Raw genomic sequence first — 57,671 nt, 5'->3', positions numbered from 1 at the left:
TGCCGCCGGTGGAAAACGAGACGGTCACCTGGAGCGAATGGTTTGCCGGCATCTTCAACCGCCTGCTGCAGCCCGGAAACCTGCCGGCCTACAAGGAAGCACCGGGCGGCGATGGCTCGATCTATCCCGAAGTGATGAATGCGCTGACCGGCGTGCGGGGTGCGGTGGTGCGTGTCACCGACAAGGGTGAACTGATCGTTTCGGTCGCAGTCCCGGTGCAGCGCTTCCGCGCCGTGCTCGGCGTGCTCCTGCTCTCCACCCAGGCCGGCGACATCGACAACATCGTTCATGCGGAACGTCTGGCGATCATGCGCGTCTTCGGCGTCGCGACCCTCGTCAACATCCTGCTGTCGCTGCTTTTGTCCTCCACCATCGCCAACCCGCTGCGCCGCCTCTCGGCCGCGGCGATCCGCGTGCGGCGCGGGGTGAAGCAACGCGAGGAGATTCCGGATTTCTCCGCCCGCCAGGACGAGATCGGCAATCTTTCGATCGCCCTGCGCGACATGACGAACGCGCTTTACGACCGGATCGATGCGATCGAGAGCTTTGCCGCCGATGTGAGCCATGAGCTGAAGAACCCGCTGACCTCGCTGCGCAGCGCCGTCGAAACCCTGCCGCTCGCCAAGACCGAGGATTCCAAGCAACGGCTGACCAACATCATCCTCCACGATGTACGCCGCCTCGACCGCCTGATCACCGATATTTCCGATGCCTCGCGCCTTGATGCGGAACTCGCCCGTTCGGACGCGGCACCGGTCGATCTCGAAGTGCTGCTCGGCAATCTGGTCGATATTTCCCGGCAGATCCGCACCGGTCGAAAGCCCGTCAACATCGAACTGGCCGTGGAACACAAGCCCGGCACCAAGGCAAGCTATCTGGTGCATGGTCATGACCTGCGCCTTGGCCAGATCATCACCAACCTGATCGAGAATGCCCGCTCCTTCGTGCCGGACAAGGATGGCCGCATCACCGTCAAGCTCAGCCGCCAGCGCGGGAACTGCGTGATCCAGGTGGATGACAACGGGCCGGGCATCCGCGCCGAAGACATCGACCGCATCTTCGAACGCTTCTACACCGACCGTCCCGAAGGGGAGAGCTTTGGCCAGAATTCCGGGCTTGGTCTTTCCATCAGCCGGCAGATCGCGGAGGCTCATGGCGGCGCGTTGAAGGCGGAGAACCTGAAAAGCGGTGGCACCGTCACCGGCGCCCGCTTCACGCTCACCCTGCCGGCAGGAGGCAGCGCGTGACGGTGCAGGCCACCAATGTGCACGGTACGGCGATCGTCGTCGGCACGCGGGGCCTGTTGTTCGTCGGCCCCTCAGGCAGCGGGAAATCGACGCTTGCCTTTACCTGCCTTCAGGAGGCGCGGCGCGCCGGCGCATTTGCCGCACTCATCGCGGATGATCAGGTCTTCATCCGCAGGACGGGAGACAGGCTGATCGCGGAACGCCCGGCCTCGATTGCGGGCCTCATCGAGATTTTCGGCAGCGGCATTGGGCGGGTGGACAGCATCGCAAAGGCAAGTCTGGATCTCGTCATCCGCGTTGTGCCAAATGACACAGCAGAACGCCTGCCGCCCGACAATGAAATGCTCGCTCTGGATGAAGCCGCCAGCCTTCCACTCCTGCGCCTCTTGCGCAGCACAACGCAGCCGCTTGCCTTGATTGCAGCGTTGCGACCCGATTTTCGGGGTGAACGACCCTTCACATGACCGATCCACGACGATTTTTAGCTTGCACTTCGCCTTTACATGGACAAGATGGCTTCCCACCGCCGTCTGACCTGTTGCAGTGCGAAACGAGGTCGAGCGTATCCTTGTACTGGGGGGTGAATTCAATATGATCGGACTGGTGCTTGTCACCCATGGCAAGCTGGCTGAGGAATTTCGTCATGCGCTGGAGCATGTCGTGGGACCCCAGAAATGTATCGAGACCGTCTGCATCGGTCCCGACGATGACATGGACCAGCGGCGGCAGGATATCGTCACCGCAGTCGAGCGCGCCGACAGCGGCCATGGTGTGGTCATCCTGACCGATATGTTCGGCGGAACGCCCTCGAACCTCTCGATCTCCGTGATGAACAGCGGCCGCATCGAGGTCATCGCCGGGGTCAACCTGCCGATGCTGATCAAGCTGGCCGGCGTGCGCGGCGAGAACGACATGCAGAAAGCTCTTGCGGAGGCTGCCGATGCCGGCCGCAAATATATCAACGTGGCAAGCCGCGTGCTCAGCGGCAAGTGAACAGGCTCGATGTCCGAACCGTTTTCCCGTGAACTGCTGATCATCAACAAGCGCGGCCTGCATGCGCGGGCATCTGCCAAATTCGTCCAGACCGTGGCCGGCTTCAACGCCGATATCCGCGTCTCCAAGGATGGAATGACGGTGGGCGGCACATCGATCATGGGACTGATGATGCTGGCAGCCAGCCCTGGCTGCACCATCGAGGTCAGCGCCAGCGGGGACGAGGCCGAGGCCGCTCTGGAGGCTCTGACCCGCCTCATCGCCGACCGGTTTGGCGAAGAGATGTAACGATCATATAAAGACTTCTTTATATCCTTATTGCTAGTTTCCGGTAAGCCTGCTAAACGCAGGCAGCGCCGTTGCCTTGTGGCAATGGCTGGATTCCACGCGGCTTGCCGATGAACGGTAGCCCCCTGCGAAGCTGGAGAGCCACCATGACAGTTGAGAACGATTACATCGTCGCGGACATCGCGCTTGCCGATTTCGGCCGCAAGGAACTCGACATTGCCGAAACCGAAATGCCGGGCCTGATGGCTTGCCGCGCCGAATTCGGCGAGACGAAGCCGCTCAAGGGCGCGCGCATTTCCGGCTCGCTGCACATGACGATCCAGACGGCCGTGCTGATCGAGACCCTGAAGGTGCTGGGCGCCGATGTGCGCTGGGCCTCCTGCAACATCTTCTCGACGCAGGACCATGCGGCTGCCGCGATCGCAGCCGCCGGCATTCCGGTCTTTGCCGTGAAGGGTGAATCGCTCACCGAATACTGGGACTATACCGACCGCATCTTCCAGTGGACCGATGGCGGCCTTTCCAACATGATCCTCGATGATGGCGGCGATGCCACCATGTACATCCTGCTCGGCGCCCGTGCCGAAGCCGGCGAGGACGTTCTGTCGAAGCCGGGCTCCGAAGAGGAAGAGATCCTGTTCGCCCAGATCAAGAAGCGCCTCAAGGCCTCTCCCGGCTGGTTCACCAGGCAGCGCGATGCGATCAAGGGTGTCACGGAAGAAACCACCACGGGCGTTCACCGTCTCTATGACCTCGCCAAGCGCGGCCTGCTGCCCTTCCCGGCGATCAACGTCAACGACAGTGTCACCAAGTCGAAGTTCGACAACAAGTATGGCTGCAAGGAATCGCTGGTCGACGGCATCCGCCGCGCGACCGACGTGATGATGGCCGGCAAGGTCGCCGTGGTCTGCGGCTATGGCGACGTGGGCAAGGGTTCTGCCGCCTCGCTGACCGGTGCCGGCGCCCGCGTGAAGGTAACGGAAGTCGATCCGATCTGTGCCCTGCAGGCCGCCATGGACGGCTATGAGGTGGTGCAGCTCGAGGATGTCGTCTCCTCCGCTGACATCTTCATCACCACCACCGGCAACAAGGACGTCATCCGCATCGAGCACATGCGCGAGATGAAGGACATGGCGATTGTCGGCAATATCGGCCACTTCGACAACGAGATCCAGGTCGCCTCGCTGCGGAACCTGAAGTGGACCAACATCAAGCCCCAGGTGGACATGATCACCTTCCCGAAGGGCAACCGGATGATCCTGCTCTCGGAAGGCCGCCTGCTGAACCTCGGCAATGCGACCGGCCACCCCTCCTTCGTGATGTCGGCGTCGTTCACCAACCAGGTTCTCGGCCAGATCGAGCTGTTCACCAAGACCGGCGAATACAAGCCGGGCGTGTATGTGCTGCCGAAGCATCTCGACGAGAAGGTCGCCCGCCTGCACCTCGCCAAGCTCGGCGTGAAGCTTACCCAGCTCACGGATGAGCAAGCCGCCTATATTGGCGTGTCGCAGCAGGGCCCGTTCAAGGCAGAGCACTACAGGTACTGATTTTCTAAGATCGGTCCACAAGATGTAGAGGTCGCGGGCTTGACTTTCCCGCAACCTCTTTTTTTGTCCGCCCCCTTTGCCGCAATTTGGCGAAGCAGATATTGTTTTAGCACTTGATTCGCGCATCGGTGCGGCGTTGCGCGGACTGGGATGTCTTGTCGACAAAGCGGCAAATCGGACGGAGACAGACCGGAATGGCGGAAAAGAAACGGGCTTCCCGCGGGAAGCCGTTCATGGATGGCGGTTGCGACGAGGCACCGGCATCGACACAATCATTGGTGGTGACATCCTGTCGGAAAACCGGCCGTCCTCCCCTGGCGCGGTTCTGGCGCCGGATGGCGTCCGGCCTCGCCGGTACGGCGCTCTCCGGCATTGCCGGTACGGCGATGGCCCAGCAGCAGGCGATCGGCGCCAGCAGGCTCTTCACCTCATCGGAGGTGATCTTCTCCTCGTTTGCGGTGGGCGCCATCGCGGCAGCCCTGCTGTCGACGATCTGGCTGGTGCGCCAGCGCGGCCATCTGGAGACCGAGAGCGAGGAAATGCGCTCGGCGCTGTCGGAAGCGCAGCAGCGCATCTCGAACTACGAGGCGCTGATTGCCGACAAGAACCGGCGTATCGTGATCTGGGAGGCCGGCCCGTCGCGGCCGGAATTCCTTGGCCAGTTGCCAGCGGAATCCGGTGCGCCGCAGGAAGATCGCGATTTCCTCGCCTTCGGTCGCTGGCTGCGCCCCCATTCGGCGGCGGAACTGGAGCGGGCGGTCGAAGCGCTGCGCAGCAAGGCGCGCAGCTTTGAGATGGCGGTCGAAACGAACCGCGACGAAATTCTCGACGTGCAGGGCCGCGTCTCCGGTGGCAAGGCTTTCGTGCGCTTTGTGGCGCTGAACAATCTGCGCGCCGAACTTGCGGAATTGAAGATCGAGCGCGAGCGGCTCGTGACCTCCATCAATCTGTTCCAGACACTGCTCGATTCGCTCGAACAGCCGGTCTGGCATCGCGATCCCGACGGCAATCTCGCCTGGGTGAACCAGGCCTATGGCGACGCCGTGGAAGCAACGACTCCTGCGCAGGCGGTGCAGGAAAGCCGGGAATTCCTGGGCAGCATCGCGCGCGAGAAGATCCGCGCCACCGCCACCGTGCATTCGCCCTTCCATGACCGCGTCTCGACCGTGGTGCGCGGCAACCGAACCGTGTTCGACGTCGTTGATGTGGTCGGCAAGGCCGGCTCCGCCGGCATGGCGATCGACGTCTCCGAAGCAGAGGCCGTGCGGGCCGAACTCACCCGTACGCTGAAGAGCCATGCGGAGACGCTGGATCATCTGGCAACCCCGGTTGCCATCTTCGACCGCGAGCAGCGCCTGCAATTCTACAACCAGGCCTTCGCGCGGCTCTGGGACCTCGATCTCGGCTTCCTGGAAAGCCGACCCGATCACAACGAACTGCTGGACCGTCTGCGCAGCCAGAACAAGCTGCCGGAGCAGCTGAACTGGCGCAACTGGAAGGAAAGCGTGCTCTCCGTCTACCGGTCGCTCGACACGCAAACCAACCGCTGGCATCTGCCGAACGGCCAGACCCTGCAGGTGATTGCCACCGCGCATCCGCAGGGCGGCGTCACCTGGGTGTTCGAGAACCTCACGGAGCAGGTGGATCTCGAAACCCGCTACAACACGCTGGTCAAGGTGCAGGGCGAGACCATCGACCATCTGGCGGAAGGCGTTGCCGTCTTCGGGCCGGACGGACGCATCCGCCTGTCGAACCCTGCCTTCCGGGCGCTCTGGGGCCTCACCGAGGAACAGACCGCGCCGGGCACGCATATCCGCGCCATCGAGACGGCCTGCGCTGCCGAATACGACCGGCCGGACGGCTGGCGCCTGTTCGGCCAGATGCTGACCAACTTCGACGATGAGCGTCCCTCGCTGCAAGGCACATTCGAACTCTTCTCCGGCATCGTGCTCGATTATGCGGTTATCCCGCTGCCGAACGCGCAGACCATGCTGACCTTCGTCAACATGACAGACAGCGCGCGTGCGGAGCGGGCGCTGAAGGAGAAGAACGAGGCACTGCGCAAGGCGGATGAGCTGAAGAACGATTTCGTCCAGCACGTCTCCTACGAACTGCGGTCGCCGCTCACCAACATCATTGGTTTCACCGATCTTCTGAAGACGCCGGGCATCGGCCAGCTCAACGAGCGGCAGGCGGAATATGTGGACCACATCTCCGCCTCCTCCTCGCTGCTCCTGACCATCGTCAACGACATTCTCGATCTGGCGACCGTCGATGCCGGCATCATGGAGCTGAACTATTCCGAGGTGGATGTCGACGACCTGCTGGACGATGTCGCCATGCAGATCGCCGACCGGCTCTACGAAAACGCCGTGACGCTGGAAATCCTGGCGCCGAAGAACCTCGGCACCATCGTGGCCGACCAGCAGCGGCTGAAGCAGATCCTGATCAAGCTGATCACCAATGCAGCGAATTTTTCGCCGGAGGGCGGCACGGTGACGCTGCGCGGCTGGCGCGAGGGAACGGACTTCTTCTTCTCGGTCGCCGATCGCGGCCCCGGCATGAGCGAGGATATGCTGAAGACGGTGTTCGACCGCTTCTCCAGCGGCAAGGGCGGCAAGAAGAGCGGCGCCGGTCTCGGCCTCTCCATCGTCGAAAGCTTCGTCAACCTGCATCACGGCGATGTCAGGATCGATAGCCGGATGGGCGAAGGCACCATCGTGACCTGCCGCATTCCGAGCGCCATGAACATCCGGTCTGTTGCTGCCGAATGATGGCTGAAGCTTCTCTGACGCTGACCCTGTCCAGCGAGGCGGAGACGATCCGCTTCGGCGAGGATCTTGTGCTGGCGCTGAAAGCCGGCGACTGCCTGGCGCTGTCGGGCGATCTCGGCGCCGGCAAGTCGACGCTGGCGCGCGCCTTCCTGCGGGCGCTGGCGGACGATCCGGACCTGGAAGTGCCGAGCCCGACATTTACGCTGGTGCAGAGCTACGACCTGCGCATTCCCGTTGCGCATTTCGATCTCTACCGGCTGGCCGATGGATCCGAACTCGACGAACTCGGCTTTGACGAAGCGCTCGGCGATGGCATCTGTCTGGTGGAGTGGCCGGAAATGGCCGAGACCGAACTGCCGGCCGACCGCATTCGCCTGACCCTCACCCATGACGGCGACGGACGACGGGCGCAGATTGCCGGACCGCAGCCGGTTGTTGCCCGGATTCGCCGCGTGCTGGAGATCCGTGCCTTCCTCAATGCGCATGGCTTTGCCGGCGCAAGCCGCCGCTTTCTCACCGGCGATGCCTCGCTGCGCGCGTATGAAACGATCACCCGCGAGACGGGCGAAGCCTTTGTGCTGATGGACTGGCCGCTGCGGCCGGACGGACCGCCGGTGCTGGACGGCAAGCCCTATCCCAAGGTCGCGCATCTGGCCGAAACCGCCCACCCCTTCGTGGCCATCGCCGATCACTTGCTCGGCCTCGGTCTTGCCGCGCCGAAAGTCCTGGCGGTCGACTACGCGCAGGGCATCCTGCTGATCGAGCATCTGGGATCGGAGGGCGTGGTGGACGAGGCGGGCGCGCCCATTCCCGAACGCTATCGCGCAAGCCTCGATTGCCTGGCGCATCTGCATGGCAGCCCGCTGGTCCGCGATCTTCCCGCTGGACCGGATCATATCCACCATGTGCCGGATTTCGATCCGGTGGCGATGAAGATCGAAACCCGCCTGCTGGTCGATTGGTATCTGCCCTGGAAGCGCGGCGGCGCGCCGGTGACGGAGGCGGAGAAGGAAGCCTATGCCACGATCTGGGACGGGCTGATCGCCGAACTGGCCGATGCCGAGCGGCATCTGCTGCTGCGCGACTACCATTCCCCCAATCTGATCTGGCGGGCGGACCGGGAGGGTCTGCAGCGCGTCGGCCTCATCGATTTCCAGGATGCGATGATCGGCCCGACCGCTTATGACCTCGCCTCTCTGTTGCAGGATGCGCGGGTGACCATTCCGCCGGATCTCGGACAAGACCTCTACGCCCGCTACGCGGCGCTACGCCGCGCGCAAGGGCCATTCGATCCGGAACGCTTCGGCACGGCCTTTGCCATCATGGCCGCCCAGCGCAACTGCAAGCTGGCCGGCCTCTGGGTGCGGCTGAAACAGCGCGACGGCAAGCCCGGCTATCTGCAGCACATGCCGCGCACGCTCGGCTATCTCGATCAGACGCTTCGCCATCCGGTGCTTGCGCAGCTCAGCCAATGGATGGCAGAAGCGGGTATCGATTTCAGCGTCTAGACACGAGCGACTTCAGGACCCGACCCGATGACCCTCGAAAATGCCATGGTGCTGGCCGCAGGGCTCGGCACGCGCCTTCGTCCCATCACCGATCACATGCCGAAACCACTGGTGCCGGTCGGCGGACGACCGATGCTGGACTATATCCTCGACCTGCTGGCCGAAGCCGGCATCCGTACCCTTGCCATCAACCTGCACCATCATGCCGACCAGATGGAAGCCTATCTGGCTGCGCGGCAGGATTTCCGGATCCACATTTCCGACGAGCGCGAACAGCTGATGAACAATGGCGGGGGGCTCGCCAGGGGGCTGAAGCTTCTGCCGCCCGGCCCGGTTCTCGTGATGAATGCCGATCTGTTCTGGGTCAACGAGCCGGCCGGCGAAGCCTCGAACCTCCGCCGCCTGATCTCCTTTTACGATCCCGCGCGCATGGACATGGCCATGCTGTGCACCGACCTCGACCGCGCCATCGGTCATGACGGCAAGCGCGACTTCGACATGGCCGCCGACGGTCGGCTAGCGCGCTACCGGGAGGGAGACGCACATCCGGTGGTCTATGCCGGCGCCTTCGTGATGGATACTGCCTTCATGGACGATGCGCCGGACACCGCCTTCAATCTCAACATCTATTTCGACAAGGCGATTGCCCGCAGCCGCCTGTTCGGCACCGATCTTCGTGGTCGCTGGATCACCGTCGGCTCGCCCGAAGGGCTTGCGGAAGCGGAAGCCTTCCTTGCGGCGCAAGCGGCCCGGGCCTGACCATGGATCATCGGCAGCAGAAGCGGATCCTCACCATTGCCCCTGCGGTGCCCTTCCTGCGCACCGTGGCGGCAGCGCTCTGCGACGGCCGCCTGCTCTCCAGCTTCCGCTACACCCCCGAAGATCCGCTCTCGCTGTCCCGGGTGACGATCTATGTCCCAACCCGGCGCGCGGCCCGCGTGCTGCGGTCCGAATTCGTCGATCTGCTGGGCGGGCGCTCGGCCATCCTGCCGCTCATCCGGCCGCTCGGCGAGACGGATGACGATGCCGGCTTCTTCGATCTCGTCGCCCCGGAAGAGATGGATCTCGCCTTGCCGATCAGCAGCACGGCGCGGCTGCTGGAACTCGGGCGTCTCATTCTCGCCTGGCGCAATGCGCTGCCGCAGGCGATCATCGACGTGCACCGGGATTCGCCGCTCGTCGCGCCCGCCAGCCCCGCCGATGCCATCTGGCTGGCGCGGTCGCTCTGCGAACTGATCGACGCAATCGAAACAGAAGAGCGCGACTGGGCGGACCTCGAACGGCTGCAGACCGGCGACCACTCGCTCTGGTGGCAGCTGACGGCGGAATTTCTCAAGATCGCCAGCGCCTTCTGGCCGGTGCGGCTGGAAGAGCTGCGCCGTTCCTCGCCCGCCCGCCACAAGGCAGCGATCCTGAATGGCGAGACGCGACGGATGGCTGCCCACAGCAGTAACGACCCGGTGATCGTGGCGGGCTCCACCGGTTCGGTGCCGGCCGCCGCCAATCTGATTGCCGCCATCGCGACATTGCCGAACGGTGCCATCGTGCTGCCGGGTCTCGATCAGGATATGCCGGAGGATCAATGGGCCCTGCTCGGCCGCGGGGCGGAAGGCCTGCGCCCCGATCCCGCCAGCCGCAGCCATCCGCAATACGGCCTGTACCGGCTTCTGGAAAAACTCGCCGTGACCCGCGCCGAGGTCGAACAACTGGGTCTGCCCGACCCGGATCTCGCCGGTCGCTCCCTTCTTCTGTCACAGGCACTGGCGCCGGCCGACGCCACCGATCGCTGGAACGACTGGCGTCAGGAGACGACGCAGGAGACGATCCGCGCCGCCTTTGCCGATGTGAGCCTCATCGAGGCTGCCAACGAGCGGGAGGAAGCGACCGCGATTGCCATTGCGCTGCGCATGGCGCTCGAAGCGCCGGGACGCGACGGTTCTTCGCAGGCCGCATTGATTACGCCGGATCGCGCGCTCGCCCGTCGCGTGGCCGCCGAACTCGCCCGCTTCGGCATCACCGCCGACGACACGGCCGGCACGCCTCTGTCAGCCACGCCACAGGGAACGCTGCTGACGCTGGTGCTGGAGGCCGTTCTGAGGCCCGGTGATCCGGTCGCCATCACCGCACTGATGAAACATCCGCTGGCCCGCTTCGGGCTCTCACCGACGGAGGGTCGTGCGGCCTCGGAAGCGCTGGAGCTTCTGGCCTTGCGCGGCGGCACCGGCGAGCCGGATCTGGCCGGCCTGGAGCCGCTGCTCGAAAAGCGGCTGACGGAGCAGAAGACCGACCGCCATCCGCCGCAATGGCGCCAGTCGCTGCCGGAAGATGCCACCGATCGGGCCCGCGCGCTGGCGAGACGCATCGCCGAAGCCGTCGAGCCGCTGGCCGAGGTTCTCGTCTCCCGCCGCGCCGACGGGCGCCCGATGACCGCACGGCTGCCCCTCTCCGACTGGGCAAACCGCACCGGCCGCGTGCTGGAAGCCGTCGGCCTCGATGCAGAGCAGGGCCTGCGGCCCCTCTGGACGGGAGAAGCCGGCGAGAGGCTGGCCGGGCTGCTCGGCGAAATCATCGAGACCAACGGCCAGATCGAGGCCGACGGGCCGCAATGGATCGACATCATGGCTGCCCTGATGGCGAGCGAAGCCGTGAAGCCCCGCCAGCTCAGCCATCCGCGCGTCTTCATCTTCGGCACGCTGGAGGCCCGCTTACAGACTGTCGACACGCTTGTGCTCGGCGGCATGAACGAAGGGTCCTGGCCGGGGCAATCGGTGCAGAACCCCTTTCTGTCGCGCAGCATGAAGACGGACATGGGGCTCGAGCCGCCCGAGCGACGGATCGGCCAGCTGGCACATGATTTCCAGATGGCGAACGGCACCCGGCACATCATCTATTCCCGCGCCCTGCGCCAGGGCGGCGCACCGACCGTCGCCTCCCGCTGGCTGCAACGCCTGCTGGCGCTTGGTGGCGAGCAGCTGGCACGCGATCTGCGCGCGCGCGGCGAAGATTATCGCCGCTGGGCACGGATGATCGACACGCCACGCCGCGAGGAACGGCAGCCGCTGGCCCGCCGTCCCGCACCGACGCCGCCGGCCGATCGCCAGCCGCGAAGCTATTCCTTCAGCGAGGTCGGGCGGCTTCGCCGCGACCCTTATGCCATCTATGCGCGGCGCATCCTGCGGCTCGATCCGCTCGAACCCTTCAACGAGGATCCAGGCGCTGCCGAACGCGGCACGCTCTATCACCGCATCATCGAACGCTATACGCGGGTCGCGCCGGTGCCCGGCTCGCCGCATGCGCTGGAGGTGATGCAGCGGCTGATTGCCGAGGAGTTCGACCGCGAAGCACTGCCGCCGCATATCGATCAGGTCTGGCGGCCGCGCTTTCGCGAGGTGGCCCGTGCCTTCCAGCGCTGGGAAGAGGCTCGCGCGCCAGACATCCGCCGCACCTACACCGAACTGCCGGCCGGCTACGAACTGGCGGAAGCGGGCATCCGGGTGACCGGCATTGCCGACCGGATCGACATCAAGCGCTCTGGCGATGCCGACATCATCGACTACAAGACCGGCCTCAACCCGTCGCCCGCCCAGGCGCGCGCCCTGCTCGACCCGCAGCTGGCCCTTGAGGCAGCAGCGCTGCAGGCCGGTGCCTTCAAGGCGATCGGCGAACAGCGGCCGGACAATCTTCTCTACGTGCGGCTGCGTCCCGGCGAACGTTTCACGTGGGACAAGGTGAACAATGAGGGTGCGCGCGCCACCGCTTCCACCCAGCCGAAATCGGCGCTCGAACTGGCGCAGGACGCGATCAGCCAGCTGACCGGCTTCGTGACGCGACTTCGCGAAAACCGCGTCGGCTTCGCCTCCCGCCTCATCCCGATGATGCAGAGCGATGTCGGCGGCGATTACGACCATCTCGCCCGCGTGGCGGAATGGTCGACGGCGGATGCAGAGGACAGTGACGGCGATGAGTGAGACAGGGCTGGAGACGCTGGGCGAGGATCCCCGCCGCTGGCTGGACTGGACCGCCGGCCAGCAGGCGCGCGCCTCCGATCCGCAAAGTTCCGCCTGGGTGTCGGCCAATGCCGGCTCCGGCAAGACGCATGTGCTGACGCAGCGCGTGATCCGGCTGCTGCTCTCCGGCTGCCGACCCTCCGCCATTCTCTGCCTGACCTATACGAAGGCCGCCGCCTCCGAAATGTCGAACCGCGTCTTCCAGCGGCTGGCGGAATGGGCCGTGCTGCCGGATGCGGAGCTGCGGGACAGGATCGCGGGCATCGAAGGCCATGAGCCGGATTTGTTCAAGCTTGCCGAGGCGCGTCGCCTGTTTGCGAAGGCGCTGGAAACGCCGGGCGGCCTGAAGATCCAGACCATCCACGCCTTCTGCGAGGCGCTGCTGCACCAGTTTCCGCTGGAGGCGAATGTCGCCGGCCATTTCTCCGTGCTGGACGATGTGTCTGCCTCCGCGCTGCTCGCCGAGGCGCGCCGTTCGCTGCTGACGGCGACCGCGATGGAAGAGGATGTGGAACTCGCCGAGGCCTTTGCCCATGTGCTGGATCTCGGGGACGAATCCGGTCTGGAAGCCCTGCTCTCGGATATCGTCGCCAATCGCGCCGCCATCGGTCATTTTCTGGAACAGGCGGCGGAGCATGGCGGACGGGATGCCGTGCTGCGCCGCGCCTATGGCCTGGCGCCGGACGAAACGCTTGAGACGGCGCTCGCTGCCTACTGGCCACTGCCCGGCCTCATAGACGGCCGGCTGACCACCTATCTGGAGCTTGCCGAGGCCAAGGGCGGCGCAAAGGCGGGCGAGGCCGCCATCACCCTGAAGCGCGCTATCGCCGAGATGGACCCGGCCGAGCGCGCCCGCCTGCTCGATCAGGTCTTCCTCACCCAGGCCGGCAAGCCGAAGGCGGATTCCTCGCTGGCGGCCAAGGCCATGCTGACAGCTGCCCCGGAACTGGCCGAAGCCATCGCCGAGGCCCGCGACCATGTGGCGACCTGCCGCGACCGGTTGAAGGTGGTGCGGATGTTTGCCGCCACCCGCGCCGCGCTGACCCTCGCCGAACGGCTCGGCGAGGATTACGAGGAGCTGAAGCGCCGCCGCAGCCTGCTCGACTTCGAGGACCTCATCAACCGTACCGCCGATCTCCTGACCCGCGATGGCGTGGGCGCCTGGGTACATTACAAGCTGGACCAGGGCATCGACCATATCCTGGTCGACGAGGCGCAGGATACGAGCCCGATCCAGTGGACGGTGATCCAGTCGCTGGCAGAGGATTTCTTCAGCGGTCAAAGCGCGCGCGAAACCCGGCGCACCCTGTTTGCCGTCGGCGATGAAAAGCAGTCGATCTATTCTTTTCAGGGGGCCCGTCCGGAGCGTTTTGCGCAAGAGCGCAGCGCCACCGAGCGGCGGGTGGCCGAGAGCGGCCAGCGCTTCCACGCGGTGCGCCTGCCCCTCTCCTTCCGCTCGACGGCCGATGTGCTGAGCGCCGTCGATCAGGTCTTTTCGCTGGAGGACAATGCCAGAGGCCTGAGCGCCATCGGCGATCCCGTCATCCACCGGTCCAACCGCATCGGCCATGCCGGCGCCGTCGACCTCTGGGAGACTGTCGTCCCTGACGTCAGCGAGATGGAGGAGGACTGGACCGCGCCGTTCGATGCGACGCCGGACCGCGCCCCCTCCGCCATTCTGGCCGCCCGCATCGCCCACCGGATCGGCGAACTGGTCGACCGCGAGACGGTGATCGAGAAAGGCAAGGAGCGGCTGATCCGCCCCGGCGACATTCTGGTGCTGGTGCGCAAGCGTGATGCTTTCGTCAATGCACTGACGCGGGCGCTGAAGCGGCGCGGCGATATTCCGGTCGCCGGTGCCGACCGCCTGCGGCTCGCCAGCCATATCGCGGTGCAGGATCTCATGGCGCTCTCCCGCTTCCTGCTGCAGCCGCAGGATGACCTTTCGCTCGCCGCCGTGCTGAAGAGCCCGCTCTTCGACCTCGACGAGGACGATCTCTTTCGCATTGCCGCCCTTCGCCCGGAGGCAACCAGCGCCTGGCAACAGCTTGGTGCGCTGGCCGATACCGGCGATGCAAGGCTTGCCGCGGTCCGCGACCGGCTGGACCATCTGCGCGGCCTGGCGGGTCGGCTCAGCGTGCATGATTTCTTCGCCCGCCTGCTGGGAGCCGAAGGCGGGCGCAAACGCTTTCTGGCGCGGCTGGGCAGCGAGGCGGGCGATGTGCTGGACGAGTTCCTGAGCCTTGCGCTTGACCATGAGGACAAGACCCTTCCCGGTCTGCAGAGCTTCGTTTCCACGCTGGAGCTGGAATCGCCCGAGATCAAGCGTGAGCAGGACAGCGGGCGCGACGAAGTACGCATCATGACCGTGCATGCCTCCAAGGGCCTTGAGGCGCCGATCGTCTTCCTGGTCGATAGCGGCTCGAAGGCCTTCGTCTCGAGCCATGTCCCGAAATTCCGCTTTCTGACGGCAGGCACCGCCCGCGTGCCGGCCTGGGTGCCGGGCAAGACACTGGCCAATGCGCTGAGCGCGGCCGACGAGGAGCGTCTGAGGCAATCGGCGGAAGAGGAATATCGCCGCCTTCTCTATGTCGGCATGACGCGGGCCGCCGACCGGCTGATCCTGTGCGGCTATCGCGGCAAGAGGGACAACGAGGACAGCTGGCTTGCCATGGTGGAGCGGGCGCTCGGCGCCGACACCGCTCATTGCGAGCCGGCGCGCTTCTCCGGCCCGGATGGTGAATGGGGCGGCTATCGCTGGCGCATGGCGTCCGGTCCGCAGCGTGTGCTGAAGCGGGAGCCAAACGCAGCGGACGCGACAGACCCTGCCGCCGACGCCCTGCCGGACGCCCTGTTCCGGCCTCTGCCGCCGCTGCCACCCCTGCCCCGGCCGCTGAGCCCTTCCGGTGCCGGTATTATGATCGAGGAGGAGGATGGCGAGGCTCCCTTCGTCTCTCCCCTGTTCGGCGAACAGCCCGTCGGCAGCCGCGCCTTGCAGAAAGGCCGCCTGACGCACCGGATGCTGCAAATGCTGCCCGCCTTTCCCCCTGCGGAGCAGGAGGATGCTGCCCGCCGCTATCTCGCCCGCACCGCCGGTTTCTGGCCGGTGGCGGAGCGGGAGGCGCTTCTCGCCTCCATTCTCGGCGTGCTTTCGCATCCCGAGCTGCAATCGGTGTTCACGGCGCATGCACAGGCGGAGGTCTCGATCATGGGCCGGCTGTCGCTCAATGGCCGCGACCATGCCGTTTCCGGCCGCATCGACCGGCTGAGCGTCGATACCGATGGGACTGTGACGCTTCTCGACTACAAGACCAACCGCTTCACCCCGCAGACGGCGGAGACGGCACCGCTCTCGCACCGCGCCCAGATGGCGATCTACCGGGAGATATTGCAGCCGCTCTATCCGGGCCGGCCCATCCGCTGCGTGCTCGTCTATACCGAGACGACGCGGGTTCTGGTGCTGCCGGAGGCGGTGCTGTCACGCTCCCTTGCCGAACTCGATACAAAGTGAGATAGGCAGGATTGAATTTCGCAGCCCCGCGCATCACATCTGTGACAACACCCCCATTGAAGGAGAGCCCCATGGCTACCGTGAAAGTCGACAACGCCAACTTCGAAGCCGAAGTTCTGGAAGCGTCCGAACCCGTCGTTGTGGATTTCTGGGCCGAGTGGTGCGGTCCCTGCAAGATGATCGCGCCGAGCCTCGAGGAAATCGCAACCGAACTGGCCGGGAAGGTGAAGATCGCCAAGCTGAACATTGATGAGAACCCGGAACTGGCCGCCAAGTTCGGCGTTCGCTCCATCCCGACGCTCGCCGTGTTCAAGGGCGGCGAAGTGGCCGACATCAAGGTCGGTGCAGCCCCGAAGTCGGCCCTCTCCAGCTGGATTTCCGGCAACGCCTGATCCGCTGACAATCGGGATCTGAACGGCAAAAAGCCCGGCTTACACCGGGCTTTTTCGTGTCTGAAGGATTTCAGCCGATCAGGTCGGGGGCGTGCCGTTATCGGCCAGCACATTGCCGGCCAGATAAAGGGATCCGCCAATCAGGATGCGGGGCGGTGCCGTGCCCGGCAACTGACGGGCCGTGATTTCCGCCAGGGCCTCGGCCACCGTCGAATGCGGTTCGGCTACGAGACCCGCATCATAGGCCGCATTGGCCAGAACCACCGGATCGAGCCCGGCATCGCTGCCGCGGATCGGCACGGTGAACACGCATTCGGCAATATCGGCAAAGGCGCGGAAATAGCCGACCGGATCCTTGGTGTTCAGCATGCCGGTGACGAGGTAAAGCGGCCGCGGCTGCTTTTCCTCGAAGGCGGCCATGGCTTCGGCAATCACCTCGCCGGCGCCTGGATTGTGTCCGCCATCGACCCAGATTTCCGCACCTTGCGGAGCGAGCGGAATGAGCGCGCCGTCGGTCAGGCGCTGCAGGCGGCCAGGCCATTCAACACCCGTCATCGCCTGTTCCATCATGGCATCGGTCACCTCGAAGCCCGCCGCGCGCACTGCACGAATGGCAGCAGCGGCATTGGCGAGTTGGTGGCGGCCCGGCAGACGCGGCAGGGGCAGATCGGCAAGACCGAATTCGTCCTGATAGATCATCCGGCCGAATTCCTCATGCGCGGAAAAGTCCTGCCCATAGACCGAGAACGGACAGCCGAGCCGTTCTGCTGTCGAGACGAGCACCTCTTCGGCCGCATCGAATTCCTGGTGACCGATGACGACGGGGCAACCCTTCTTCATGATGCCGGCCTTTTCGGCGGCGATCAGCTCGACGCGGTCGCCGAGATAGGCCTGATGGTCGAAGGAGATCGGCATGATGACGGAGACCGCGGGGCGATCCACCACATTGGTGCAGTCGAGACGCCCGCCCATGCCGACCTCGATCACGACGGCATCGGCCGGGATCTCCGAAAACAGCAGGAAACTCGCCGCCGTCAGGATCTCGAAGACGGTAATCGCCTGGCCGGCATTGGCTGTCGCCACGCGGCGCAGCGCATCGGCCAGCAGTGCATCGTCAACGAGCGTGCCCGGCCGGCCGCGCTGGCCGATACGGTACCGCTCATGCCAGTTCACCAGATGCGGCGAGGTGTGGACATGCACGGCATGGCCGCCCGCTTCCAGAAGCGCGCGGCTGAAGGCGGAGACGGAGCCCTTGCCATTGGTGCCCGCCACATGAATCATCGGCGGCAGGCGGTCCTGCGGATTGCCGAGCACCTCCAGCAGGCGACGCATGCGGCCGAGCGTCATGTCGAACCCCTTGGGGTGCAGGGTCATCAGCTCGTTGATGACCTGTTCCGCCTCGGTCTGGGCAACGTCGTTCATGGAAGTCCCCGGGGCTCCTGTCATCGGGTCAGGCCGTCAGCGCCAGCGGCTGATCGGCATTGGCCGGCTGCTTCAGCATGATCTTCAGCAGGGTGGCGAGCGTCTGCGCGATGTCGTGACGCTTGACCACCATGTCGACCATGCCATGTTCCAGAAGGTATTCGGAGGTCTGGAAGCCTTCCGGCAGCTTTTCGCGCAGCGTCTGCTCGATGACGCGCTTGCCGGCAAAGCCGATTTCGGCACCGGGCTCGGCAATATGCACATCGCCCAGCATGGCATAGGAGGCGGTCACGCCGCCGGTCGTCGGATTGGTCAGCACGACGATATACGGCAGACCGGCTTCCTTCAGCATATCGATGGCAACCGTCGTGCGCGGCAGCTGCATCAGCGAGAGAATGCCTTCCTGCATGCGCGCACCGCCGGAAGCAGGGAAAATCACCAGCGGGCAGCGTTCGGCCAGCGCCCGTTCGGCCGCCTTGACGATCGCCTCGCCGGCCGCCATGCCGAGCGAACCGCCTATGAAGTTGAACTCATGCACGACGGCGACCAGCTTGACGCCCTTCACCTGGCCGAGGCCGGCAAGGATCGTGTCTTCCTGCTCGGTCTTGGTGCGGCTGTCCTTCAGGCGATCTGCGTATTTCTTGGAATCGCGGAACTTCAGCGGGTCCTGCGCCACCTTGGGCTGCGGCAGGTTTTCATAGACGCCGCCGTCGAACAGATCGGCAAGGCGCGCCTTGGCCGGCATCTTCATGTGGAAGCCGGAGGCGGGAATGACCCACTTGTTCTCTTCCAGATCCTTGTGAAAGACCATTTCGCCCGTTTCCGGGCACTTGATCCAGAGATTTTCCGGCACTTCCCGACGCCCCAGCATCGAGTTGATCTTGGGGCGTACATAGTTGGTGATCCAGTTCACGGACGAAACTCCTGATTGACGATCGTCAATGTGGTGATTTTACTCGGCCGCAGCAAGGCGGGCCGAACGGACGCCGGTCGCAAGACCGCTGACCAGCGTCGTGACTGCAGAAACGGTGTGATCCGTCGCCTTGCCATCGGCGGTCAGGCTGCCGGCCACCTGCGCGACGATGGCGGAGCCAACGACGACGCCATCGGCGGCAGCCCCGATCGCCCGGGCATGATCGGCGGTCTTGACGCCGAAGCCGACGCAGATCGGCAGATCCGTATGCGCCTTGATGCGCTGCACGGCAGCCCCGACCAGCGAGGGATCCGGCAGGGCCGAACCGGTGATGCCATTCATCGAGACATAATAGACGAAGCCGGAGGTGTTGCGCAGCACGGTCGGCAGGCGCTTCTCGTCGGTCGTCGGCGTTGCCAGACGGATGAAGTTGACGCCCTTGGCCAGCGCCGGGATGCACAGCTCGTCATCCATTTCCGGCGGCAGGTCGACAACGATCAGCCCGTCGATGCCGGCCTCCAGCGCCTGATCGAGGAAGGTCTCCACGCCCATGTTGTAGATCGGGTTGTAATAGCCCATCAGCACGATCGGGGTGTCCTGGTCGTCCTTGCGGAATTCACGGGCAAGATCCAGCGTCTTTGCCAGCGTCTGGCCGCCGGCGAGCGCCCGCTGACCGGCCAGCTGGATGGCCGGGCCATCCGCCATCGGATCGGAGAAAGGCATGCCGAGTTCGATCACGTCGGCGCCCGCACCGGGCAGCGCCTTCATGATGCCGAGCGAGGTCTGAAAATCCGGGTCGCCACCCATCATATAGGTGATCAGCCCCGGACGGCCTTCGGCTTTCAGATCGGCAAAACGTTTGTCCATGCGTGCAGTCATGATCAGAGACCCATTCCGAGAATCTTGCCAACGGTGAAGATGTCCTTGTCGCCGCGGCCACAGAGGTTCATCAGGATGATCTGGTCCTTGTCCATGGTCGGCGCGCGCTTGATGACCTCGGCCAGCGCATGGCTCGGCTCCAGCGCCGGGATGATGCCTTCGGTGCGGGTGAGCAGCTGGAAGGCGGCCAGCGCCTCGTCATCCTTGATCGGCACATATTCGACGCGCCCGCTATCCTTCAGCCAGGAATGTTCCGGGCCGATGCCCGGATAATCGAGGCCGGCCGAAATGGAATGGCCTTCCTTGATCTGGCCGTCGCCATCCTGCAGCAGATAGGTGCGGTTGCCGTGCAGCACGCCAGGGCGGCCGGCCGTCAGCGAGGCGCAATGCTCTTCGCCGTCGAGACCCTTGCCGCCAGCTTCGACGCCGACGATGCGCACGCCTTCGTCATCCAGGAAGGGATGGAACAGGCCGATCGCGTTCGAACCGCCACCGACGGCAGCCACCAGCATGTCCGGCAGGCGGCCTTCGGCGGCCATCATCTGTTCGCGGGCTTCCTTGCCGATCACCGACTGGAATTCGCGGACCATTTCCGGATAGGGATGCGGACCAGCCGCCGTGCCGATGATGTAATAGGTATCCTCGACGTTGGTGACCCAGTCGCGCAGCGCCTCGTTCATGGCATCCTTCAGCGTGCCGTGACCGGAAGTCACCGGCTTCACCTCGGCGCCGAGCAGCTTCATGCGGAACACGTTGGGCGCCTGGCGCTCCACATCCGTCGCGCCCATGTAGACGACGCAAGGGAAGCCGAAGCGGGCGGCCACGGTGGCGGATGCCACGCCGTGCTGGCCGGCACCGGTTTCGGCGATGATGCGCTTCTTGCCCATCCGCTTGGCAAGCAGGATCTGGCCGATGCAGTTGTTGATCTTGTGGCTGCCCGTATGGTTCAGCTCGTCGCGCTTGAAATAGATCTTTGCCCCGCCGAGTTCGGCGGTCAGGCGCTCGGCGAAATAGAGCGGGCTCGGACGGCCGATATAATGCGTGCCGAGATGGGCAAGCTCGGCCTGGAATTCCGGATCCGTCTTTGCCTTGTTCCACTCCGCCTCCAGATCGAGGATCAGCGGCATCAGCGTCTCGGCGACGAAGCGGCCACCATAGATGCCGAAGCGGCCATCTTCATCCGGACCGGCCCGGAAGGAATTGGGTTTGAGCGACTGGTTCACGGCTTCACTCCCTTGGAAACGCTGGAACGCCACTGATCGATCGCATCGAAGAAGGCGTTGATTTTGGCAGGGTCCTTGACCCCGGGGGCACTTTCCACGCCGGACGACAGGTCCAGCCCGCGGGCCTTTGTCATGGACAGGGCGTCCGCCGCATTGTCCTTGGTAAGGCCGCCGGAAAGCATGTAATCGATATTGGCGTCAAGCGCCGAGAGAATGCGCCAGTCAAACGAAACGCCGTTGCCGCCCGGAAGATCCGATCCTTCCGGTGCCTTGGCATCGAGCAGGAAACGATCGGCGAGTCCTTCATAGGCGTCGAGCTTGCGCAGATCGTCCGTCTCGCGGATGGAAAAGGCCTTCATGACAGGCAAGCCGAACACCGCCTTGACATTCAGCACGCGCTCCGGCGTTTCCGCGCCGTGCAGCTGCAGGATATCGGGCTTCAGGAAGGCGATGATTTCTTCCAGTTCCTCATTGTCGGCATTGACGGTGACGGCGACGATCTTGGCGCGGCCGCGCACACGGTCCGCGAGCGCCCCCGCAGACAGGGGATCGATGTGGCGCGGGCTCTTTTCGAAAAAGATGAAGCCGACATGGCTCGCGCCCCGCTCCACCGCCAGGTCGATCGCTTCCGGCGTCTTCAGGCCGCAGATTTTGATGTCTGGTGTCATGACAGGCGAAGTTGCACGAATCGCGCGCCAAGTCGAGGGCATTTGAGCAAACGGCCTCTGCGGACCGGCACGGATCAACCGAAGTCGATGGCGTGCAGTTGCGAGCCATGCGCCTTCAGCCAGCGGCGGGCCGTCTCCATTTCCGGGCAGAGTTCGCCGCACAGTGCCCAGAACTGCGGGCCATGGTTCATTTCCTTCAGATGCGCGACCTCGTGTGCGGCGAGATAATCGATCACCAGCGGCGGCGCCATGACGATGCGCCAGGAGAAACTGAGATTGCCCTGCCAGGAGCAGGAGCCCCAGCGGCTGCGAGTATCCTTCAGCGTCAGCGATCTGATCGCCTTGCCGATGCGCCCCGCATGGATCGCCGAAAGACGCTCCAGATCGTAGCGCGCCTCCTTCTTGAGGAAGGCTTCCAGCCGCCGGCCGAGATGATCCTCCAGACCGCTCACCCGGATCACGGGTTCGCCCCCCTCCTCCACCGCTTCGGTCAGGCCGCGTAGCGAGCCGGTGTGGACGATGCGATGCGGCACGCCGCGCAGCGACAGCATGGCGCCCGGCCGCAGCCCGGTTTCCGGCGAAAAGCGGGACAGCTTGGTGCGCAGCCAGCCATCGTGGCGGGCAAGAAAGGCATCGACCTCGCGGCTTTTCAAACCAACCGGCACGGTGAGGCGCAACGCCCTGCCGCCGGGCTCGATGCGCAAGGTGATGCGGGTAGCGCGGGCATGTTCGCGAATGGTGAGCGGCAGGCTGCGTTCGCCGACCGTAAGCATCCGTTCCTCGGAACGAAGCGGCTTCGTCTTGCGCTTGGGGCGGGTCAGCAGGGCGAACATGCGTGTCTTCTATCCGATTCGGCATCGGCGGGGGCAACAAAAAACCGGCACCCGAAGGTGCCGGCTGCATCTCTCATCATGCCCGATCCTCAGACGGCGGGATAGCCGCCTTCCGGGGGCCGGTTGCCGCGGTCGCGCATGAAGCGGTCGAATTCCTCCTGGTCCTTCGCGCGGCGAAGCTCGCGAAGATAGGTGTCGAATTCCTCCCGCATTTCATCGAGCTTGCGGCGCTGTTCCTCGATCCGGTCAAGTTCCGCCGTGCGCCAATCGTCAAAGGCCACGTTGCCGGTCGAGAAACCCGACCGATAGGCGCGGCGTGACGAACGGCGGCAGTTGCGGAAGAAGCCATCGGCGCGCCGGTTGGCGTCACCCTTGAATTCCCGCAGGCGATCGCCGAACAGGATATAGGCCAGCATGGCAAGGCCGAGCGGCCAGAAGACCACGAAGCCCAGGACCATGAGGGCGATCGTTGCCGGAGTCCAATCCGGACGGATCCATGCAGACTGGTTCATCGGTAGCGTTACCTCTTTAGCCGCGAGCAGGCCGAATGCCTGTCGCTACCCTTCGATGTGGTAAGCGCTCCAACCGGGTTCAAGAAAGCCCCCGCCCAAATCGGCGAAGGCCCTGAAACCATTTGCACAAATCCTGATATAGCCCGGATTTCAGGCGCTCTTGCCGCCCTTGATCACCCGCGGCACCACCGGCTTACGTACGCCTTTGGTGTGCTGGCTGGCAAAGGATAGGATTCGGGGAGCGATCTCGCGACGGAAGCGCGAGCCGTTGAACACGCCGTAATGGCCGACATCCGGCTGCACGTAATGCAGGCGCATCTCCTGCGGAATGGCGGTGCAGATTGTCTGCGCTGCTTCCGTCTGGCCGACGCCGGAAATATCGTCATTCTCGCCTTCGATGGTGAGAAGTGCCACGTTGCGGATCTTCGTGGTATCGACCGGGCGGCCGCGATGCAGCATCTCGCCCTTCGGCAGGGAGTGCTTGATGAAGACCGTGTCCACCGTCTGCAGATAGAACTCGGCCGTCAGGTCCATCACCGCCAGATATTCGTCGTAGAAGTCACGATGCTTCTCGGCCGACTCGCCGTCGTTCTTTACCAGATGCTCGTAGAAATCTTTGTGGGCAATGAGATGCCGGTCCAGATTCATCGACATGAAGCCGGAGAGCTGCAGGAAGCCTGGATAGACGGGGCGCATGAAACCGGCCTGCGGCCAGGGCACCGTCATGATGACATTGTCCTTGAACCACTTCAGCGGGCGTTCCTGCGCCAGCTGGTTGACGGCCGTCGGATTGATACGGGTATCGATCGGCCCACCCATCAACGTCATCGAGGCCGGCGCAAGCGGATCCTCGGCCGTTTCCATCAGGGCAACCGCCGCCAGAACCGGCACGGAGGGCTGACAGACGGCGACCACATGGGTATTGGGGCCAAGGTGATGGATCATCTCCACGACATAGTCGATGTAATCGTCGAGATCGAAGAGGCCTTCGGTGACCGGTACGTTGCGGGCATCCTGCCAGTCGGTGATGTAGACCTCGGCACCCTGCATCAGGGCTTCGACCGTGCCGCGCAGCAGCGTGGCATAATGACCGGACATCGGCGCAACGACCAGGATCTTCGGGCCCCTCTCCGTACCTTTCGGCAAATCCCGCTCGAAATACAGAAGATCACAGAAGGGCTTGGACCACACGACCTTCTCGGTCACCGACACTGTTTCCCCGTTGACGGTGGTGGTCGGCAGGCCGAATTCCGGCTTGCCATAGCGACGGGTGATACGCTCGAACACCTCGAGACCGGCGGCCATGGTGCGGCCGAAGGTGGTCTGCGAGAAGGGGTTCAGCGGATTGCTGTAGAGGAAGCGGAGTGTTTCCGTTGCTGCGCGGTAAGGCGCCATGGCCGCGTGGTTCAACTCATAGAGCTGGTAAAACATGCAAGGCCACCTTTCTTGTTGGTCTTGGGTCGTCGCGTTCCGGACGTGCCGAAATCTCTAGCATGGGAGGGGTAAACTAACAGGTTACAGGTGCAGCGCAACATGACCGAAAGGCGCTGTACTTTCGTAACACTCTGCATCACGGGGCTTGATCAGGACTTGCGCGACCGGGCGGGTCCGCTCGACCCTTGCTCTCTGCCCTGAGCCTTGTCCTTGAAGATATTGGCATAAGCGCCCGCCGAATGCGGCTTTCCACCCAGCAGGTGAAGAAAGTGTTTCACGTGAATCAATCCACAGAAAAGATTCACGTGAAACATATTTTGATTAGATGTCGAGATTGGCGACGCTCAACGCATTGTCCTGGATGAACTCACGGCGCGGCTCCACCTCATCGCCCATCAGGCGGGCGAACATGCCATCAGCGTCGGTCGCATCGTTCACCTTCACCTGCAGCAGCGAACGGACATTCGGATCGAGCGTGGTTTCCCAAAGCTGCTCGGCATTCATCTCGCCGAGACCCTTGTAGCGCTGCATGGAGAGACCCTTGCGGCCGGCCGCGAAGATCGCATCGAGAAGCGCGCGGGGGCCGGAAATTTCCGTCTGCCCTTCCTTGCGGCCGAGCTTCGGCGGCACCGCATAGATTTCCCGCAGGCGCGTCGTCATCTGGTCGATGTGACGCGCGTCGGCCGAACCGATCAGCGCCACGTCCAGAACCGCCACTTCCTTGACGCCGCGCACCATGCGCTCGAAGCGCAAGCCGCCTTCGGTGGTGACATGGCCGCTCCAGCCGCGTTCGGTTTCCTCCGCGATGAGATCGAGCCGGCGTGCCACCTCGTCGGCGGTCTCCTGGGCGCGCTGGCGGTTATCGGTCAGCTCCGGATTGAGCGCGCCGGCAATCGCTGCCTGTTCGACGATCGAACGGCTGTAGCGGGAGTGCAGGCCATCGAGCAGCGCCCTCAGACGCAGTGCGTCATTGATGACTTCGCGCAGATCGGGGCCGGCACGCACCTCGCCGGAGCCGAGCGTCAGGGTTGCTTCGTCTAGCCCCTGGCCGATCAGATAGTCTTCCAGCGCCTTCTCGTCCTTGAGGTACTGGATCGACTTGCCGCGCGTCACCTTATAGAGCGGCGGCTGGGCGATGTAGAGATGGCCGCGCTCGATCAGTTCCGGCATCTGGCGGAAGAAGAAGGTCAGGAGCAGGGTGCGGATATGCGCGCCGTCCACATCGGCATCGGTCATGATGATGATCTTGTGGTAGCGCAGCTTGTCGGCGTTGAACTCGTCCTTGCCGATCGAGGTGCCGAGCGCGGTGATCAGCGTGCCGATTTCCTGGCTGGACAGCATCTTGTCGAAGCGAGCCCGCTCCACGTTGAGGATCTTGCCGCGCAGCGGCAGGATCGCCTGGTTTTCGCGCGAACGGCCCTGCTTGGCGGAGCCGCCGGCCGAGTCACCCTCGACCAGGAAGAGTTCGGACTTCGACGGGTCGCGCTCGGAGCAGTCGGCGAGCTTGCCGGGCAGCGAGGCGATGTCGAGCGCGCCCTTGCGGCGCGTCAGTTCGCGCGCCTTGCGGGCGGCCTCGCGAGCCACAGCGGCTTCCACCACCTTGCCGACGAGGATCTTGGCTTCGGTCGGATGCTCTTCGAACCAGGTGCTGAGCGCCTCGTTGACGAGGTTTTCGACGACCGGTCGCACTTCCGACGAGACGAGCTTGTCCTTGGTCTGCGAGGAAAACTTCGGATCCGGCACCTTGACGGAGAGAACCGCGGTCAGGCCTTCGCGGCAGTCTTCGCCCTGCAGCGTCACCTTTTCCTTCTTGGTGATGCCGGAGGTATCGGCATAGGAGGTGACCTGGCGGGTCAGCGCGGCGCGGAACCCCGCCATATGCGTGCCGCCGTCGCGCTGCGGAATGTTGTTGGTGAAGCAGAGCACGTTTTCGTGGTAGCTGTCGTTCCACCACATCGCGACTTCGACGGTGATGCCGTCCTTTTCGCCCTTGATTGCCACAGGCTTTTCCACGAGCGGCTTCTTGGCGCGGTCGAGATAGCGAACAAAAGCTTCCAGACCGCCATCATAGAGCATCTCTTCCTGGCGGATGTCGGACTTGCGCTTGTCGGTCAGCAGGATGCGGACGCCGGAATTCAGGAAGGCAAGTTCGCGCAGGCGATGCTCCAGCGTGCCGTAATCGAATTCCGTCTTGGTGAAGGTTTCCGAGCTGGGCAGGAACGTGACTTCCGTACCGGAACGGCCCTCGTACTCGCCGGTCACCTTCAGCGGCGCATCGGCCACGCCATGGGTGAAGCTCATTTCGTGGATCCGGCCGGAGCGGCGGATCTTCAGGCTGAGGCGGACAGAAAGCGCGTTGACGACGGACACGCCCACACCATGCAGACCGCCCGACACCTTGTAGGAATTCTGGTCAAACTTGCCGCCGGCATGCAGCTGCGTCATGATGACTTCGGCCGCCGAGACGCCTTCGGATGAGTGGATGTCGGTCGGGATGCCGCGGCCATTGTCGGTTACGGTGACGGAGCCGTCCGGGTTCAGCGTCACGGTGACGATATCCGCATGGCCGGCCAGCGCCTCATCGATGGCATTGTCCACGACTTCATAGACCATGTGATGCAGACCGGAACCATCGTCCGTGTCACCGATATACATGCCGGGACGCTTACGCACCGCATCGAGCCCCTTGAGGACCTTGATGGAATCGGCTCCGTATTCTGCACTCGCGCTATCGCTGACGGGTGTATCGCTCATCAATCAACTTTCTGGTTCTTGGCTGCAGACGGTGAGGCGGCGAATCACCGTCGTCCTTATTGCGGACTATAGGAAGTTCCAACCCTCATTCCAAAGCACGGACGACGAAAAACAGGGGATGACATGCGCCGTCAGCCCCGGTTCGGAGCTTTTGCCAGCAGCTTCAGCATGTCCTCTACCACGTCCGGCTCCAGATGGCGAATATTGCGTGCAAGCGCATTGGCAAGCGCTGTATAGCGGGGCGAAAGGCCAGCGGTATCCACCGTCACGCGCGGGTCGGACCCCTCGGCCAGACGGAACAGTTCGTCCGCTTCATCCCAGATGATGTTGAAGTAACCGCAGACGCGCTGGAGGAAATCGAAGCTCGGCCGGCCGCGCCGCCCATGCTCCAGGGCCGACAGATAGGCAGCCGAAACACCGATCGCCGCGGCCATCTGCTGCTGGCTCACCCCCTTCTGCCGGCGCAGATCGCGTAGCGCCTCACCGAACGGGGTCAAGGCTCGCCACCACGCCGGCTGAGACGGACATAGAGCGCGCCCTCGCCGCCATGCTGGCGCGCCGCCGGCTCGTAGGAGGAAATCAGGAAGCGGAACTCCGCCTTGGAAAACCACAGCGGGACGGCCCGCTTGAGGGCGCCTTCGCTGCCGAGCGAACTGCCCTTGCCGGTGATGACCAGCACATGCCGCAGGCCGCGCTCATGGGCGCGCAACAGAAAGTCGAGGAGGATGCCATGTGCCTCGCTCTGGATCATGCCGTGCAGATCGATGCGCGCCTCCAGCGCGAGGCGGCCCCTTGCGATCTTGCGCTTGACCGGACGCTCCAGCGGATGATGGACGCCCTTCGGCTGCTTTGGCGTTGCTGCGTCGGCGCCAGGCGACAGGCCGGCGGGTGCCGGTTTTCCGGTGGATGCCGCCGGTGCGGACCCGTCCTCGGCCGGCGGAAAATCCGCCTCGAATTCCAGAAGCTCCTCCAGACGACCCGGCATGGGCTTGGCGGTCTTGGCCACCTTGCCCCAGAGGATGCGCTCGTCGGCGCTCAGCTTGCGCCCGCCCTTCATCCGCCGAACCTCGATGCCGCTGCCTTCGGGATCAGGATGTAGAAGTCCGCGCTGTTGCGCACCGTGCCGGCCAGTTCGCCGGCAGCATCGCCGGACCCGGTGAAGATGTCGCCCCGGGCTGCTCCGACAATGGCCGAACCGGTATCGAGCGCCAGCATCAGCCGGGCAAAGGGACGCCCCTCATCGAGATGCGTCAGACTGTCGGAGCGAATGAAGAACGGAAAGCCGAAGGTATGGATCAGGCGATCCACGGCCAGCGCCCGACCGGGCACCAGCGGCACCTTGGCGGCAGCGATCGGACCGAGATCGATATCCTCCACCTCCGCCTCGCGGAAGAAGATATAGGACCGGTTATGCCAGAGGACCTCATCCACCTTAGCCGGATTCTCCGCCAGCCAGCGGCGGATGGACTGCATGGAAATGCCGGCTGGATCGATCTCGCCGCGGTCGATCAGCAGGCGACCGATCGGCGAAAAGGGATGACCGGCCTTGGCCGCATAGGTGATGCGCTGCATCCGCCCGTCCGGATAGCGTAGCCGCGCCGCCCCCTGCACATGGGTGAAGAACACATCTACCTTGGATTTCGCCCAGGCGATTTCCAGACCCTGGCCCGCCAGACAGCCCTCATCGATGGCGCGGCGATCCGGATAGGGCTCGATACCGGAGGCAGTCTGCCGGCCGAAGACATAGGATGCATCCAGCGTCGCCGGTCTGTTCGCCGCATCGAGATCCACCAGATCGGCTGGACGGCGGTAGAAGGGATAAGGATAGCCGGAGTCCGGATGGTCCGCGACCTCTACTTCCGGCTCATAGAAGGCCGTGACGAAGCCGGAGCGGCCATCCGCAGGTATGACGCGAAACGGAACGCACTGGCTCTCGAAGAACTGCCGGGCCGCTGCCGCATCGGCGATGTCGGCAGTGGCAGCCGCCTGGAGCAGCGGGCGCAGATCCGCAGCGCTCAGCCCCAGCGCACCGGTCCGGTAGGGCTTGGCCCGTTCGAGGTGGGCAAGACAGGCAGCCATGGCTGAAAAGAGGGGGCGGGGATCATCGATCTCCCACCCCCTCAGGTCTTCATAGCGGACGGCCGCAAGGCCAGGAAGCGCGCTCTCGGTCATTGCTCGGATTCGGTTGCGACCAGCTTCCAGTTCGGATCGCGCGAGCGGATGTCGCGGGCGAAGGTCCAGATGTCGATCACCTCGGCCACCGCTTCCGCATCCCCATCCACCAGCGCACCGGCCTTGTCGTAGGTCGCCGAAATCAGCTGGCTGACGATACGCAGTGTCACCTGCTCTTCGTGGTTTTTGACCACAACCTGGATGATCTCTGCCTTGTCGATACCGACAAAGGTGGATTTGACCGTCTCACCGCGGCTTTCGCGGTCACGGATAGCGGCATCGAAGCCTTCGAAGACCTCGCGCGACAGCAGATTGCCGAGCGTCTTGCGATCGCCATCGGCAAAGGCCATCACGATCATTTCATAGGCCATCCGCGCGCCGTTGAGGAATTCCTTCGGGCGGAAGGTCGGATCGGCCTTCACCAGATCCCGCAAGCCGTCGTTCAGCGCCGTACCCGGCTTGGCCACCGCGTCGATTTCGGCAAAGCGCTGCTCCTCGTCCACCGGTTCGCGCTTGGGCAGGGTCACCACCTTGCCATCATCGGCTGCCGGCGTGCGCGCGGTGTCCCGCTGGCTGAAGGGATCGACGGGCGGCTTCTCGTGCCCCGTACGCCGGCCCAGCACGCTGCGCAATTGCAGGAAGATCAGCACCGCCGCCACGAGGAAAAACAGAGTTATGAAGTCGTTCGCGCCCATTATCACCCGCGGCATTGTTGGAATAAGAGAGGTTTCACCTCATATAGTCTGTTATGGCGCGCATTCAAATAGCGCGGCGCACGTTCCCTTTGCACCCTGATTGTCACCACCAGAGAAGGACCTCATGCCACGCTTGCTTTTCCCCCTCCTGCTCCTCGGGCTGCCGCTCGCCGAGATCGCCGGCTTCGTGGTCGTCGGGCAATGGCTGGGCCTCTGGCCGACGCTGGCGCTCGTCATCCTCTCCGGTCTCGCCGGCACGGTGCTGTTGCGGATCCAGGGTCTCGACGTACTCCGCCAGATCAATAGGGAGGGGCGCGCGGGACGGGTGCCGGGCGAAGCCATCGTGCATGGCGCGTTGATCGTCTTCGGCTCCATCCTTCTGGTCCTGCCCGGCTTCCTCACCGATATTGCCGGTATCCTGCTGTTCATTCCAGGCTTTCGCCGGCTGATCTGGCGCATGCTCGGCGAACGGCTCGTCGTGCGCAGCAGCTATTCCGCCCGGCCGACCTGGGACCCAGGCACCCGGCGCGGCACCGAGCAGCCGACGCTCGATCTCGATGCCAACGACTATCAGCGCGGGCCCAACCCTGATTCACCCTGGAAGAACGGGCCGAAAGACGGCGCCTGAGCCCACAAAAGAGCCGAGCCACCGACGGCGCCAAGGGTTGTAAGGGTCTGACCGAAATGCTAGACGGCGCCAAAGACCGCAGCCGAGGAACAGCCAATGGCAAACGAAAACGAGACGCAGTCCCCTTCCCTGACCATTCTTGCGCAGTATACGAAGGATCTCTCCTTCGAAAATCCGGGCGCGCCGCGTTCGTTGCAGGCTCGCGACAAGGCGCCCTCCATCAACATCAACGTGAATGTGAACGCCAATCCGCTGTCGCCGACGGATTTCGACGTTGTTCTGACGCTGAACGCCGAAGCCAAGGATGACGACAAGGTGGTCTTTGCTGCCGAGCTGGTCTATGGCGGGGTCTTCCGCATCACCGGCTTCCCGCAGGAACACATGCTGCCGGTTCTCTTCATCGAGTGCCCGCGCCTGCTCTTCCCCTTCGCCCGCCAGATCATTTCGGACGTTACCCGCAATGGCGGCTTCCCGCCGCTGATGATCGACCCGATCGATTTCGGCCAGATGTTTGCGCAGCGCGTTGCCGAAGAACAGGCCCGCTCGCAGGGCCAGGTGCTGAACAGCTAAGACATCCACGGTCTTCGAGATCAGGAAAAAGCCCGGTGCAAACCGGGCTTTTTTCGTATCAGCGGTAACGGGACCAGAGTGCCTTGTCGCCCATGGTCTTCACCATGGACTGGTGCGCCTCGATTTCCGCCTCGCTCAGACGGGGCTTCAGGGGCCGTGGACGGGTCAGGACGATCGTTTCCGTCTCCTCCACCTCGACCACTGTGGTGGTCTGTTGGGAGGAGCCGAGCACCAGAGCGGCCTGCCGGCCGCCAATCATCTCGATATAGACTTCCGCCAGAAGCTCGGAGTCGAGCAGCGCGCCGTGCTTGGTGCGATGCGAATTGTCGATACCATAGCGACGGCAGAGCGCATCGAGCGTGTTCGGTCCCATGGGATGCTTGCGCCGCGCCATGGACAGCGTGTCGATCACATCCTCCTGTGGCACCGGCGGCAGGCCAAGCCGGGCAAACTCGGCATTGATGAAGCCCATGTCGAAGTTGGCATTGTGCGCGACCCACTTGGCGTCCTCGAAGAAGGCCACCAGATCCTTCGCCACCTCGGCAAAGCTCGGCTTGTCCTTCAGGAAGTCGTCGGTGATGCCATGCACCGCAAGGGCATCCGGATGCACCTTGCGATCGCCGGGATTGATGTAGACGTGAAACGTGCGGCCGGTCGGAAAATGATTGAGCAGTTCGATACCGCCGATTTCGATGACGCGGTCTGCCTTGTTGTCGAGCCCGGTCGTTTCCGTATCGAAGATGATCTCACGCATTGTTGTTGCCACTCCGCTTGCCACGGCTGAGGGTCACGAGGATCTCGCGCACCTGCCGTCTCGCCTCCTCGATACCATGACCGGTATCGATGATGAAATCCGCACGGGCCCGCTTTTCCGCATCCGGCATCTGCCGCGACAGGATCAGGGCAAACTTGTCCTCGGTCATGCCGGGTCTTGCCAGCACACGCTGCCGCTGGATCTCAGGATCGCAGCTGACCACCACAACCACATCCACGCGCCCGGTCGCCCCGCTTTCGAAGAGAAGCGGAATGTCGAGCAGCACAAATGCCGCCCCCGCCGCGCGCTGCGCGCCGAGAAACGCGTCCTCCCGCGCACGCACCAGCGGATGCACAATGGCCTCCAGCTCCTTGAACCGTTCCGGCGCCTGGGCCAATTGTCGGGCGAGTTCCGCCCGGTCGATCGCGCCCTCGCGGGCAACACCGGGAAAGGCCGCCTCGACGGGCGTCACGGCCTCGCCACGATAAAGGTCATGCACCACCGCATCGGCATCATTGACGGGCACACCTTCCGCGGCGAACAGGCCAGCCGTCGTTGACTTGCCCATGCCGATCGATCCGGTCAGCCCGATGCGGATCATGCATGGTGCTCCATGTCGCGGACGATCAGATCGCGTAGCGTCTCGTCCACCTCGGGGCGGCGGCCGAACCATTTTTCGAAACCGGGCACCGCCTGGTGCAGCAGCATGCCGAGCCCGTCGACGGTCGCAAAACCTTGTTGCCGTGCCTCCGCAAGGATCGGCGTTTCCAGCGGCACATAAACGATATCGGTCACGACGGCCTGCGGCGCCATCACCGAGAAATCGATATCCAGACGGCCCTCGCCCTCCATGCCGAGCGAGGTGGTGTTCACGAACAACCCGGCTTGCGCCATCACCTCCGGAAGCGCGTCGATCGGATGCGCATGCACGCGGATGCCAAACCGATCCGCCAGTTCCTGCGCGCGGGCGACCGTCCGGTTCACCACATGGATTTCGCCAATGCCCCGATCGCGCACTGACTGGATAATCGCCCGGCTCGCGCCGCCGGCGCCGAGCACTACGGCCCGCGACACCCGATCCCAGCCCGGATGGCGCTGATCGAGATTGGCGGTAAAGCCATAACCATCGGTGTTGGTCGCCTTGACGAGGCCGTCCTCCAGCCAGAGCGTGTTGGCGGCCCCCAGTTCCTCGGCCAGCGCATCCGGCCGATCCGCAAGCTTGAAGGCACGTTCCTTATGGGGGATGGTGACATTGCCGCCGCGATAGCGACCTTCGTTTTTGAGCGCGGCCATGAAGCGTTCGAAATCCGGCTCCAGAATCTCGATTGCCGCATAATCGCCGTCGATGCCGAACGCCTTAAGCCAATGGCTATGGATCATTGGCGAGCGCGAGTGACGGATCGGCGTGCCGATGACGAAGGCGCGAAGTGTTTCACGTGAATCAGCCGGGTAATGGTCAACCATGGATCACTCCAAGGGTTCTGAGTGCCTGAAGCAGCGACAGCATGGGAAGGCCGAGAATGGTGAAGTAGTCACCGTCGATCGCGGAAAACAGCTGGATCCCCTCGCCTTCCAGCTGGTAACCGCCGACGCTGGTAAGGGCCCTGTCGCCGACACGATCGAGATAGCGATCGATGAAGGCCGGGCTCAATTCACGGACAGTCAGCGACGCCTTCGCCACCTCTTCCCAGAGAAGGGTGCCATCGCGGAGGATCGCAACACCGCTGTTCAGGTGATGTGTCTTGCCGGACAAGGATAACAAAACATCCCGCGCCTCATCGCGGCTCGCCGGCTTGTGGTAGACCCGCTCACCGAGCGACATGGTCTGATCGGAGCCGATCACGAAGGCTCCGGGATAATGTCGGGCAACATCAAGCGCTTTGGCGCGCGCCAGCTCCAGCGCCACCTGTTCCGGGCCTGCGCCGCGGCGATGGAGATCCGCTTCGATGGCACGCTCGTCGATGACAGCGGCACGGGCCGTAAAGGACAGCCCGGCATTTTCCATCAACTGGCGGCGGAAGGGACTGGAAGAAGCAAGGACAAGCGGCTGTGACACGCGGATCAACCCGTCATGAGGATCGTGATGGATGCCGGGCTTAGCGCAGCTTCGGACGCAGGGCAACGATGGCGGCAGCGGTTTCTTCTATCGAGCGGCGCGTGACATCGATGACAGGCCACTGGTTATGCGCGCAGACGGATCGCGCATATTTCAGCTCCTCACGGATGTTCGCGCGGTCTGTATAATGACTGCGGTCGAAACCGGTGACGCTGCCGAGTTCGCGATGGCCCCGCACCTGCGAAATCCGGTCGCTGGTGGCAATCAGCCCGACGATCAGCGGTTTCGTTGCCTTCAGCAGGCTGTCTGGCAGCGGAACGCCCGGTACCAGCGGCAGATTGGCAGCCTTGATGCCGCGATTGGCCAGATAGATGCAGGTCGGGGTCTTGGAGGTGCGGCTGATGCCGATCACAACCACATCCGCCTCGTCGTAGTTTTCCGGCAGCTGTCCGTCGTCATGGTCCATCGCAAAATTCAGCGCGTCGATCCGCTTGAAATATTCAGCGTTGAGCGCGTGCTGCGCACCGACCCGCCGCCGTGTCATGGTGCCGAGATAGGCCTGGAAGCTTGCCAGCACCGGCTCCAGCACATTGACGGAGGGAACTCCGATCTCCTTGCAGCGTTCCGCGACGTGGTCCGCGAGTTCCTGGTCGACGATGGTGTAGAGAACGATGCCCGGCTTTTCGTCGATCGCGTGCAGCACCGGCAGCAATTGCTGGCGATTGCGGATCAGAGGATAGACATGCTCGATGGCGAGCGCACCGCGAAACTGCGCCGCCGCGGCACGGCCGGCGGAGATCAGAGTCTCACCGGTGGAGTCAGATATCAGGTGCAGATGGAAGAAGCTTTTGCGGTTCTCCACGTTAATCTTCATCCTCTGTTCATAACCTGGGACAAACGGCACAGACGGTCCGCCCCTCGCCTGCCGGCAGGCATAACTGTCGACTTATCCACATTACCCGACGCTGTGGCCTGCTGAAATTCATGCCTGTGGGAATCGTGGAGAGATACCCGATGCCCTTGCACGGTTCGCGGCTGATCCACAGAGGATCCTGTTTTGCGGGACCCGGCAAGATCCTGATTCCATATTCTGAATCGCCCTCGTCCACATCTTTCCCCAGATGGGCATATCTTCGTCCGGCCTGAGCATCTTTGTCGCGCCATATGGGTGTGGACTGTGCAGGAGAAATGATCCCTGATAGTCACCGACTCTAAGAATCAGCAAAACAAAGATTCTGGATTTCTTTTTTTATAGGGAGGATGCCGCTTGGCTGGCGAAGGTCGCAAGGTTCTCGACGTGCTGAATGGCGCATCCCTCTCGCCTCCGCCCATCTGGCTGATGCGACAGGCCGGCCGATACCTGCCGGAATATCGCGCGACGCGGGCGAAGGCCGGCAGCTTCCTGTCGCTCTGTTATGCGCCGGATCTGGCGACCGAAGTGACGCTGCAGCCGATCCGGCGTTATGGTTTCGATGCCGCGATCCTGTTTTCCGACATCCTCGTTATTCCCGATGCCCTGAAGCGCAACGTGCATTTCGTGGAGGGCTCAGGCCCGCGCATGGATCCGATCGATGAAGCCGGCATTTCTGCGTTGGATCAGGCAGGTGTTCTCGATCACCTCGCGCCTGTGATGCAGGCGGTACGGCAAATTCGCGCCGAACTGCCGCAGGAAACGACGCTGCTTGGCTTCTGTGGCGCGCCCTGGACCGTTGCCACCTATATGATCGCCGGTCACGGCACGAGCGATCAGGCGCCGGCGCGATTGTTCGGCTATCGTCATCCGGAGGCCTTTGCCCATCTGCTCGCGGTCCTCGCCGAGCTTTCCGCCGATTATCTGGTGGGGCAGATCGATGCGGGCGCTGATGCGGTGCAGATTTTCGATTCCTGGGCCGGCGTGCTTGGCGAGGCCGAGTTCGAGGCCTATGCGATAGAGCCGGTCGCGCGCATCATTCGCTCGGTCAAGGCCCGGCGCCCGCAGGCAAAGATCATCGCCTTTGCCAAGGGCGCTGGCCTCAACCTTCGCCACTATCGCCAGAATACCGGTGCGGACATGATCGGCCTCGACTGGTCCGTGCCCTTGAGCTTTGCTGCCGAGTTGCAGAAGGACGGTCCCGTGCAGGGCAATCTCGATCCGATGCGGGTGGTAGCCGGTGGCCGTGCACTCGATGACGGCGTGGATGCCATCCTGCAGGTGCTGGGCCAGGGACCGCTGGTGTTCAATCTCGGCCATGGCATTACGCCGGAGGCCAATCCGGAACATGTGACGCAGCTGGTCAATCGGGTGCGGGGTCTGCATCATGGCGGCTGAGAAGCAGACGGATGCTTCAACCGGCCGGCGTGCGGCCCTGCGCGCCGGTGTGGCGCTGGCAGTCTTCGGTGCGATCATCTTCACTGCCTATCTGGCGCAGCCCGACAATTTCGATCGCTGGATCACGGCCTTCCATGTGATGGCGGTGATTGCCTGGATGGCCGGCCTGTTCTACATGCCGCGCCTCTTCGTCTATCACACAGATGCCCCCGTTGGATCGGTGCAGTCTGAAACCTTCAAGGTGATGGAACAGCGGCTTCTGAAGGTCATCATGAATCCGGCCATGATGATCAGCTGGATGCTCGGGCTCTATCTCGCCTGGGGCGTCTTTGGCTTCCAGGGCGGCTGGCTGCATGCCAAGATTGCACTCGTCGTGTTGCTGACGCTTACCCATATGCATCAGAGCCGCGCGGTGCGTCAGTTTGCGGCCGACGGTCCGCGGCGGAGCGCACGCTACTGGCGTATGATGAACGAAATTCCCACGGTTCTGATGATGCTGATCGTCATCCTGGTTGTCGTCAAACCGTTCTGAACCTCAAGATTTCTGGGAGCCCCCCTTGCGGCGCAGGGGGGAAGCCGCTATTTTCCTAGCACTCCTCTTTCGTGGCTTGTGAACATACCCATGTCCTCCGCGGTTTCCTGCGGCAGCGAAATCCACAGACACGCCAATTTCCCTCAAAATCCACACGGTCCCTTCTTCATGGCTGAAATGAAGCTTCAAGAACTCAAGAGCAAGTCGCCGACCGACTTGTTGACCTTTGCCGAATCGCTGGAGGTCGAAAACGCGAGCACCATGCGCAAGCAGGAATTGATGTTCGCGATTCTCAAGGTCTTGGCCAGCCAGGATGTGGAAATCATCGGCGAAGGCGTGGTGGAAGTGCTGCAGGATGGTTTCGGCTTCCTGCGCTCCGCCAATGCCAACTATCTGCCGGGGCCGGACGATATCTACATTTCGCCCTCGCAGATCCGTCGCTTCTCGCTGAAGACCGGCGACACGGTCGAAGGTCCGATCCGTGGCCCGAAGGAAGGCGAACGCTACTTCGCACTTCTCAAGGTCAACACGATCAATTTCGATGACCCGGAAAAGATCCGCCACAAGGTTCACTTCGATAACCTGACGCCGCTCTATCCGAACGAGCGCTTCAAGATGGAACTGGAGGTTCCGACCTCCAAGGATCTTTCCGCTCGGGTGATCGATCTTGTCGCACCGCTCGGCAAGGGCCAGCGTGGCCTGATCGTCGCACCGCCGCGCACTGGTAAAACGGTTCTGCTGCAGAACATCGCCCACTCCATCACGGCGAACCATCCGGAGTGCTATCTGATTGTCCTGCTGATCGATGAGCGTCCGGAAGAAGTGACGGACATGCAGCGCTCCGTGCGCGGCGAAGTCGTGTCCTCCACCTTCGACGAACCCGCCGTTCGTCACGTTCAGGTGGCCGAGATGGTCATCGAAAAAGCCAAGCGCCTTGTCGAGCATGGTCGCGACGTCGTCATTCTCCTCGATTCGATCACGCGTCTCGGTCGCGCCTACAACACCGTGGTCCCCTCCTCCGGCAAGGTCCTGACCGGCGGTGTGGATGCCAACGCCCTTCAGCGCCCGAAGCGCTTTTTCGGTGCAGCCCGTAACATCGAGGAAGGCGGCTCGCTGACTATCATTGCCACCGCGCTGATCGATACCGGCAGCCGCATGGACGAAGTGATCTTCGAAGAATTCAAGGGCACCGGTAACTCGGAAATCGTCCTGGACCGCAAGGTGGCCGACAAGCGTATCTTCCCTGCGATGGACATCCTCAAGTCCGGTACACGCAAGGAAGACCTGCTGGTGCCCCGGCAGGACCTCCAGAAGATCTTCGTTCTGCGCCGTATCCTGGCGCCGATGGGAACGACCGATGCGATCGAGTTCCTCATCGACAAGCTCAAGCAGACGAAGAACAACGGCGACTTCTTCGATTCGATGAACACCTGATCAGTAGCCGGATTCCGGTCAACCCATCCGCCGGTGGCCGGATATCGGCTGGGGCGCTTTCATGGCTGCAACCGACACCATCTTCGCTCTTTCCAGCGGTGCGACGCCTTCGGGCGTCGCTGTCGTTCGTGTCAGCGGCAAGGACGCATTTGACGCAACAGGCCGCCTTGTTGCGCTTCCAGCTGGCCGCGGCATGGTACTGCGATCGATTCGTCGCCGAAACGGTGAGCTGATTGACCGCGGTCTTGTTCTGACCTTTCCCGCTCCGCATTCCTTTACGGGAGAGAACTGCATCGAATTTCAGGTGCATGGCGGACGTGCTGTCGTTGCTGCTCTTCAGGACGAACTGCTATCCCTCGGACTGCGCGCCGCCGAAGCGGGCGAATTTACCCAGCGTGCGTTCAGCAACGGAAAACTCGACTTGGTTGAGGTCGAGGGCCTCGGGGATTTGATCTCCGCGGAAACCGAAATGCAGCGACGGCTGGCGATCGAGCAGAGTGCCGGGGGGTTGTCTGCTGCCTATCATGACTGGGCGGAACGATTGACCCGTTGCCGCGCGCTGATCGAGGCCGAGCTGGACTTCGCGGATGAGGACGATGTCCCGGGTTCCGTGTCTGACCAGGTCTGGGCGGAGGTCGCTGAAATCCAGAGCGAAATCCTGAGCCAGATTCGAGCAACGGAGAGCGCTACACGCGTCCGTGATGGTTTCAAGGTGGTGATCGCAGGTCCGCCCAATGCCGGCAAGTCGAGCTTTCTGAATGCCGTCGCGGCACGTGATGTGGCGATTGTCACCGACATTGCCGGGACCACCCGCGATGTCCTGCATGTCGATCTTGATATCGAGGGCTTTCTCGTCCGCTTCTACGACACTGCGGGCTTGCGCGAGACGGATGACGTGATCGAGCAGGAAGGGGTACGACGGGCACGGCGGGCGGTTGCTGAGGCTGACCTCGTCCTGCTGCTTTCGGAAATCGATTCTCCTCCGGAACAATCGGACGATGTGGAGTCGACAGCGCCCATTCTCGCTATCGGAACGAAGTCCGATCTCCACCCTTCGGCCAGACGGTCCTACGACGCTATGATTTCAACCTTTACCGGCGAAGGACTGGATACTGTCCGCAAGCTTGTTCTGGATCGTGTCCGGGAAAACTGGAATGCGGTAAGCTCCGTTGGCGCCGGACGTCTGCGGCATGCAGGGCATCTCCGGCGGGCTTCCCTTTTCCTGGAAGAAGGGTTATCTGGGGGACCTCTCGATCTTCGGGCGGAAAGCCTTCGTTTGGCGGCGGAAGAGATCGGTCGCATTACCGGCCGGGTCGATGTGGAAGATCTGCTTGATGTGATCTTCTCGGAATTCTGCATTGGAAAATGACTCACGTGAAACACTGCCACGGCAGTTGGTGACGGACCATGAACAGCTTTGATGTGATTGTGATCGGCGGTGGCCATGCGGGCTGCGAGGCGGCATCTGCCGCGGCGCGCATCGGCGCACGGACGGCCCTTGTTACCCACCGGCGCGACACGATTGGTGTGATGTCCTGCAATCCGGCCATCGGGGGTCTCGGCAAGGGACATCTGGTCAGGGAAATCGATGCGCTGGATGGCCTGATGGGGCGCATCGCAGATGCCGCCGGGATCCAGTTTCGCTTGCTGAACCGAAAGAAGGGACCAGCGGTCCGAGGCCCGCGCACCCAGGCAGATCGCAAGCTCTACCGCGAAGCCATGCAGACCGCGCTTTTCAATCATGCGAACCTGACGATCATCGAGGGCGACGCCTTCGATCTCACCCATGCTTCCGGTGCGGTGACGGGCGTTGTCATGAAGGATGGCAGACGCTTTCAAACTCGCGCCGTGGTGTTGACGACCGGAACTTTCCTGCGCGGGCTCATTCACATCGGTGACCGGACCACACCAGCCGGACGGGTGGGCGAAGCGCCCTCGGAAGGACTATCTGCGACCCTTACTGCGCTCGGCCTTGCGCTGGGACGCCTGAAGACGGGGACCCCCGCCCGCCTGAATGGCAAGACGATTGATTGGGACGCCATCGGGCGACAGGAAGCGGATGACGATCCGGTCCCCTTTTCCTTCATGACCGACCGGATCACGACGCGACAGATCGCCTGCGGTGTAACGCGGACCACCGACAAAACTCATCATATCATCGCGGACAACATTACCAAGTCGGCTATGTATTCGGGGCAGATCAAAGGCGTGGGTCCGCGCTATTGCCCATCGATCGAGGACAAGATCGTCCGGTTCGGCGAGCGTGATGGTCACCAGATCTTTCTGGAACCGGAAGGCCTTGACGATGACACTGTCTATCCCAACGGGATTTCAACTTCGCTTCCCGCCGAAGTTCAGGAATCCTTCATTCGAACGATCCCCGGCCTCGAAACTGTTGAGATCCTGCAGCCGGGATATGCCATCGAATATGATCATGTCGATCCACGCGAACTTGGTCTGGACCTTCAGCTGAAACGCCTCGCGGGTCTTTTCCTGGCGGGTCAGATCAATGGTACGACGGGATACGAGGAGGCCGGTGCGCAGGGCCTTGTGGCTGGTTTGAACGCCGCGCGTCTGGCCGGCGGACAGCAGGCCCATGTCTTCAGCCGTACGGACTCCTACATCGGCGTTCTCGTTGATGATCTCACGAGCCGCGGTGTGACGGAACCCTACCGCATGTTCACGTCGCGCGCCGAATATCGGCTGTCGCTGCGTGCAGACAATGCCGACATACGGTTGACGCCAGCAGGTCAGGCTCTGGGTCTGGTTGGGCCCGCGCGGTCCGATCGCTTTGATCATTATCTCGCCCGGCTGGATGCGGGACGCCTGCTGCTTCAGGAGCGGAATGTGACCCCGAAGGAAGCCGAAGCACATGGGCTTCGGCTGAATCAGGACGGGCAGCGTCGCAGTGCCTATGAGCTTCTCTCCTATCCGGAAATTGACATGAATGCGCTTCGCCGCATATGGCCTGAGCTGACTACGCTGGAGAAGCCGATTGCCGAAGCTTTGGAGATCGAAGCTGGGTACGCCGTTTACATGGCGCGGCAGCAGGCTGATATTCTCTCGGTGCGCCGCGACGAAGAGCGGATCATTCCCGATGATTTCGATTTCGATGGAATTTCCGGCCTCTCGAACGAACTGAAGCTAAAGTTGAAGCGCGCCAATCCGCGCAACCTGGCGCAAGCCGCCAAGGTTGATGGTATGACGCCTGCTGCACTGGCCTTGCTGCTTGCTCTGGTCAAGAAGGCTGGAGCCACTGCCCGCGCACTGCGAGTCTCGTAAATGGAACTGAACGGCAAACGTGTTTCACGTGAAACAATCGAGCGCCTCGAACGATTCGAGGCACTTTTTCACAAATGGGCCAAGGCCATCAATCTGGTTGCTCCTTCCACCAAGGCAGACTTCTGGCAGCGCCATATTGCTGACAGTGCGCAAATCTTTCAGTTGCATCCCCATGCCTCGACCTGGGTGGACCTTGGATCGGGCGGCGGATTCCCCGGCGTGATCACCGCCATTTTCCTGGCCGAGCTAGGTGATGGCTGGGTGCATATGGTGGAGAGCAATCAGAAAAAGGCCTCGTTTCTGCGGACGGCTCTTCTGGAAACGGGGGGGCGTGGCAGCGTTCATCCCGTTCGTATCGAGGATGCACCACGTCTGATCGAGACCTGTGACGTTCTTTCTGCCCGCGCCTTGGCAGAATTGCCGCTGCTTCTTGACTACACCTCGCCCTGGATGCTTGGCCGCGACGGAGTCAAGGCTTTCCTCCACAAAGGCCGGGATTACGCGGCTGAGGTGGAGAAAGCGCATGGTCGCTGGCAGTTCGATCTGGTACAACATGCCAGTGCTGTCGAGCGCGATTCCGTCATTTTGGAGATATCTCGGCTGCAGCCCAAGCTTTGACCTCTTCAGCAGGTGCGCCATGTACGAGACAAATCGTATTATCACCATCGCCAATCAGAAGGGTGGGGTCGGAAAGACGACCACGGCCATCAATCTGGCAACAGCGCTCGCCGCGATCGGTGAGCGTGTTCTGATTATCGATCTGGACCCGCAGGGCAATGCCAGCACCGGCCTTGGCATCGATCGCCGCGACCGCAAGATATCGTCCTTCGATGTGATGATGGGCAATCAGACGGTCAGTGATGCTGCTGTTGCGACAGCCGTTCCAAACCTGTTCATCGTCCCATCCACCATGGATTTGCTGGGGCTTGAAATGGAAATCGGCCGCGAATCGGATCGCGCCTTCCGCCTGCGGCGAGCCCTGCAGGGCGACGATGCCCGCAATTTTTCCTATATCCTGCTTGACTGCCCGCCCTCTTTCAACCTGCTGACCGTGAATGCGATGGCTGCCGCACATTCGGTGCTGGTGCCGCTGCAGTGCGAGTTTTTCGCTCTGGAAGGTCTCAGCCAGTTGCTGGAGACAGTCAACCAGGTGCGCCAGTCTGTCAATCCGGGGCTGGATATCCAGGGTATCGTGCTGACCATGTTTGATGCACGCAACAATCTGGCGCAGCAGGTGGTCAGCGATGTCAGGACCTATCTCGGCGAAAAGGTCTATCATACCCTGATCCCACGCAATGTGCGGGTGTCCGAGGCGCCGTCCTATGGCAAGCCGGCGATCCTCTATGATCTGAAATGCGCCGGCAGCCAGGCCTATCTGCAACTGGCCTCTGAAGTGATCCAGCGCGAGCGCCGCCGCAAGGCGGCCTGAATGCCGAAGGTTTAAGTGAGCATGAGTGAAGATGTTTCCAAGCGGCGCCTTGGCCGCGGTCTTGCTGCATTGATCGGTGAGATGGATCAGGTGTCTCCCGTTGGCGAGACGCCCGCCAGGTCGGTGAGTGCTGACCGACTTGTGCCGATCGAGCATGTGGTTCGAAATCCCCGCAACCCACGCAAGACTTTCGACGAAACGGAATTGCAGGATCTTTCCAGCTCGATTCGTCAGCACGGCATTGTCCAGCCTGTCGTCGTGCGTACACTGGGAACCAATTACGAAATCATCGCCGGCGAGCGCCGGTGGCGCGCCGCGCAGCTGGCTGGTCTGGTCGAGATCCCCGTCATCGTGCGTGATGTCGATGATAGGACAGCGCTTGAACTTGCAATCGTTGAAAACGTTCAGCGTTCCGATCTCAATCCGCTGGAAGAGGCGCTGGGGTATGAACAGCTGATAGCGGAACATGGCTACACACAGAACGATCTGGGCGAGATCATCGGCAAGAGCCGCAGCCATGTGGCAAACAGTCTCCGGCTGCTGAAGTTGCCGGAACCGGTTCGCGACATGTTGGCGGCGGGCGACCTGTCCGCAGGACATGCGCGGGCGCTTGTGTCCACCTCCGATCCGGCCTCGCTCGCCCGAACCATCGTGACCAAGGGGCTGTCTGTCCGCGACGCTGAACGCATGGCGCAGGCCGATATCAAGGCGCAGACCGAGCCCCGCCCCGCCTCAAGGACAGCGGAAAAGGATTCAGACACGCTGGCGCTGGAACGTACGCTGTCCGATGCGCTCGGTCTTGACGTGAAGATCAATCACAAGGGAACGGGAGGCCAGATTCGTATCGGCTATCGCACCCTGGAACAACTGGAAGATGTTTGCCGGCTTCTCGAGCGGCGGTAATCGCGCTTCCATCGATCAACTGCACATGAATGACGGCCGTGGCGGTTCCTTTCGCTGCGGCCGTTTTACGTGGTGTCAGCGCGTGAATCCCTCCGTCAGCCCAATCCGCCCTGAGGACACTGAGTCAGTGGTGTGCGTCGCGGGATTACGTTTCAACAGCAGGCGAGATCTTATTGACGAGCGGCCCGTGCCGATTGCAGCGCGGTGGCCATGAGAGTCTGGAAGGCGATGGTGTCTTCGAGAACCTGCTTCTGGCGCGATTGAAGCACCGCGACATGCAGCCGGTTCGTTTCGCGGCTGATGGTCTCGGCGGACCAGTTGCGCAGCGCTTTCTCGAAAAGCGGTTTGCGCTTGAAGTGGATATGACGGCCCGCGGTCTGCATGATCTGTGCGGCCGGCGTTCGCTTCTCGTCCATTTCGGCGCGCATGACGTCGAGCAATTGGAACTGACGCAGACAGGATTGAAGCACCAGGAAAACCGGCGTTTTCGAGGTCACGATTTTCTGGATCGCGCGATGCAGGCCGGGCAGATCGCCCCTGAGCACACAGTCCACGGCGTCATCCGTCGAGATTGCGCTCGCATCGCCGATGATCTCCTGGACGTGATGTTCCTCGATCGCGGTTTCGCCGCGGCAATAAAGCGCAAGCTTGCGCACCTCGTTGCGGGATGCGACGCGGTCGCCGCCGAGAACTTCAAGCAGCGCCTGTCGGGCATCGGAAGAAATCCGTAAGCCCTCCGCTTCCAGCTCGCGATCAATAAGAAGATTCAAGGACTTGGCATCATCGGCATAGCAGGGAACTGCAACTGCAAGCTTTGCCGGCTCACAAATCTTGCGCAGGATATTTGTCTTCTTGAGGTCGCCGGCTTCGATGATCAGGATGCTGTCTGGTTCCCGCCCGGAAACCAGCACCTGCAGGCCTTCCGCCAGGGGCTTCTCATTGCCGCTCCCCCGCACCCAGACCAGCTTGGTCCCGCCGAACAGGCCAATTGCATTCACCTCGTCCACGAGGCGGCCGGGATCACCCTGGAGATCCGAGAGATCGAGACGCGTGAAGGAGAAGGGATCGTCCAGCTTCACGCCGGCGCGTGCCGCCAGTTCAGCGGCCCGTTCCGAAACAAGGCCACGATCCGGACCATAAATCAGGAAGATCCGGTAGAGTTCTGTAGCCTTGGGAAGCAACCGGTCGAATTCATGGGCCTTGATTTCCGCCATCTTGCATCAGCGACCGAGCGTGGCGGCGATATCGGCACGGATGAATTCGGCCAGTTCGCGTCCGGCCCGGTCTTCTGCGTCACGATAGGCGCGCAGCTTGGCAAATTGCTGGTTGCCGATGTCGACCAGCGAGGTGACAGAGCGCGTCGCCGTCTTCAGCACCTTTCCATCGCCGATGTGCGAAAGCGTATAGGTCGCACTCACCGTCACGCGACCGGGCGTCAGGCCGACAGACACGCTGTCGTCAATGATGTCGGCGCGGGCCGACGTCACATTCATCGTCAGCTGGTAGTCGGCCTTGGCTGGCTCCCCTGCCCCACCGGAGGTCAGGAAGATCAGCTGGTTGCGGACCACCTGCTCCACCCGATCATCGGCCGGCGAGATCTTGATGGCGGCCAGCTTTGCGGGTGTTCCACCGGCGGAGGAGTAAAGCGGCCTGACCTGGCAAGCCGCCAGCGTCGCGCAGGCAAGAAGCACAAGAGCCGTTTGGCTGGCACGGCGAAGTGCTGGCGAGCGTTCAAACAACAATGTTGATGATCCTCTGTGGGACGATGATGATCTTCTTCGGCGGGTTGCCGGCAAGCGCTGCCTGAACCGCCTCGAGCTGCAGGACCGCCTGCTGGATGGCATTCTGGTCCGCATCGCGGGCAATTGTCAATTCGGCGCGCTTCTTGCCGTTGATCTGCACCGGAAGCAACACTTCATTGTCGGCCACAAGCGCCGGATCGAAGACCGGCCAGGCGGCTTCCGCCACCATGCCGGCATTGCCGAGCACCGTCCAGCATTCCTCCGCCAGATGCGGCGTCATCGGTGCGATGATCTGCGTCAGGATTTGGGCGGCATCGCGCACCGCAGCCACCAGCGTCGTGTCCTGGCCGCCCGCAGCAACCTGGGTCAGCGGATTTGCCAGCGCATTCACCAATTCGTAGATGCGCGCCACGGCCTTGTTGAAGGCGAGCTTGTCGAAGTCGCCCTGCACTGCCTGCAACGTCTTGTGCGCCGCCTGGGAAATGGCCAGCGCCGGGCCTTCCTTGGCAGGTACCGCCTCGACCTTCACCAGTTCCGGCGCGGCTTCGGAAATCAGGCGCCAGACGCGCTGCACGAACCGGTGCGCGCCTTCCACGCCGGCTTCCGACCAGATCACGTCGCGATCCGGCGGCGAATCCGAGAGAACGAAGAAGCGTGCGGTATCGGCGCCGTAGGAGGCAATGATGTCGTCCGGATCCACCACGTTCTTTTTCGACTTCGACATCTTCTCGATGGAGCCGATCGCGACCTCTTCGCCCGACGAAAGCATGTACGCCTTTCGCGCGCCGTCGATTTCCTCGATGCGAATTTCGGCCGGTGCCACCCACTGGCCGTTCTGGCCTTCGCCGAGCCTGTAGGTCTCATGCACCACCATGCCCTGGGTGAAAAGGCCTTTGAAGGGCTCCTTCAGGCCGACATGACCAGTCTCGCGCATGGCGCGGGTGAAGAAGCGGGAATAGAGCAGATGCAGGATCGCGTGCTCGATGCCACCGATATACTGGTCCACCGGTAGCCAATGATCGGCAACCTTGGGATCGGTCGGGTTGTTTTCCCAAGGCGCGGTGAAACGGGCGAAGTACCAGCTGGAATCCACGAAGGTATCCATGGTGTCCGTTTCACGGCGCGCATCCTTGCCGCAGCAGGGGCAGGCCACATTGCGCCAGGTCGGATGCCGGTCGAGCGGATTGCCGGGAATGTCGAAAGTCACGTCATCCGGCAGCTTCACCGGCAGATCCTGCTTCGGCACCGGCACCACGCCGCAGTCATCGCAGTGGATGACCGGGATCGGGCAACCCCAGTAGCGCTGGCGGGAAATGCCCCAGTCGCGCAGGCGGAAGTTCACCTTGCGGGCCGCCTGCGGCGCATTGCCGAGCGTCTGCCCGGTCAGCATGTCGGCCACCGTCTGGAAGGCGGCATCGGTGGAGAGGCCGTTGAGGAAGCGCGAATTGATCATCACGCCGTCGCCGTCATAGGCTTCCGTGCCGACGGTAAAGCTTGCCGCATCGCCACCTTCCGGCATCACGACGGGCACGACCGGCAGATCGTATTTGCGGGCGAAGTCGAGGTCGCGCTGGTCACCGGAGGGGCAGCCGAAAATGGCACCCGTGCCGTAATCCATCAGCACGAAATTGGCGATGAAGACCGGCAGTTCCCAGGCGGGGTCCAGCGGATGCTTGACGGTCAGCCCGGTGTTGAAGCCCTTTTTCTCGGCAGTTTCGAGGGCGGCGAGCGAGGTGCCCTGGCGACGGCACTCCTCGCAGAATTCCTGCACGTCCGCATTGCCGGCGGCGAGCGCCTTGGCCACGGGATGATCTGCGGAAATGGCGAGGAACGAGGCGCCGAACAGCGTGTCGGGGCGGGTCGTATAGACTTCGATCTCGCTGCAGTCAGCGGCGGCGCGGCTCGTGTCGCTCAGCTCCCAGCGAATGGTCAGGCCTTCCGAGCGGCCGATCCAGTTCTTCTGCATCAGCCGGACCTTTTCCGGCCACTGGTCGAGGGTGTCGAGCGCGTCGAGCAGATCCTCGGCAAAGTCGGTGATCTTGAAGAACCACTGCGTCAGCTCGCGCTGTTCCACCAGCGCGCCGGAACGCCAGCCGCGGCCGTCGATCACCTGTTCGTTGGCCAGAACCGTCTGGTCGACCGGGTCCCAGTTGACCTTGGACTGCTTGCGATAGACCAGGCCCTTTTCCATCATGTCGAGGAACAGGTGCTGCTGGCGGTGGTAATAATCGACATCGCAGGTGGCGAATTCGCGCGACCAGTCGAGCGACAGACCCATGGACTTCAGCTGGGCGCGCATGGTGGCGATGTTCTGGTAGGTCCAGTCCTTGGGGTGCACCTTGTTTTGCATGGCGGCGTTTTCCGCCGGCATTCCGAAGGCGTCCCAGCCCATGGGATGCAGCACGTTATAGCCGCGGGCGCGCTTGTAGCGCGCCACGACATCGCCCATGGCATAGTTGCGCACATGGCCCATGTGAATGCGCCCCGAGGGATAGGGGAACATCTCGAGCACGTAATATTTGTCGCGCGTATCGCTGTTGTCGGTCTCGAAGGTCTTTGCCTCGGACCAGTTCTTCTGCCAGCGGGGTTCGGCATCCCGCGGATTGTAACGTTCGCTCGCCATGTCGATGAAATTCCGGGTACGACTAAGATGGGGTGACCTTCACCACGAATGGCAGGAAGCGTCAAGTTTTCGAGGCTGTTGCGGCAAATTTCCGTTGCAAAGGCTTGGCAGGCCGGCACGCTAAGGCTATCGCCGAGGCAGGCAACAAGGAGACGGGTCATGAGTGTCGAGGAACGCCTGGCGGAGGTTCGCCGGAAGATTGCGGCGGCGGAGCAGGATGCGGGCCGGCCCGTCGGCAGCGCGACTCTCGTCGCCGTCTCCAAAACCTTCGAGGCCGATGCCATCCGGCCCGTGATCGAGAGCGGCCAGCGGATTTTCGGCGAAAACCGCGTCCAGGAAAGCGAGGCCAAGTGGCCGGCGCTGAAGGCGGAGACGCCGGGTCTCGAACTGCACCTCATCGGCCCGCTGCAATCCAACAAGGCGGCCAATGCGGTGGCCCTCTTCGACGTCATCGAGACGATCGACCGCGAGAAGATCGCACGCGCCGTGGCGGACGAGATGGCGCGGCAGGGACGCAGCCTGCGGCTCTATGTGCAGGTCAATATCGGCATGGAACCGCAAAAGGCCGGCATCGAGCCGAAGCAGACGGTGGATTTCGTCCGCTTCTGCCGCGCGGACCTTGGGCTCGCCATCGAGGGGCTGATGTGCATTCCGCCGGCGGACGGCAATCCTGGTCCCTATTTCGCGCTGCTTGCCAAGCTTGCCACAGAATGCGGTGTCGAGAAGCTGTCGATGGGCATGTCCGGCGATTTCGAGACGGCGGTCGCTTTTGGCGCGACCAGCGTTCGCGTCGGCTCGGCCATCTTTGGCCATCGCTGATCCATGCTTGACGAAGGGCAAGAGCATCCACCGATCTAACCCTTTCGTCGGGCTTTCCGGTTTCACAACCACCTCCTAAAATTTGCGCCACGGAAAAGGGCGCAAATGGTGGGAGGATCAGATGCACAGCCGGTACCGCGCGGTCTATCAGCAATGGCAGGACAATCCGGAGGCCTTCTGGGCGGAGGCGGCGAAGGCCGTCCACTGGTTCACGCCGCCGGACAGGATCTTCGATCCCGATCAGGGCGTTTATGGCCGCTGGTTCGCCGGCGGGGAGACCAATACCTGCTACAACTGCATCGACCGCCACATCGCCGAGGGCCGCGGGGCAGAGCGGGCCTTGATCTTCGACAGCGTGATGACTGGCGAAAAGCGCGTCTACAGCTATGACGACATGCTGGTGGAGGTGCAGGCGATTGCCGCCGTGCTCGCCAATCTGGGCGTCGGCAAGGGGGATCGCGTCATCATCTATATGCCGATGGTGGCCGAAGCGGTGTTTTCCATGCTTGCCTGCGCTCGGCTCGGCGCCATCCATTCGGTGGTGTTCGGCGGTTTTGCGGCGCACGAACTGGCGACCCGCATCGATGATTCCGAAGCCAAGCTGGTGATCAGCGCCAGTTGCGGGCTGGAGCCCGGTCGCGTCGTGCCCTACAAGCCGCTGCTCGATCAGGCGATCGACATGGCGCGGGTGAAGCCGCAGGCCTGCCTCGTGCTACAGCGCGACCAGCTGCATGCGCCCCTTCGTTACGAACATGGCGACGTCGATTTCGGCCAGGCGGTTGAGGCCGAACGGGTCAAGGGCACCCAGGTGCCGTGCGTGCCGGTGGCCGCCACCGATCCGCTCTATATCCTCTACACGTCCGGCACCACCGGCCAGCCGAAGGGCGTGATCCGCGACAATGGCGGCCACATGGTGGCGCTTGCCTGGACCATGCGCAACATCTACGGCGTCTCTCCCGGCGAGACCTTCTGGGCCGCCTCCGATATCGGCTGGGTGGTCGGCCATTCCTACATCGTCTATGCGCCGCTGCTTGCCGGCAGTGCCACCGTCGTCTTCGAGGGCAAGCCCGTGGGAACACCGGATTCGTCGGTCTTCTGGCGTGTCATCGAGGAGCATGACGTCAAGGTGCTGTTCACAGCGCCGACCGCGTTTCGCGCCATCCGGCGCGACGATCCTGATGGCGACCTGATCTATCGCCATGACCTGTCCGGCCTTCGGGCGCTGTTTCTCGCCGGCGAGCGAGCCGATCCGGAAACGCTGAAATGGGCCGAGCGCATGCTGAAGGTGCCGGTGGTGGACCACTGGTGGCAGACGGAAACCGGCTGGGCGATTGCCGGCAATCCGGCGGGGCTCGGTCTTTTGCCGGCGAAATACGGCTCCGCCACCATGCCGATGCCCGGCCATGCCGTGGAGGTGCTGGACGATGCCGGCCATCCGGTGCCGGCCGGAACACTGGGCAATATCGTTATCCGCCTGCCGCTGCCGCCTGGTTGCCTCGTCAGCTTCTGGCGCGCCGACCAGCGCTTTCGCAGCGTCTGCCTTGAGGAATTTCCTGGCTATTACAAGACGGCCGATGCCGGTCTGGTGGACGAGGATGGCTATGTCTTCGTGATGGCGCGCACCGACGACATCATCAATTGCGCCGGCCACCGGCTCTCCACCGGCGCGATGGAGGAGGTCTGTGCCATGCATCCTGATGTCGCCGAATGCGCCGTGATCGGCGTGGCGGACCAGTTGAAGGGCCAGATCCCCTGCGGCTTTCTCGTGCTGAAGAACCGGGTGGAGCGGGATCATGCCCTGATCAGCAAGGAGATCGTTGATCTCGTCCGCCAGGAGATCGGGCCGGTCGCGGCCTTCCGCACCGTGATGATCGTCAAGCGCCTGCCGAAGACGCGCTCCGGCAAGATCCTGCGCGGCACCATGCAGAAGATGGCTGACGGATTGCCGTGGAAGATGCCGGCGACCATCGACGATCCGGCGATCCTCGATGAAATCGGCGAGATTCTGGCCGATCACGGTTACAGCTGCAATCGCCAGGCGCTGCGCGCCTGAGCTTGCTCAAGGCTCGCCACCCAGCAAAAAAGCCGGCTGAGCGCCGGCTTTTCAGAAACGATCAGGACGCCTCCGCCGCTCAGTAGCGATCGTCCTCGTCTTCGTCGTCGCGACGGGTGGATTTCAGCGAGGAGAGCTTGGCGAACACGGCATCCGCGTCGATTTCCTTCTCCTCTTCGCGCTCGTAGCGATAGCCGAGGTTCTCGGTTTCGGCGGCCGCCTGCAGCGTGGCGCCCAGCTCGGCTGCCGTTGGCAGCGGACGGTTCTTGGCCGCGCGTTCGACTTCGAGGTCGAGATCGATCTGGCTGCAGAGGCCAAGCGTGACCGGGTCCATCGGCGTCAGGTTGGTGGAGTTCCAGTGGGTGCGCTCGCGGATCTGCTCGATGGTCGACTTCGTCGTGCCGACCAGACGCGAGATCTGGGCATCCTTCAGTTCCGGATGGTTGCGCACCAGCCAGAGAATAGCGTTCGGGCGGTCCTGGCGCTTGGAAACCGGCGTGTAGCGCGGGCCCCGGCGCTTCGATTCCGGCACGCGAACCTTGGGTTCAGCGAGCTTCAGCTTATAGTTCACATCCCTTTCACCGCGGGCGATTTCATCGCGCGACAGCTGGCCCGTGGCGATGGGATCGAGGCCCTTGATGCCCTGCGCGGCTTCCCCATCGGCAATCGCCTTCACTTCCAGCGGGTGCAGTTTGCAGAACTGGGCGATCTGATCGAAGGACAGGGCCGTGTTATCGACGAGCCAGACTGCCGTCGCCTTCGGCATGAGCAATGTTTGAGCCATGGATATGATCCTTCTATCGTCCGCGCCGGTGTCGCGGGCCGTGGGCTGTCACCACAATTTCCGGGAATTCCGCGCTCTATAACCGCAATTTGCAGAAATTGCAATTGTTCAGGCGCCATGACCCTTTGTCTAATTGCCGCCATCGCGACAGCTGATAAGAATTGCATAACGGGACCGCCGAAGCGTTTGCGCAAGGCGGCGGAGCATGAGGAGGATGTCAATGTCGGAGAAAGTCTACCCGGTTCAGAAACAGGTGAAGGCGCGCGCGCTCATCGATCGGGAGAAGTATCTGAAATGGTACGAGGAAAGCGTCGAAAACCCGGACAAGTTCTGGGGCAAGCACGGCAAGCGCATCGACTGGTTCAAGCCCTATACCAAGGTCAAGAACACCTCGTTCAAGGGCAAGGTGTCGATCAAGTGGTTCGAGGACGGACTGACCAATGTGTCCTACAACTGCATCGACCGGCACCTGAAGACGCATGGTGAACGCACCGCGATCATCTGGGAAGGTGACAACCCCTATATCGACAAGAAGATCACCTATAACCAGCTCTACGATCAGGTCTGCCGTCTCGCCAACGTGCTGAAGAAACACGGCGTCAAGAAGGGCGACCGGGTCACCATCTACATGCCGATGATCCCGGAAGCGGCCTATGCCATGCTGGCCTGCGCCCGCATCGGCGCGGTCCATTCCGTCGTGTTCGGCGGCTTCTCGCCGGAGGCGCTGGCGGGGCGCATCGTTGACTGCCAGTCGACCTTCGTGATCACCTGCGATGAGGGTGTGCGCGGCGGCAAGCCGGTGCCGCTCAAGGAAAACACCGACAAGGCGATCCACATTGCGGCGCGCCAGTATGTCACGGTCAACAATGTTCTCGTCGTGCGCCGCACCGGCGGCAAGACCAACTGGGCACCGGGCCGCGACCTCTGGTACCATCAGGAAATTGCGAGCGTGAAGGGCCATTGCGAGCCGGTGAAGATGAAGGCGGAAGATCCGCTGTTCATCCTTTACACCTCCGGCTCCACCGGCAAGCCGAAGGGCGTGCTGCACACCACCGGCGGCTATCTCGTCTATGCCGCGATGACCCATGAATATGTCTTCGATTATCACGACGGTGACATCTACTGGTGCACGGCCGATGTCGGCTGGGTGACCGGTCACTCCTACATCGTCTATGGCCCGCTCGCCAATTGCGCGACGACGCTGATGTTCGAGGGCGTCCCGAACTTCCCCGACCAGGGCCGGTTCTGGGAGGTGGTCGACAAGCACAAGGTCAACATCTTCTACACTGCCCCGACCGCGATCCGCTCGTTGATGGGCGCCGGCGACGAGTTCGTCACCCGCTCCTCGCGTTCCAGCCTTCGCCTGCTCGGCACGGTTGGCGAGCCGATCAACCCGGAAGCCTGGGAATGGTATTACAACGTGGTCGGCGACAAGCGCTGCGCCGTGGTCGATACCTGGTGGCAGACGGAAACCGGCGGCCACATGATTACCCCGCTACCGGGCGCGACCGATCTGAAGCCCGGTTCCGCCACCCTGCCCTTCTTCGGCATCAAGCCGCAGCTGGTCGACAACGAGGGCAATGTGCTGGAAGGGGCCGCCGACGGCAATCTCTGCATCACCGACAGCTGGCCCGGCCAGATGCGCACGGTCTATGGCGATCACGAACGCTTCATCCAGACGTACTTCTCCACCTACAAGGGGAAATATTTCACCGGCGATGGCTGCCGGCGCGACGAGGACGGCTATTACTGGATCACCGGCCGCGTGGACGACGTTCTGAACGTGTCCGGCCACCGTCTCGGCACGGCGGAAGTGGAATCCGCGCTCGTCTCGCACCACCTCGTCTCCGAAGCGGCCGTCGTCGGTTACCCGCATTCGATCAAGGGCCAGGGCATCTACTGCTATGTCACCCTGATGGAAGGCAATGAGGGCACCGAGGCGCTGCGTCAGGAACTGGTCAAGCACGTGCGTCAGGAAATCGGGCCGATTGCGGCTCCCGACAAGATCCAGTTCGCCCCCGGTCTGCCCAAAACCCGTTCGGGAAAAATCATGCGCCGCATCCTGCGCAAGATCGCCGAGGACGATTTCGGCGCGCTGGGCGACACCTCGACGCTTGCCGATCCCGCTGTCGTGGACGATCTGATTGCCAACCGGCAGAACAAGACGCCGGCTGCCGCCTGACGCATGCATTTGTCCGGGAGACGCGGAAACCGCTTTCCCGGACAGAACCCGGAACTGAGGAAACTCAGGGTCTGTCCCGTTCCCATGGAACCCGGCAGACCCGACCGGGGCGCGGCTGCCCCTTCTGTCGGTTAATGGTCCTCACAGAGGTCGTTCTTGCGGCCCTTGCCGGAATAGCGGGCGGCGAGGCCCGCAGCCATCATTTCGCGGGCCGGATCGCGCCCGTCTTCGAGCGACACATCGGCGACGATGCGGCCGAAATATTTGTCTGCGGCAATTTGCGTCAGTCTGACCTGCGGCGATCGGGCCGCAAGGTCCTCCAGAAGACGCTTGGCCTCCTGCGCCGCTTCGCGCCCCTTCGCGCAGTGCGCGCGAAGTTCCGGCGTATCGATGCCGCGCAACCGCACGAAAACCTCGATGGTCTGCTGCGGCCAGGGCCGCGCCATCACCAGAAGTGTGTCGCCATCCACCACCCGCACCACATCCGCCAGAACGGGCCCCTCGATGAGGGTTTCCGCATGAGCTGTCGCCTGCGGCAGCAAAGCCATCAGCAGGGCGGCAAAAGAGATCGGCAGTGGGCGGGTGTGAAAAAGCATATAAGGAAAATATTCCTTATATGCTGGGTTCGTCAATAGGAATTATAGCCTATGACATCTTACAGATGCAGGCCTGGCGCTTCGTATCCCGTCCGTTCGACATATTCGAGATAGCCTCCGCCATACTGGTGGATGCCCTCGGGCGTCAGTTCCAGCACGCGGTTGGAGAGCGCGCCGAGGAAATGGCGATCGTGGCTGACGAACAGCATCGTGCCCTCGAAGCTGGACAGCGCCTTGATCAGCATTTCCTTGGTGTCGAGATCGAGATGGTTGGTGGGCTCGTCCAGCACCAGGAAATTGGGTGGATCGAACAGCATGGCGGCCATGACCAGCCGCGCCTTTTCGCCGCCGGAAAGCACGCGGCAACGCTTCTCGATATCATCCCCCGAAAAGCCGAAGCAGCCGGACAGCGCCCGCAGCGGCGCCTGCCCGGCCTTCGGGAAACGCTCTTCCAGCCATTGCAGAATGGTCGCGTCTCCATCCAGAACATCCATTGCATGCTGGGCAAAATAGCCGAGCTTGACGCTGGCGCCGAGCGCCACCGTCCCCTGGTCCGGCTCCGTCGCGCCGGTCACCAGCTTCAGCAGCGTGGATTTGCCGGCGCCATTGATCCCCATGATGCACCAGCGCTCGCGCCGGCGGATCATGAAATCCAGCCCCTCGTAGATCCGCCTGGACCCATAGGTCTTGTGCACGTTCTTCAGGCTCACGACGTCTTCGCCGGACCGCGGTGCCGGTAGGAAATCGAAGGCCACTGTCTGGCGGCGGCGCGGCGGCTCCACGCGATCGATCTTGTCGAGTTTCTTCACGCGGCTCTGCACCTGCGCCGCATGCGAGGCACGTGCCTTGAAGCGCTCGATGAACTTGATTTCCTTGGCAAGCATCGCCTGCTGGCGCTCGAACTGTGCCTGCTGCTGCTTCTCATTCTGCTCGCGCTGGCGTTCGTAGAAGCCGTAATCGCCGGAATAGGTGTTGAGCTGCCCGGCATCGATCTCGATGATCTTGTTGACGATGCGGTTCATGAACTCGCGGTCGTGCGAGGTCATCAACAGCGCGCCGTCATAGGTCTTCAGGAAGTTTTCCAGCCAGATCAGGCTTTCGAGGTCCAGATGGTTGCTCGGCTCGTCCAGCAGCATCACGTCCGGGCGCATCAGCAGGATGCGGGCCAGCGCCACGCGCATCTTCCAGCCGCCGGAGAGTTTTGCCACATCGCCGTCCATCATCTCCTGGCTGAAGGACAGGCCGGCCAGCACTTCGCGGGCCCGGCCTTCAAGGCCGTACCCGTCCAGTTCCTCATAGCGGGCCTGCACCTCGCCATAGCGCTCGATGATGGCGTCCATCTCGTCCATCCGGTCCGGATCGGACATGGCGGTTTCCAGCGCATGCAGTTCGGCGGCCACGATGCTGACCGGCCCTGCCCCGTCCATCACCTCCGCCACGGCAGAGCGTCCGGCCATTTCGCCGACATCCTGGTTGAAATAGCCGATGGAGACATTCTTCTCGACGGCCACCTGTCCTTCGTCCGGCAATTCCTCGCCGGTGATCATGCGAAAGAGGGTGGTCTTGCCCGCGCCGTTCGGGCCGACAAGGCCAATCTTTTCGCCCCGGTTGAGGGCGGCGGAGGCTTCGACGTAAAGAAGCCGGTGGCTGTTCTGTTTGGAGATGTTTTCGATGCGGATCATGATCGGGCGCCAGACGGAGAATTGCGCGCCTTATGGCATGTGCCGGACGGTTTGTCTCCCATCCGCGTGAAAAGCGCCGGCAGGGGCCAGCCCGCCCCCGGCACGGCCGCGATCGGAAAATGAAAGCGCCGTTCTGTTTCGTCTCCGGGGCGGCCCCTTCCGTCGTCCCCTCTCCGGCAGGTCAGACCGGCGTTTGGGCCCGAACGCACCGTGATCCGGTTTGGGGCCTGCAGTTTGTAAAACCCCTGCCCATCCGGAGGCGAGACGTGTAAAAAACCTGCATGTACCGGATTCTCGCCCCCGTCACCCAGTCACAGGAGATCAAGCGCAGCCGCTTTGTCGCGGTTGCGGCACCGATTGCGGATGAGGCCGAGGCCCGTGCCTTCCTCGCCGCGCAAGCGGTGCCGGAGGCCAATCACAATTGCTTTGCCTGGCGGCTTGGCCAAAACTATCGCTTCAGCGATGACGGCGAGCCGAGCGGTACGGCGGGCAAGCCGATCCTGCAGGCGATCGACGGGCAGCAGCTGGATGGCGTGATCGTGCTCGTGACCCGCTGGTTCGGCGGCACGCTGCTCGGCAGCGGCGGCCTTGTCCGCGCCTATGGCGGCACCGCCGCGCTGTGTCTCCAGGCTGCCGAAAAACGCCGTTCTGTTGCGACGCAGGAGGTTGCGATCGCCCTCCCCTTTGGAGATCTTGCCCTGGTGAAGGCCCGTCTATCGGCGCTTGACGATGTGACTGTCGCACGTGAAACCTTTACCGCCGAGGGCGCCATTCTCTCGGTGCAACTGCCGGAGGGTGATGCTGCGGATATCCTGGCGCTGGTGACGGATCTCTCCTGTGGCCGGGTTCGCATTGCTGCTCCGTGACGTTCGGCAAGCCGGCAACCGGCACCTGAGGGGCGGTGGCCGGGTCGCGTCGAGACATGGATCAGGGGCAGCAGAAATGCCGCTCGAACGTGTTCATGATGAAGTCGATCACCTCGGCTCTCGGGTGACGGTTATCAGCTTCGAAGGGATCGGCGAAGAAATCCTTCACGATCTCATAGGACGGAAAATAATGGAGGCGGCTGTCCGTGCTTTCGCGGATCATTTCGTCGACCGCCGAGCGCAGGATGCTCTTAGACACCGAATTGGCGGTCAGGCAGGAGATCGGCCGGAACGTCGCCATTAGGGGAATGGGCGACACGGTGAAGACGATCCTTGCCTGGGGCTTCGCCTTATGAATGACGGCGCAAATGCGGCGCAGATTGTCCAGATTTTCCTAATGCGTGGAGACCCGAAACCCATGGATTTCCTCATCAAAAAGATCGGCCGGCACCGCACGCCACAGGGCATCGCCTGAACGCTTGTCATACCAGATCTCGGACAGGCCAAGGGTAATAATGAACACATCGGTGGCGTGGATGATCTGGCGGGTCGCATCCTGAATGACCTTGCCCCGTTGAACTAATCCATTTTGAAGTAAGCTCTGGCCCATTGAGAGGACCAGAGGATGAAACGCAACCGTTTCACAGACGAACAGA

The 57,671-nt window shown here is 62.9% G+C and carries 49 protein-coding genes and 1 pseudogene (1 of these 50 running past the window's edge); 25 read left to right on the top strand and 25 right to left on the bottom strand.

Features of this window, described 5'->3' with window-relative positions:
• The 11 genes from F3H95_RS24580 to trxA form a co-directional block, all read left to right on the top strand.
• Window positions 1-1,247: the 3' portion of a sensor histidine kinase gene (locus F3H95_RS24580; RefSeq protein WP_149747894.1), read on the top strand. Its footprint begins 523 nt before the window's first position; 1,247 of the gene's 1,770 nt are visible here — the last part of the coding sequence; its start codon lies off the left edge, out of view; its stop codon occupies window positions 1,245-1,247.
• The gene (locus tag F3H95_RS24575; protein WP_149747883.1) at window positions 1,244-1,711 is read left to right on the top strand and encodes an HPr kinase/phosphorylase; all 468 of its coding nucleotides are present in this window, start codon (window positions 1,244-1,246) and stop codon (window positions 1,709-1,711) included. Before F3H95_RS24580 ends, F3H95_RS24575 begins: the two co-directional genes overlap by 4 nt.
• Before the next feature lie 127 nt (window positions 1,712-1,838).
• Complete coding sequence (locus tag F3H95_RS24570) at window positions 1,839-2,240, top strand: PTS sugar transporter subunit IIA (protein WP_143125240.1); 402 nt, start codon at window positions 1,839-1,841, stop codon at window positions 2,238-2,240.
• Window positions 2,241-2,249: 9 nt separating this feature from the next.
• On the top strand, window positions 2,250-2,528 hold the full coding sequence (locus tag F3H95_RS24565) for an HPr family phosphocarrier protein (protein ID WP_143125241.1): 279 nt from the start codon (window positions 2,250-2,252) through the stop codon (window positions 2,526-2,528).
• A 146-nt stretch (window positions 2,529-2,674) separates the two neighbouring features.
• Window positions 2,675-4,075, top strand: a complete 1,401-nt coding sequence (ahcY, locus tag F3H95_RS24560) for an adenosylhomocysteinase (protein ID WP_143125242.1) — start codon at window positions 2,675-2,677, stop codon at window positions 4,073-4,075.
• 194 nt (window positions 4,076-4,269) lie between these two features.
• Complete coding sequence (locus F3H95_RS24555) at window positions 4,270-6,849, top strand: ATP-binding protein (RefSeq protein ID WP_143125243.1); 2,580 nt, start codon at window positions 4,270-4,272, stop codon at window positions 6,847-6,849.
• On the top strand, window positions 6,846-8,357 hold the full coding sequence (tsaE, locus tag F3H95_RS24550) for a tRNA (adenosine(37)-N6)-threonylcarbamoyltransferase complex ATPase subunit type 1 TsaE (RefSeq protein WP_149747882.1): 1,512 nt from the start codon (window positions 6,846-6,848) through the stop codon (window positions 8,355-8,357). Before F3H95_RS24555 ends, tsaE begins: the two co-directional genes overlap by 4 nt.
• A gap of 27 nt (window positions 8,358-8,384) precedes the next feature.
• Window positions 8,385-9,116: a nucleotidyltransferase family protein gene (locus F3H95_RS24545; RefSeq protein WP_143125245.1), complete on the top strand. Its 732-nt coding sequence runs from the start codon at window positions 8,385-8,387 to the stop codon at window positions 9,114-9,116.
• A gap of 2 nt (window positions 9,117-9,118) precedes the next feature.
• Window positions 9,119-12,325, top strand: coding sequence for a double-strand break repair protein AddB (gene addB / locus F3H95_RS24540; RefSeq protein WP_149747881.1), 3,207 nt, complete (start codon window positions 9,119-9,121; stop codon window positions 12,323-12,325).
• On the top strand, window positions 12,318-15,875 hold the full coding sequence (gene addA, locus F3H95_RS24535) for a double-strand break repair helicase AddA (RefSeq protein ID WP_149747880.1): 3,558 nt from the start codon (window positions 12,318-12,320) through the stop codon (window positions 15,873-15,875). Before addB ends, addA begins: the two co-directional genes overlap by 8 nt.
• A gap of 71 nt (window positions 15,876-15,946) precedes the next feature.
• Window positions 15,947-16,267: a thioredoxin gene (gene trxA, locus F3H95_RS24530; RefSeq protein WP_143125248.1), complete on the top strand. Its 321-nt coding sequence runs from the start codon at window positions 15,947-15,949 to the stop codon at window positions 16,265-16,267.
• Window positions 16,268-16,345: 78 nt separating this feature from the next.
• Here the strand turns inward: trxA and F3H95_RS24525 are convergent, their stop codons facing one another.
• From F3H95_RS24525 to F3H95_RS24465, 13 genes are all read right to left on the bottom strand, one after another.
• Entirely contained in the window at window positions 16,346-17,689 is a 1,344-nt protein-coding gene (locus tag F3H95_RS24525) for a folylpolyglutamate synthase/dihydrofolate synthase family protein (RefSeq protein ID WP_143125249.1), read from the bottom strand.
• A 28-nt stretch (window positions 17,690-17,717) separates the two neighbouring features.
• Window positions 17,718-18,602, bottom strand: coding sequence for an acetyl-CoA carboxylase, carboxyltransferase subunit beta (gene accD, locus F3H95_RS24520; protein ID WP_143125250.1), 885 nt, complete (start codon window positions 18,600-18,602; stop codon window positions 17,718-17,720).
• Window positions 18,603-18,641: 39 nt separating this feature from the next.
• Complete coding sequence (trpA, locus tag F3H95_RS24515) at window positions 18,642-19,481, bottom strand: tryptophan synthase subunit alpha (protein WP_143125251.1); 840 nt, start codon at window positions 19,479-19,481, stop codon at window positions 18,642-18,644.
• A 2-nt stretch (window positions 19,482-19,483) separates the two neighbouring features.
• Window positions 19,484-20,704 carry a tryptophan synthase subunit beta gene (gene trpB, locus F3H95_RS24510; protein ID WP_143125252.1) on the bottom strand — a complete coding sequence of 407 codons (1,221 nt, stop codon included), beginning with the start codon at window positions 20,702-20,704 and terminating at the stop codon, window positions 19,484-19,486.
• Complete coding sequence (locus tag F3H95_RS24505; RefSeq protein ID WP_149747879.1) at window positions 20,701-21,372, bottom strand: phosphoribosylanthranilate isomerase; 672 nt, start codon at window positions 21,370-21,372, stop codon at window positions 20,701-20,703. The genes trpB and F3H95_RS24505 overlap by 4 nt, the downstream gene beginning before the upstream one ends.
• A 74-nt stretch (window positions 21,373-21,446) precedes the next feature.
• On the bottom strand, window positions 21,447-22,205 hold the full coding sequence (locus F3H95_RS24500) for a SprT family zinc-dependent metalloprotease (protein WP_149747878.1): 759 nt from the start codon (window positions 22,203-22,205) through the stop codon (window positions 21,447-21,449).
• Between the two features lie 89 nt (window positions 22,206-22,294).
• Entirely contained in the window at window positions 22,295-22,717 is a 423-nt protein-coding gene (locus F3H95_RS24495; RefSeq protein WP_143125255.1) for a DUF2852 domain-containing protein, read from the bottom strand.
• A 150-nt stretch (window positions 22,718-22,867) separates the two neighbouring features.
• Window positions 22,868-24,148 carry a polyhydroxyalkanoate depolymerase gene (phaZ, locus tag F3H95_RS24490; protein ID WP_143125256.1) on the bottom strand — a complete coding sequence of 427 codons (1,281 nt, stop codon included), beginning with the start codon at window positions 24,146-24,148 and terminating at the stop codon, window positions 22,868-22,870.
• A gap of 324 nt (window positions 24,149-24,472) precedes the next feature.
• Window positions 24,473-26,905, bottom strand: a complete 2,433-nt coding sequence (gyrB, locus tag F3H95_RS24485; protein ID WP_149747877.1) for a DNA topoisomerase (ATP-hydrolyzing) subunit B — start codon at window positions 26,903-26,905, stop codon at window positions 24,473-24,475.
• A gap of 131 nt (window positions 26,906-27,036) precedes the next feature.
• The gene (locus tag F3H95_RS24480) at window positions 27,037-27,402 is read right to left on the bottom strand and encodes a helix-turn-helix domain-containing protein (RefSeq protein WP_149747876.1); all 366 of its coding nucleotides are present in this window, start codon (window positions 27,400-27,402) and stop codon (window positions 27,037-27,039) included.
• The gene (locus tag F3H95_RS24475) at window positions 27,399-27,962 is read right to left on the bottom strand and encodes a Smr/MutS family protein (protein ID WP_143127936.1); all 564 of its coding nucleotides are present in this window, start codon (window positions 27,960-27,962) and stop codon (window positions 27,399-27,401) included. The genes F3H95_RS24480 and F3H95_RS24475 overlap by 4 nt, the downstream gene beginning before the upstream one ends.
• Complete coding sequence (locus F3H95_RS24470; protein WP_149747875.1) at window positions 27,959-29,077, bottom strand: murein transglycosylase A; 1,119 nt, start codon at window positions 29,075-29,077, stop codon at window positions 27,959-27,961. The genes F3H95_RS24475 and F3H95_RS24470 overlap by 4 nt, the downstream gene beginning before the upstream one ends.
• Window positions 29,074-29,772, bottom strand: a complete 699-nt coding sequence (locus tag F3H95_RS24465; protein ID WP_143127938.1) for a Tim44/TimA family putative adaptor protein — start codon at window positions 29,770-29,772, stop codon at window positions 29,074-29,076. The genes F3H95_RS24470 and F3H95_RS24465 overlap by 4 nt, the downstream gene beginning before the upstream one ends.
• A 124-nt stretch (window positions 29,773-29,896) precedes the next feature.
• On the opposite strand from F3H95_RS24465, the gene F3H95_RS24460 reads away from it, so the two are divergent.
• Both F3H95_RS24460 and secB read left to right on the top strand, forming a co-directional pair.
• Window positions 29,897-30,400 carry an FxsA family protein gene (locus F3H95_RS24460; protein WP_149747874.1) on the top strand — a complete coding sequence of 168 codons (504 nt, stop codon included), beginning with the start codon at window positions 29,897-29,899 and terminating at the stop codon, window positions 30,398-30,400.
• Between the two features lie 96 nt (window positions 30,401-30,496).
• A complete protein-coding gene (gene secB / locus F3H95_RS24455) occupies window positions 30,497-30,970 on the top strand; it encodes a protein-export chaperone SecB (protein WP_143127940.1) in 474 nt (157 codons plus the stop codon).
• Window positions 30,971-31,028: 58 nt separating this feature from the next.
• Here secB and dnaQ read toward each other — a convergent pair whose 3' ends face one another.
• The 5 genes from dnaQ to F3H95_RS24430 are packed head-to-tail and all read right to left on the bottom strand — an operon-like array spanning window position 31,029 to window position 34,642.
• Entirely contained in the window at window positions 31,029-31,724 is a 696-nt protein-coding gene (gene dnaQ / locus F3H95_RS24450) for a DNA polymerase III subunit epsilon (RefSeq protein WP_143127941.1), read from the bottom strand.
• The gene (gene coaE / locus F3H95_RS24445; RefSeq protein ID WP_149747873.1) at window positions 31,717-32,325 is read right to left on the bottom strand and encodes a dephospho-CoA kinase; all 609 of its coding nucleotides are present in this window, start codon (window positions 32,323-32,325) and stop codon (window positions 31,717-31,719) included. The genes dnaQ and coaE overlap by 8 nt, the downstream gene beginning before the upstream one ends.
• On the bottom strand, window positions 32,322-33,188 hold the full coding sequence (locus F3H95_RS24440; protein WP_149747872.1) for a shikimate dehydrogenase: 867 nt from the start codon (window positions 33,186-33,188) through the stop codon (window positions 32,322-32,324). Before F3H95_RS24440 ends, coaE begins: the two co-directional genes overlap by 4 nt.
• On the bottom strand, window positions 33,181-33,780 hold the full coding sequence (locus tag F3H95_RS24435; RefSeq protein WP_149747871.1) for a Maf-like protein: 600 nt from the start codon (window positions 33,778-33,780) through the stop codon (window positions 33,181-33,183). Before F3H95_RS24435 ends, F3H95_RS24440 begins: the two co-directional genes overlap by 8 nt.
• 40 nt (window positions 33,781-33,820) lie before the next feature.
• The gene (locus F3H95_RS24430; RefSeq protein WP_149747893.1) at window positions 33,821-34,642 is read right to left on the bottom strand and encodes a pyruvate, water dikinase regulatory protein; all 822 of its coding nucleotides are present in this window, start codon (window positions 34,640-34,642) and stop codon (window positions 33,821-33,823) included.
• 405 nt (window positions 34,643-35,047) lie between these two features.
• Here F3H95_RS24430 and hemE point away from each other — a divergent pair, with 405 nt between their 5' ends.
• The 8 genes from hemE to F3H95_RS24390 all read left to right on the top strand — a co-directional run bounded on the left by hemE (window position 35,048) and on the right by F3H95_RS24390 (window position 43,668).
• Window positions 35,048-36,088 carry a uroporphyrinogen decarboxylase gene (gene hemE, locus F3H95_RS24425; RefSeq protein ID WP_149747870.1) on the top strand — a complete coding sequence of 347 codons (1,041 nt, stop codon included), beginning with the start codon at window positions 35,048-35,050 and terminating at the stop codon, window positions 36,086-36,088.
• Entirely contained in the window at window positions 36,078-36,620 is a 543-nt protein-coding gene (gene hemJ / locus F3H95_RS24420) for a protoporphyrinogen oxidase HemJ (protein WP_149747869.1), read from the top strand. The genes hemE and hemJ overlap by 11 nt, the downstream gene beginning before the upstream one ends.
• Before the next feature lie 168 nt (window positions 36,621-36,788).
• Window positions 36,789-38,054 (top strand): transcription termination factor Rho, encoded by a 1,266-nt coding sequence (rho, locus tag F3H95_RS24415; protein ID WP_143126006.1) that lies wholly within the window; start codon window positions 36,789-36,791, stop codon window positions 38,052-38,054.
• A gap of 61 nt (window positions 38,055-38,115) precedes the next feature.
• Window positions 38,116-39,423, top strand: a complete 1,308-nt coding sequence (mnmE, locus tag F3H95_RS24410; protein ID WP_149747868.1) for a tRNA uridine-5-carboxymethylaminomethyl(34) synthesis GTPase MnmE — start codon at window positions 38,116-38,118, stop codon at window positions 39,421-39,423.
• Between the two features lie 38 nt (window positions 39,424-39,461).
• Window positions 39,462-41,336, top strand: coding sequence for a tRNA uridine-5-carboxymethylaminomethyl(34) synthesis enzyme MnmG (mnmG, locus tag F3H95_RS24405; RefSeq protein WP_149747867.1), 1,875 nt, complete (start codon window positions 39,462-39,464; stop codon window positions 41,334-41,336).
• Window positions 41,337-41,954 (top strand): 16S rRNA (guanine(527)-N(7))-methyltransferase RsmG, encoded by a 618-nt coding sequence (rsmG, locus tag F3H95_RS24400; RefSeq protein WP_149747866.1) that lies wholly within the window; start codon window positions 41,337-41,339, stop codon window positions 41,952-41,954.
• Between the two features lie 19 nt (window positions 41,955-41,973).
• Window positions 41,974-42,765, top strand: coding sequence for a ParA family protein (locus tag F3H95_RS24395; protein ID WP_149747865.1), 792 nt, complete (start codon window positions 41,974-41,976; stop codon window positions 42,763-42,765).
• Between the two features lie 21 nt (window positions 42,766-42,786).
• Window positions 42,787-43,668 (top strand): ParB/RepB/Spo0J family partition protein, encoded by an 882-nt coding sequence (locus F3H95_RS24390; protein WP_143126001.1) that lies wholly within the window; start codon window positions 42,787-42,789, stop codon window positions 43,666-43,668.
• A 170-nt stretch (window positions 43,669-43,838) separates the two neighbouring features.
• Here the strand turns inward: F3H95_RS24390 and holA are convergent, their stop codons facing one another.
• Genes holA through leuS form a run of 3 tightly spaced genes read right to left on the bottom strand, consistent with a single transcriptional unit; the run spans window position 43,839 to window position 48,033 of the window.
• Window positions 43,839-44,882 (bottom strand): DNA polymerase III subunit delta, encoded by a 1,044-nt coding sequence (holA, locus tag F3H95_RS24385; RefSeq protein WP_149747864.1) that lies wholly within the window; start codon window positions 44,880-44,882, stop codon window positions 43,839-43,841.
• Window positions 44,883-44,888: 6 nt separating this feature from the next.
• On the bottom strand, window positions 44,889-45,410 hold the full coding sequence (locus tag F3H95_RS24380) for an LPS assembly lipoprotein LptE (protein ID WP_244618129.1): 522 nt from the start codon (window positions 45,408-45,410) through the stop codon (window positions 44,889-44,891).
• The gene (leuS, locus tag F3H95_RS24375) at window positions 45,400-48,033 is read right to left on the bottom strand and encodes a leucine--tRNA ligase (protein ID WP_149747862.1); all 2,634 of its coding nucleotides are present in this window, start codon (window positions 48,031-48,033) and stop codon (window positions 45,400-45,402) included. Before leuS ends, F3H95_RS24380 begins: the two co-directional genes overlap by 11 nt.
• Window positions 48,034-48,192: 159 nt before the next feature.
• On the opposite strand from leuS, the gene F3H95_RS24370 reads away from it, so the two are divergent.
• Together F3H95_RS24370 and F3H95_RS24365 are read left to right on the top strand one after the other, a co-directional pair.
• Window positions 48,193-48,852 carry a YggS family pyridoxal phosphate-dependent enzyme gene (locus F3H95_RS24370; protein ID WP_149747861.1) on the top strand — a complete coding sequence of 220 codons (660 nt, stop codon included), beginning with the start codon at window positions 48,193-48,195 and terminating at the stop codon, window positions 48,850-48,852.
• A gap of 121 nt (window positions 48,853-48,973) precedes the next feature.
• On the top strand, window positions 48,974-50,905 hold the full coding sequence (locus F3H95_RS24365) for a propionyl-CoA synthetase (RefSeq protein ID WP_149747860.1): 1,932 nt from the start codon (window positions 48,974-48,976) through the stop codon (window positions 50,903-50,905).
• A gap of 79 nt (window positions 50,906-50,984) precedes the next feature.
• Here F3H95_RS24365 and F3H95_RS24360 read toward each other — a convergent pair whose 3' ends face one another.
• The gene (locus tag F3H95_RS24360) at window positions 50,985-51,689 is read right to left on the bottom strand and encodes a DUF1013 domain-containing protein (protein ID WP_143125995.1); all 705 of its coding nucleotides are present in this window, start codon (window positions 51,687-51,689) and stop codon (window positions 50,985-50,987) included.
• A 220-nt stretch (window positions 51,690-51,909) separates the two neighbouring features.
• Here F3H95_RS24360 and acs point away from each other — a divergent pair, with 220 nt between their 5' ends.
• Window positions 51,910-53,871, top strand: a complete 1,962-nt coding sequence (gene acs, locus F3H95_RS24355) for an acetate--CoA ligase (protein WP_143125994.1) — start codon at window positions 51,910-51,912, stop codon at window positions 53,869-53,871.
• A 131-nt stretch (window positions 53,872-54,002) separates the two neighbouring features.
• Here acs and F3H95_RS24350 read toward each other — a convergent pair whose 3' ends face one another.
• Window positions 54,003-54,467 carry a thermonuclease family protein gene (locus F3H95_RS24350; protein ID WP_244618128.1) on the bottom strand — a complete coding sequence of 155 codons (465 nt, stop codon included), beginning with the start codon at window positions 54,465-54,467 and terminating at the stop codon, window positions 54,003-54,005.
• A 59-nt stretch (window positions 54,468-54,526) separates the two neighbouring features.
• Complete coding sequence (locus F3H95_RS24345) at window positions 54,527-56,149, bottom strand: ABC-F family ATP-binding cassette domain-containing protein (RefSeq protein WP_143125989.1); 1,623 nt, start codon at window positions 56,147-56,149, stop codon at window positions 54,527-54,529.
• 281 nt (window positions 56,150-56,430) lie between these two features.
• Between F3H95_RS24345 and F3H95_RS24340 the strand changes: the two genes are divergently transcribed.
• The gene (locus F3H95_RS24340; RefSeq protein ID WP_149747859.1) at window positions 56,431-57,015 is read left to right on the top strand and encodes a YigZ family protein; all 585 of its coding nucleotides are present in this window, start codon (window positions 56,431-56,433) and stop codon (window positions 57,013-57,015) included.
• A gap of 61 nt (window positions 57,016-57,076) precedes the next feature.
• Here F3H95_RS24340 and F3H95_RS27545 read toward each other — a convergent pair.
• Window positions 57,077-57,625: pseudogene (locus F3H95_RS27545) on the bottom strand (GSCFA domain-containing protein).
• Window positions 57,626-57,671 lie beyond the last annotated feature (46 nt).

It is taken from the genome of Rhizobium sp. RU35A, from assembly GCF_900156005.1.
GTDB lineage: Bacteria > Pseudomonadota > Alphaproteobacteria > Rhizobiales > Rhizobiaceae > Neorhizobium > Neorhizobium straminoryzae.
Note: the sequence above shows the minus strand (reverse complement) of the source record. Positions and strands in the feature narration are given on the sequence as shown.

Coding starts and splice junctions, on each gene's coding strand:
- tsaE (WP_149747882.1), top strand. CDS start 6,846: ATGATGGCTGAAGCTTCTCTGACGCTGACCCTGTCCAGCGAGGCGGAG.
- secB (WP_143127940.1), top strand. CDS start 30,497: ATGGCAAACGAAAACGAGACGCAGTCCCCTTCCCTGACCATTCTTGCG.
- trxA (WP_143125248.1), top strand. CDS start 15,947: ATGGCTACCGTGAAAGTCGACAACGCCAACTTCGAAGCCGAAGTTCTG.
- F3H95_RS24365 (WP_149747860.1), top strand. CDS start 48,974: ATGCACAGCCGGTACCGCGCGGTCTATCAGCAATGGCAGGACAATCCG.
- F3H95_RS24495 (WP_143125255.1), bottom strand. CDS start 22,717: ATGAACCAGTCTGCATGGATCCGTCCGGATTGGACTCCGGCAACGATC.
- addA (WP_149747880.1), top strand. CDS start 12,318: ATGAGTGAGACAGGGCTGGAGACGCTGGGCGAGGATCCCCGCCGCTGG.
- holA (WP_149747864.1), bottom strand. CDS start 44,882: ATGGCGGAAATCAAGGCCCATGAATTCGACCGGTTGCTTCCCAAGGCT.
- acs (WP_143125994.1), top strand. CDS start 51,910: ATGTCGGAGAAAGTCTACCCGGTTCAGAAACAGGTGAAGGCGCGCGCG.
- gyrB (WP_149747877.1), bottom strand. CDS start 26,905: ATGAGCGATACACCCGTCAGCGATAGCGCGAGTGCAGAATACGGAGCC.
- mnmE (WP_149747868.1), top strand. CDS start 38,116: ATGGCTGCAACCGACACCATCTTCGCTCTTTCCAGCGGTGCGACGCCT.
- F3H95_RS24440 (WP_149747872.1), bottom strand. CDS start 33,188: ATGGTTGACCATTACCCGGCTGATTCACGTGAAACACTTCGCGCCTTC.
- F3H95_RS24360 (WP_143125995.1), bottom strand. CDS start 51,689: ATGGCTCAAACATTGCTCATGCCGAAGGCGACGGCAGTCTGGCTCGTC.
- coaE (WP_149747873.1), bottom strand. CDS start 32,325: ATGATCCGCATCGGGCTGACCGGATCGATCGGCATGGGCAAGTCAACG.
- F3H95_RS24470 (WP_149747875.1), bottom strand. CDS start 29,077: ATGACCGAGAGCGCGCTTCCTGGCCTTGCGGCCGTCCGCTATGAAGAC.
- F3H95_RS24505 (WP_149747879.1), bottom strand. CDS start 21,372: ATGACACCAGACATCAAAATCTGCGGCCTGAAGACGCCGGAAGCGATC.
- leuS (WP_149747862.1), bottom strand. CDS start 48,033: ATGGCGAGCGAACGTTACAATCCGCGGGATGCCGAACCCCGCTGGCAG.
- F3H95_RS24370 (WP_149747861.1), top strand. CDS start 48,193: ATGAGTGTCGAGGAACGCCTGGCGGAGGTTCGCCGGAAGATTGCGGCG.
- F3H95_RS24345 (WP_143125989.1), bottom strand. CDS start 56,149: ATGATCCGCATCGAAAACATCTCCAAACAGAACAGCCACCGGCTTCTT.
- F3H95_RS24565 (WP_143125241.1), top strand. CDS start 2,250: ATGTCCGAACCGTTTTCCCGTGAACTGCTGATCATCAACAAGCGCGGC.
- phaZ (WP_143125256.1), bottom strand. CDS start 24,148: ATGTTTTACCAGCTCTATGAGTTGAACCACGCGGCCATGGCGCCTTAC.
- rho (WP_143126006.1), top strand. CDS start 36,789: ATGGCTGAAATGAAGCTTCAAGAACTCAAGAGCAAGTCGCCGACCGAC.
- F3H95_RS24460 (WP_149747874.1), top strand. CDS start 29,897: ATGCCACGCTTGCTTTTCCCCCTCCTGCTCCTCGGGCTGCCGCTCGCC.
- rsmG (WP_149747866.1), top strand. CDS start 41,337: ATGGAACTGAACGGCAAACGTGTTTCACGTGAAACAATCGAGCGCCTC.
- F3H95_RS24500 (WP_149747878.1), bottom strand. CDS start 22,205: ATGTTCGCCCTGCTGACCCGCCCCAAGCGCAAGACGAAGCCGCTTCGT.
- ahcY (WP_143125242.1), top strand. CDS start 2,675: ATGACAGTTGAGAACGATTACATCGTCGCGGACATCGCGCTTGCCGAT.
- F3H95_RS24555 (WP_143125243.1), top strand. CDS start 4,270: ATGGCGGAAAAGAAACGGGCTTCCCGCGGGAAGCCGTTCATGGATGGC.
- dnaQ (WP_143127941.1), bottom strand. CDS start 31,724: ATGCGTGAGATCATCTTCGATACGGAAACGACCGGGCTCGACAACAAG.
- F3H95_RS24390 (WP_143126001.1), top strand. CDS start 42,787: ATGAGTGAAGATGTTTCCAAGCGGCGCCTTGGCCGCGGTCTTGCTGCA.
- hemJ (WP_149747869.1), top strand. CDS start 36,078: ATGGCGGCTGAGAAGCAGACGGATGCTTCAACCGGCCGGCGTGCGGCC.
- F3H95_RS24395 (WP_149747865.1), top strand. CDS start 41,974: ATGTACGAGACAAATCGTATTATCACCATCGCCAATCAGAAGGGTGGG.
- F3H95_RS24465 (WP_143127938.1), bottom strand. CDS start 29,772: ATGGGCGCGAACGACTTCATAACTCTGTTTTTCCTCGTGGCGGCGGTG.
- trpA (WP_143125251.1), bottom strand. CDS start 19,481: ATGACTGCACGCATGGACAAACGTTTTGCCGATCTGAAAGCCGAAGGC.
- mnmG (WP_149747867.1), top strand. CDS start 39,462: ATGAACAGCTTTGATGTGATTGTGATCGGCGGTGGCCATGCGGGCTGC.
- F3H95_RS24525 (WP_143125249.1), bottom strand. CDS start 17,689: ATGAACGACGTTGCCCAGACCGAGGCGGAACAGGTCATCAACGAGCTG.
- F3H95_RS24340 (WP_149747859.1), top strand. CDS start 56,431: ATGTACCGGATTCTCGCCCCCGTCACCCAGTCACAGGAGATCAAGCGC.
- F3H95_RS24475 (WP_143127936.1), bottom strand. CDS start 27,962: ATGAAGGGCGGGCGCAAGCTGAGCGCCGACGAGCGCATCCTCTGGGGC.
- addB (WP_149747881.1), top strand. CDS start 9,119: ATGGATCATCGGCAGCAGAAGCGGATCCTCACCATTGCCCCTGCGGTG.
- F3H95_RS24350 (WP_244618128.1), bottom strand. CDS start 54,467: ATGCTTTTTCACACCCGCCCACTGCCGATCTCTTTTGCCGCCCTGCTG.
- F3H95_RS24570 (WP_143125240.1), top strand. CDS start 1,839: ATGATCGGACTGGTGCTTGTCACCCATGGCAAGCTGGCTGAGGAATTT.
- F3H95_RS24545 (WP_143125245.1), top strand. CDS start 8,385: ATGACCCTCGAAAATGCCATGGTGCTGGCCGCAGGGCTCGGCACGCGC.